This window comes from Ponticaulis sp. (assembly GCF_029210165.1).
Lineage (GTDB): Bacteria > Pseudomonadota > Alphaproteobacteria > Caulobacterales > Hyphomonadaceae > Ponticaulis.
Window position 1 is genome coordinate 121,697 of sequence record NZ_JARGNT010000002.1, and the last position, 57,115, is coordinate 178,811.

The window sequence follows — 57,115 nt, forward strand, 5'->3', positions numbered from 1 at the left end:
AGATTTGGTTTCTAGAAGGAATATGGCAATGGCCGGCTCGGTAAATAAGGTGATTTTGGTTGGAAACCTCGGACGTGACCCTGAAATCAGATCAATGAACAATGGCGGATCAATCGCAAACCTCAGCATTGCGACATCCGAAACCTGGCGTGACCGCAACTCCGGCGAACGCCGCGAGAAGACGGAATGGCACCGTGTTGTCATCTTCAACGAGGGTCTGGTGAAGATTGCCGAGCAGTACCTTCGCAAGGGATCTAAGGTCTATGTTGAAGGTCAGCTGGAAACTCGTAAGTGGAGCGACAATAACGGTGTCGAGAAATATTCTACAGAAGTTGTGCTCCGTAACTATGGCGGCACGCTGACAATGCTTGATGGTCGTGACGGCCCATCCGGCGGCGGAATGGGTGGCGGCGGTGGTCGCATGGATGATTCCGGGTTCGGTGGCTCTCCGCGCTCTATGGAAGGTCCGAAACAGGACTTTTCTCAGGATATGGATGACGAGATCCCGTTCTAGGGTCAAAGCTCACATCAAAACACTATCTGAACGGGGCCAGCGCTTGGCCCCGTTTGCGCATAATGCTAGCGTCTGATGCAAATATGAGTCGCATAAAGCGCGCTTGAACCCAGACCAGTAAGAGACCGTATCTTGTCTTCAGAAAATGACACCCCAGAAGAAATGCCGGAAGACGGCGTTGATCCGGTAACAATCGAGAACGAGCTCAAACGCTCTTACCTCGACTACGCCATGAGCGTGATTGTCTCGCGTGCGTTGCCAGACGTGCGTGATGGTCTGAAACCTGTTCACCGGCGCATCATCTATGCAATGCGCGTTGGCGGGAATACGCCCGACAAACCATACCGGAAATCTGCGAACGTGGTCGGTGCTGTGATGGGTAATTATCACCCGCACGGTGACGCGGCGATTTACGATGCGCTCGTCCGTATGGCACAGCCGTTTTCGATGGGTCTGCCATTAGTGGACGGTCAGGGTAACTTCGGATCCATCGATAACGATCCGCCTGCGGCGATGCGTTACACTGAATGTCGTATGGCTAAGCCGGCTAACTATCTTGTAACGGATATTGATAAAGATACGGTCGATTTCCAGCCAAACTATGATGGCAAAGACCGTGAACCGATTGTTCTGCCAGCTCAGTTCCCGAACCTTCTGGTGAATGGTGCTGGCGGTATTGCCGTTGGTATGGCGACCAATATTCCACCGCACAATCTGGGTGAAGTGATCGATGCCACTCTGGCGATGATTGATAACCCACAGATTGATGACGAAGAGCTGCTGGAGATCGTGCCTGGCCCCGACTTCCCAACCGGCGGCTTGATCATGGGGCGCAGCGGTGCGCGCAATGGTCTTCTGAAAGGGCGCGGCTCGGTCATCATGCGTGCGCGTACATCTTTCGAAACCATGAGAAATGGTCGCGAAGCGATTATTGTCACAGAGATTCCATATCAGGTGAACAAGGCGAGCCTTGTTGAAAAAATTGCTGAGCTGGTTCGTGAGAAGCGCGTCGAAGGGATTTCGGAACTTCGTGACGAGAGTGACCGAAACGGCATTCGTGTAGTCATCGAGACGAAAAAAGACGCGTCCGCGGAAGTCGTTCTGAACCAGCTATTCCGTTATTCGCAGCTTCAGACGAGCTTCGGCGTGAATATGCTTGCGCTGAACGCGGGCACGCCAGAGCAAATGTCGCTCAAGGACATTCTGAAGGCCTTCATCAAATTTCGCGAAGATGTTGTTGCTCGCCGCACTAAGTTCGAACTCAACAAGGCGCGTGACCGTGCGCACGTCCTCGTCGGCTTGGCGATGGCGGTAGCGAATATCGACGAAGTGATCCGCATTATTCGTAGCTCTCCGGATCCTGCGACAGCCCGCGAATCTCTTCTGTCGCGTGACTGGCCGGCTTCCGAGATGGCGCCGTTGATCAAACTGATCGCGGACCGCCGCACAGTGATGTCTGATCAGGATACCGTCCGTCTGTCGGATGAGCAGGCGCGCGCCATCCTTGAACTCCGCCTCCACCGTCTCACCGCGCTCGGTGCTGATGAAATCGGTGACGAAGCGAAAGGTCTCTCCGAGAAGATCGCAGACCTTCTCGATATTCTGCGTTCGCGCGCTCGTATCCTTGATATTATTCGTGGCGAGCTCAACGAAGTTAAGACGGCGTTCGCTGTTCCACGTCGGTCTGAATTTACTGTCGGCGATCTCGATCTTGATGATGAAGATCTCATCGAACGAGAAGAGATGGTCGTCACGTTTACCCACGGTGGCTATGTCAAACGCACGCCGCTGACGACGTATCGTTCGCAACACCGGGGAGGCAAAGGCCGCTCTGGCATGGCGATGAAAGACGAAGATTTCGTCACGCGACTGTTCGCGGCCAGCACTCATGCCGAAGTTCTGTTCTTCTCGTCGACGGGCATGGTCTACAAGCACAAAGTCTGGAGACTGCCGCTCGGAAGTCCGCAATCCAAAGGCAAGGCTCTGGTAAACATCCTGCCGCTAGATAAGGGCGAGTGGATCACCAGCGTGATGCTGTTGCCTGAGGATGAGGCCGAACGGGAGCGTCTGGACGTTATGTTCGCGACCCGTAAGGGCGGAATCCGACGCAACAAACTGATGGATTTCGTCCAGGTGAACCGGAACGGCAAGATCGCTATGAAGCCGGATGAAGATGACGGTATTGTTGACGTTCAGCTTTGCAATCCGAATGACGACGTGCTTCTGACCACTGCACGTGCGCAATGTATACGTTTCCGCGTGGACGATGTGCGTGTGTTCACTGGGCGTACGTCAACAGGTGTTCGCGGCATTCGCCTCGCGAATGGTGATAAAGTCATTTCGCTCGCAGTGCTCCGACATGTGGACGTTACTCCAGCAGAGGCACGTGCCTACCTGAAGCATGCAGCCGCGATGCGGCGTGCGGTCGAAGACGGCGATGACGAAGTAGAAGCAGTATCTGCTGATACAGACGATGATGCCGGCGAAGAAATTGCACTGAATGAGGAACGTCTCGTCGAACTTGGCGCTGCCGAAGAGTTTATTTTGACCATCACCGACAAAGGAATGGGCAAGCGGGCTTCGGCTTATGACTACCGTGTCACGGGACGCGGCGGCAAAGGACTTATCGCGCATCGTATCCCTGATGAGGCCAATCTTGCGGCGTCATTCCCTGTTGATGAATCTGATGACGTGATGATGGTTACGAATGGGGGTCAGCTCATTCGTTGCCCGGTCAATCAGATCCGTATTGCGGGCAGATCGACGCAAGGAGTCCGGGTCCTCCGCACAAATGGCGACGAAAAGGTTGTATCGGTTGAACGTTTGGCGGAACAAGAGGATAAGAATATCGAAGGCGATACCGAAGCCGAAGATTAATCCTCTGGGGAGGCCAATGTGACGAAACGAATCGGAATGTATCCCGGGACTTTTGACCCGCTTACCAACGGGCACCGGGATATCATCAGACGCGCGGTAAAGCTCGTCGACAAGCTCGTCATTGGCGTTGCAATCAATGAGGCAAAAGGCCCGCTCTTCTCTCTTGAAGAACGTGTGGACATGGTCCTCGAAGAGATTGAAGAATTTCGTCACACTGCGGAGATCGAAGTTCGTCCATTCGACAATCTTCTGATGCACTTCGCTGAAGAATGTACTGCAAATGTAATCATTCGGGGATTGCGGGCAGTATCTGACTTTGAATATGAATTCCAAATGGTCGCCATGAACCAGAAGCTCAATCCTGATATTGAGACGGTGTTCCTAATGGCTGACCCTCAACATCAGGCCGTGGCGTCACGACTGGTCAAGGAAATTGCAAAGTTGGACGGCCGTGTGGAGCACTTTGTTTCTCCTTCGGTTGCGAAACGTCTCAAAGAAAAGCTCTAATCATGAAGTCATTCATTCGTTCTCTTCTCGCGGCCATTGGTTTGACGGCGATGGCAGGGGCGTCGGCGCAGGCTCAAATCGCCGAATTGCCGGCATTTGATGCGGCATTGGCAGATTCTGCCAACTGGCGTGAAGCGGCTCCTGAAAACCTGATCGAATTTCAGATTGCGACTGCTCGGGGAGAGGCGCGTGGGCGTGTATTGATCGAGGCGGCACCCTTCGCTGCGCCGGGTCATGTTGAGCGCTTTACGTCTCTCGCAGCTAGCGGTGATCTCGATGGAACAATGTTCCACCGTGTGATCGAAGGCTTTATGGCTCAAGGCGGCGACATTGAAGCGATAGATCGTGAGCGCGCTGAAAATTGGCCGAACATGCCGGGCGAATTTATCTTCACGCGTATCCCGAATTCAGAAGATGACAGTGTTCCAGCGATGCAGAAGCTGGGTCTGCCTCAGGCAGCGACCAGCGGATATATTCTGGGGTTCCCTGTTTCTACGCAGGCTGAAGCTTTTGCCAGCTTGTCGCGCGACGGTTCCGTTCAAAGCTGGATTCCACATTGTAAGGGCGTTGTATCAACAGCCCGCACATCCGATCCGAACTCAGCTTCTACCCAGTTCTTCCTGATGCGGGATATTTCTCCCTGGCTGAACCGGGAGTACACGGCTTGGGGGCGCATTGTGGGCGGTCAGGACGTTGTGGATAGCATTGAAGTCGGTGAGCCTGTGCGCACGCCTGACGTGCTGGTTTCGGCGCGTCTCGTGTCAGAGATGCCAGAGGAAGAACGTCCGCGTGTTCTGGTGCAGCGCACGGATGGGCCGCTGTTTGCTAGCTTCCTTGAGGCGAATGCGGGTGCAAGCGTTTGCGATTTGCCGCCTGTGCCAACTATCGTATCAAACTAGGGTCGTTCTTTGGATCTCAGCGCGTTCGATTTCGAACTTCCGGATGAATGTATAGCGACAAGACCGGCAGAGCCTCGCGACTCTTGCCGGTTGTTGTGTGTGAATGGCGATCAAATCACCGACCGTGTGTTTTGGGATATAGGAACCGAACTACGCGAAGGAGATCTTCTCATCGCGAACGATACGCGGGTTGTTCCGGCTTTGTTGTTCGGCGTACGTCCTGCTCGAGATGAACAGTCGTCTGATGTGGATGTTCAGATAAATCTCGTGGCTCAAATGGATGACGCGGTTTGGAAATGCTTCGGTCGTCCCGGGCGTAGGCTTAGACCTGATGACGTTATCGAGTTTCCGGCAGGGCTGCGGGGCCGAATTTTAGAGAAGCTGCCAACAGGTGAGCTCGTGCTTGAGTTTTCGCCAAAAGGTGAAGGCTTCTGGAGCGCCGTCGAGGCGGTCGGGAAGATGCCGATCCCGCCCTACATCGCCAAAATGAGGCCTACGGACTCAAAAGACCACGAAGACTATCAGACCGTTTTTGCAGATCGCGCCGGTTCGGTCGCGGCCCCAACGGCGGGGCTTCACTTTACTGATGCGCTCATCAAGCAGCTTGGTGAACGATGCATCGGCTTTGAGAGAGTTACACTTCATGTCGGTGCAGGTACGTTTGCGGGGCTGAGTGAGGAGTCTTTCAAATCCGGCAAGCTTCACGAAGAATGGTGTGAGATCAGCGAGGATGTCACCCGAAAAATCGCTGAATGTAAGGCGTACGGGGGGCGGGTGATCGCTGTTGGCACGACGTCGCTGCGCACACTGGAGTCGCTTGCAGATGGTCAGGGCGGTGTTCTAGCGGAATCTCGAGATACCGACATTTTCATCCAGCCCGGATATAAGTTTCAGGTGGTAGACGGGCTCATCACGAACTTCCACCTGCCCAAGTCCAGCCTGTTTATGCTGGTATCAGCGCTGATGGGGACTGACGTCATGCAGAGCGCGTATGCGCATGCCATCAAATCCGGCTACAAGTTCTATTCCTATGGGGACGCGTCTCTGCTAATGCCGCGCCATGACTGACTTTCCATTTGAAATCCACGCCACTCAGGACCGCGCCCGCACAGGCAAGCTGGTTACGCCGCGTGGCGAAATCCGAACGCCTGCCTTCATGCCAGTTGGTACAGCGGCAACCGTAAAAGCGCTGTACACAGATCAGGTCGCTGACGCAGGCGCCGATATCCTGCTCGGTAATACCTATCACCTCATGCTGCGCCCGGGCAGTGAGCGTGTGCACCGTCTGGGCGGCCTGCATAAGTTCATGCGGTGGAATAAGCCAATTCTAACGGATTCCGGCGGGTTTCAGGTCTGGTCACTGGCTGGGCTTCGGAAGATGAAGGAAGAGGGCGTTTCCTTCAAATCCCATATCGACGGGTCTTCGCATTTTCTGTCACCCGAGCGGTCGATCGAGATTCAGGCTGATCATCTCGGCGCCGACATTTCGATGCAGCTTGATGAATGCACTGAATATCCGGCAACGCATGAGCAGGCGAAGTCATCCATGGAGATGTCTATTCGTTGGGGCGCCCGCTCGAAAGCAGCCTTTGGCGACAGAGACAGCCAGACTTTGTTCGGGATCGTGCAAGGGTCTGACTTTGAAGACCTTCGCCAGCAATCTGCGGAGGCGCTTCAGGAGATCGGGTTTGGCGGTTACGCCATAGGCGGCCTCGCAGTAGGTGAGGGGCATAACCGAATGGTTGAGGTGATCGACTTCACCGAGCCTCATCTGCCTCGCGAGCGTCCACGCTATCTGATGGGCGTAGGTAAGCCGATTGATATTCTCGAAGCCGTCGCTCACGGCGTTGATATGTTCGACTGCGTCCTGCCGACACGCTCAGGGCGGCACGGACAGGCATGGACCTGGGATGGGCCTATCAATCTGAAGAATGCCCGCTTTGCCGAAGACGATACGCCGATTGATCCTAACTCGTCTTGCCCGGCCAGCCGGGACTACTCAAAAGCCTATCTGAACCATTTGTTCAAAGCGGGAGAGTATCTCGCGCCCATGCTGCTCTCATGGCACAACACTGCGTTCTTCCAAGAGTTCATGCAGGCAATGCGGACGGCAATTGCCAACGGCACATTCAACGAGCTGCGTGCTGACCTGAAATCTCGCTGGACCTAGTCGTAAGGCTCGTTCGCTGACGGCGCGGCGGCGCGATACCGGATTGGGGCACTGTTTTCGTCGAGCGTCGAGTAATCGATCTCTAAAGGTGCGGCCGGGTAATGGCATCCCAGTCCCATGCCGAGGCCTTTAAGAAAGGTCCGACGCAAATACGCCAGGCGGTAGGCTTCTTCGACGCGGCTGGCATGGGCATTGGCGCCGGTCGCCGAGCGAATGATACCGCGAAATGGAATAATAGAGCGCGCTTCCGACGCGATTTGCCCGAGAGCGAAATCAGAGGCGCGGTCAGACATGTCTTCCGATTCCTCGTCTTCCCCTCGGTTTGCAAGTTCAAGGCGCACGTCAGCATCAATTTCCAGAACAGTGTCCAGCGTGCGGACTTCACGTCCGATCGTTTCGCATGTCAGATCTGGAACCGGGTCGTATGGCGTGCGGATACCTGCAATCTCCTGAGGGATGTCATCGCGACGAAGGTTCAGGTCCTCCAAAGGTGACAGTGCCGCGTCTCCCAGCCCTTCTCCAGTCTGACGAACTGCGCGGTAAGTGATTCTCGACCCGGATTCGACGACGCTATCGTTATCCTGCTCCGAATCTGCCTCCTGCGTGTGTCCGGCTAGAGGCGACAAACACAAAGCGGCGATCGCGATGACGGGGGAGATGAAACGGCTACTGAACATTTTTTGCATCCTTGATACGGCGTATTATCGGATAAAATTCAATAACGGCAAAAAAAGTTATAGAATGAGGCATTCAATTCATTGACCTGAAAGATTCGCAGGGCTATACGCGCCAACTCGGTCGTGCCCTTAGCTCAGCCGGTAGAGCAACTGACTTTTAATCAGTAGGTCGCAGGTTCGAACCCTGCAGGGCACACCAAACTTTCTCCACCGCATTTCAATCCGAAAATACCGCCTGATGATTCCATCAGTTGGGGCGTTTTTCTGTGCTTGATGTCGCTGTTTCAGTCTACCCAATATGAACATTTGTTTATTTTGAACGTGAACATGAACAGACGTAAATGGAAATGCGTCTGGATTATGACATTTTCGCCCAATATTTCGTTTCTTCTTGATGGTAGTGTCGCGAAGTCTTACCTCTAATGCAAGCCGCAATAGCAGACGGCACTAAGGATCAAGAAGGACCATCTCAACAACTGATATGGTGATCCAGGAGATGAATATGAATGGAGATTGGTGCACAACTGACGGCGCGCTGAAGCTTAAAGAGAAAATCGAAGCTTACTGGCGTGATCGTGGATTTGACGTGAACATCGATCTGGTCGAAGCAGGCTTTATTGCAGCTATGCGCTCAGGCCGAACCGATGTTCGTAGTAATATGGTCAATGGCATGCCGACGCGCCGTGAACGTCCAGGTGACGAAATCACAGCAAGTCGCGTTGTCAGACAGCGAGCCCCTGAAGCACCCCGCTGGGCTAGCTAACCATGCTTTCAAGCAAACCGGGCAGTTCGTTTGCATCAGATAACTGCCCGAAGCGCTTGGGATCATAGGCTGCATCGTCGAGATATCCGTACGTCATGAGAATGAACGGAATTCCTGCAGCCTCGGCCGAACGGCCGTCAGTTGACGAATCCCCGATCAGTACAGAATGGCTGGCGACACCGCCAGCCGCTGAAATAGCTTCCAGAAGATGCGCCGGTGAGGGCTTCTTCTCGCTTGCCTTGTCGGCGCCGATAACGCTGTCGAAATAGTCGGTTAGATTCAAAGTCTGCAGAACCTCATCAGCCAGGTCCTGAGTTTTATTCGTGCAGACAGACAGACAGGCGCCTTTGTCTCGTAGGTAATCGAGCGTTTCCTTAATTCCGCTGAATGGCCGGCTGAAATCCGCAATATGGGCGATGTAATAACTGAGAAAGCTTTTATGCATCGCTGAAAGCTCGTCTTCAGTCAGGCTCTCGCCTGTCTCATTTGCGCATGTCTCGATCATAACCCGGGCACCGTGGCCGATAGCGTGACGGATCGTATCTAACGTTACCGCAGGCAGTCCCTTTTCTGAAAAGCAATGAACCAATGCGGCATGAAGGTCGGGTGCGGTATCCACCAAGGTGCCGTCCAGATCGAAAACAACCGTAAAATCCGTCCAGTTCATAATGTTTCCCGTGTGGTTAGCTTTGATCATGTGGATATAGCGTGTATCTCCCAGTGTCAGGCTATTTATGGAGAATCGCACGATGAAACGAGCCGCGGTCATTCTTGCAGCAGGCATGGGAACGCGAATGCGCTCCAAGAAGATCAAAGTGCTCCATGAAGTCGGTGGCCGACCAATGGTTGACTGGTCGCTTGCGCTGGCAGACGGCCTTGGGTGTGATAAGCGTATTCTCGTCATTGGAACGCATTCCGAAGAACTGAAACAGGTTGCTGCAAACCGTGTCGGGTCTGAAAATATTGCAATTCAGGATCCCCCTCAGGGGACTGGCCATGCGGTTCAATCGGCGGAGCAAGCACTTGCCGGCTTTGAGGGGCATGTCGTCGTTTTGTATGCCGATACGCCGCTTCTTCCTGTAGACGCCGTTGAGAAGGCTTTTGCGTCTCTCGATGCAGGATACGCGGTCTCTGTTCTCGGATTCGATGCTGCCGAGCCCGGCGGATATGGCCGCCTGATTTGTTCTGATGAAGGCGACCTTCTGAAGATAGTTGAGGCTAAAGAAGCCAGCCCGGACGAGCTCGCTGTCTCTTTTTGTAATTCAGGCGTCATGGCCGTCAGATCAGAATACCTGTTTGATCTCCTGTCCCGTGTCACCAACGATAATGCCAAGGGCGAATTCTATCTCACCGATGTCGTCGAACTTGCGCGACAGGACGGGCTGAAAGCGAGCGCTGTACGTTGTTCCGAGGAGGACGTTCTTGGCGTAAACTCACGAGAGCAATTGGCCGAGGCCGAGAAGGTTTTCCAGTCCAAGACGCGTCGAAACATGATGGAAAGCGGCGTGACGCTCATTGATCCGGACACCGTCTATTTCGCATTTGATACGCAGGTAGGCGCTGATGTTGTAATCGAGCCCAACGTGTTTTTTGGCCCCGGCGTCTCGGTAGCGTCTGATACGCGAATTAAAGCGTTCTCTCATCTGGAGAACTGCTCCGTTGGCGAAGCGTGTCAGATCGGACCTTTTGCCCGTTTGCGTCCAGGCGCGGTTCTTCATACGGGTGTTCGTGTCGGTAATTTCGTTGAAATCAAGAATTCAGAATTGGGTGATGGTGTCGCTGCCAATCATCTGTCGTACATTGGTGATGGTGATGTCGGCGCGAAATCCAACATCGGGGCAGGGACGATCTTCTGTAATTACGATGGCTATTTCAAGCACCGGACGACTATCGGCGAAGGGAGCTTCATCGGCTCAAACTCTTCTCTTGTAGCGCCTGTGACACTCGAAAACGGGAGTTTCGTGGGGTCGGGCAGCGTCGTGACTAAAGACGTACCAGAAGGCGCTCTCGCAGTAGCCAGGGGCAAGCAAAAAAACATTGAAGGCTGGGCGGACACCTATCACGCCGAAATGCGCCGCAAGAAGCAGAGTTGATCGATGTCTCAGGATGAAGCCAAACGGAACGCTGCGGCCGCGGCGCTGGAGTTCGTTGAGAGCGGCATGACGCTGGGCCTTGGTACAGGTTCGACTGCGGCGTTCTTTGTGGAATTTCTCGCGGATGAGATCAGTGATGGTCTGGATGTTCGTTGTGTGCCTACGTCGGTTGCAACCTTCGAACAGGCGGCAGCGCTAGGTATACCCTTATTGCCGGTCGAGCAGGTCGAGCGCATTCATCTGACAGTAGACGGTGCGGATGAAATTGATCCTCATGCCTGTCTCATCAAAGGAGGCGGCGCCGCGCTGCTCAGAGAAAAAATCATCGCGAACGCATCGGATCATATGGTCGTGATCGCAGATGAAAGCAAAGCTGTGGAAACCCTTGGCGCTTTTTCGCTGCCAGTGGAGGTCTCTCCTTTCGGGTTCACGATCACGGCTAAAAAGGTTTTCGACGCTTTGAAAACATCGGGTGTGGATCAACCCATCGTGAAGCTTCGTGAGAGTGCGAGTGGTAAGCGCCCTCTTGTAACGGACGGTGGCAACTACATTTTGGACTGTCGATGTAAAGAAATACCCTCAGCACAGGCTGCCGCGCTGGCGCTCTCTGTGGTTCCGGGCGTGGTGGAGCATGGACTGTTCATCAATCTCGCCAGAACCATCATTCTCGGAGACGAAGAAGGCGCGCAGATCCTGGAATTTGAATATTAGGAGCGACTTATGGCCTATGATTATGATTTGTTTGTGATTGGCGCCGGTTCTGGCGGCGTTCGCGCTGCGCGCCGCGCAGCTATGGCGGGTGCTAAAGTCGCGATCGCAGAAGAATATCGAGTGGGCGGAACATGCGTCATTCGCGGCTGCGTTCCGAAAAAATACATGGTCTATGCCAGCGAGTTCGGCCGCATGTTCGAGCATGCGAAAGGTTTTGGCTGGAGCGCGGAAAACGTAGAATTCGACTTCGCGTCGTTCATGACGACACTGCATGCTGAAGTCGATCGCCTGTCCGGCATCTATACCCGTAACCTGAATAATGCTGGTGTCGATGTTCATGAAGAACGCGCTGAGTTTCTGGATGCGCATACGCTGCGCCTGACGACCTCCGGTAAGCATATTACTGCGGAAAAGATTCTGATTGCTACGGGCGGCGAGCCTTGGATGCCGCCGGAAATTCCCGGTATCGAGCACGCAATTACGTCAAACGAAGTGTTCCACCTTAAGTCTTTGCCTAAGAGCATGGTTATTGCGGGTGGCGGCTTTATCGCTGTGGAATTTGCCGGTGTGTTCGCTGGTCTTGGTGTCGATACAACTCTGATTTATCGCGGCGACACGGTTCTCAATGGCTTCGATTGGGATATTCGTACTCATGTCCATGAAGAGCTAAAGCGTAAGGGCGTTCGCGTGGTCACGCAGGCGACGATCACTGAGATTAAAGAGGCGAACGCTTCACATGAAGTCACCTTCTCTAACGGTGACACTTGCGATGCAGACGTCGTTCTCATGGCGCTTGGGCGTATTCCGGATACGGAAGGCCTTGGGCTGGAACTGGCAGGAGTGCATACAGACGCCAAAGGCGCTATTGAGGTCGATCAATACTCCAAAACGAATGTGGATCACATCTGGGCAGTCGGTGACGTCACGAACCGGATGAATTTGACGCCTGTTGCAATCCGCGAAGGTCAGGCCTTTGCCGAGTCAGTCTTCCAGAATGACCCAAATTTCTTCACCTATGATAATGTGCCGACTGCGGTCTTTACACAGCCGCCTGTGGGTACTGTTGGCCTGTCAGAAGAGGACGCGCGTCATAAATTCGGTGCGATCGATATCTACAAGACAACTTTCCGTCCTATGAAAGATCTTCTGACGGGCGACGAAGAGCGCGTTATGATGAAGCTCGTGGTGCGTGAGGAAGATCAGGTCGTGCTCGGGTGTCATATCGTTGGCCCTGAAGCGCCGGAGGTTATCCAGGCGGTCGCGATTGCCGTGAAGATGGGCGCCACCAAACAGGATTTTGACCGCACTTGTGCGCTTCATCCTTCAATCGCCGAAGAACTTGTCACGATGCGTGAGAAGTACATTCCGCCAGAGCTTGCCTGAGATCGTCGACCTTGGGCAACGGTGGAAGCAAGCACAGTACGCTATTCGAAATAGCGCAATAACTTTCTAATATCGGCGTAAAACAGTCGATATTCTAAAAAATACTTGCGCTGTTTCGGGGTTAGTGATGAATATCGCGGCTTCATGGAGAAAAAAATGTCTTGGACACCCTCTTCCTGGCGGGAAAGGCCAGCGAAACATATTCCCGAAGATTACCCTGATGCGTCGCGCCTTGCGGCTGTAGAAGAGCAACTGAAAAGCTATCCACCACTCGTGTTTGCGGGAGAGGCGCGCCGTCTGCGCAAGCGTCTGGCTGATGTTGCCGCGGGTAAGGCTTTTCTACTTCAGGGCGGGGATTGCGCTGAAAGCTTTAAGGAATTCCACCCGAATAATATTCGTGACACGTTTCGCGTTATTCTTCAGATGGCGGTTGTTCTGACATTTGCAGCAGAAAAGCCTGTTGTAAAAGTCGGCCGTATTGCTGGTCAGTTCGCGAAACCTCGCTCGAGCTCTGTTGAGGCTATCGGTGGCGTAGAGCTTCCATCTTACCGTGGTGACATCATCAACGGCATGGACTTTGACGACGCATCTCGCGCGCCGGATCCGGGCCGTTTGCTTCAGGCATATTCTCAGTCAGCAGCGACGCTGAACCTTCTGCGTGCGTTCTCTCAGGGTGGTTATGCTGACCTGAATAACGTCCACACATGGATGCTCGGTTTCATCGAGCGGTCTCCACAAGGTGAGAAGTATGCTGCGCTCGCAGACCAGATCTCGAAATCCATGGCGTTCATGCGTGCGTGCGGTATCTCACCGGACACGACGCCGGAAGTTCAGCAGGTCGAGTTCTACACGTCACACGAAGCGCTTTTGCTCGGATACGAGGAAGCTCTGACCCGCATCGATTCGACGACAGGGGAATGGTACGACACGTCTGCTCATATGCTCTGGATCGGTCACCGCACACGACAAATTGATCATGCGCATGTCGAGTTCTGTAAGGGCGTCAAAAACCCGATCGGGATCAAATGCGGGCCGGGTCTTGAGACCGACGAACTGCTTCGTTTGATCGAAACACTGAACCCGAAAGACGAGGCAGGACGCATTGTTCTTATCGCGCGGTTTGGTGCTGATGGCGTTGCGCAGGGCCTGCCAGGGCTGGTTCGCGCCGTTCAGGCGTCCGGTCGCAACGTGGTCTGGTCGTCTGACCCAATGCACGGCAATACGCTGAAGACGGACAACGGCTTCAAGACACGTCCTGTCGATCGTATTCTGTCTGAGGTTCGTGACTTCATCGACATTGTCTCCAGTGAAGGTGCTCACCCGGGCGGTGTTCACTTTGAAATGACTGGACAAGACGTAACGGAGTGTATTGGTGGCGCGCAGGCGATCTCTGAAGAAGATTTGTCGTCCCGATATCACACTCATTGTGACCCGCGACTCAACGGTGAGCAGGCTCTCGAGCTTGCATTCCTGATCGCGGAGAAGCTGCAGTCCATGACTGAGCGCTCTCAGGCGGCAATGTCTTCTACGGCAGCAGTTTTATAGACGGACACACATAACCATGACCAAGCGGGCATGGCCCGCTTGGGCCGATCCGAAAGATATTCTGGACCTATTACGACTATCACTACCGATAGCCGTTTCACGCGCGTCATTCATGCTGATGATGCTTACCGACACGATTGTGCTCGGGCGCAACAGACCAGAAGAGCTTCCCTACGTACTGAATTCCCATTTACCGGTCGGCGTTCTGTTAGGCCTGTCGCTCGGGATTCTGCTTGGCGTGTCGGTCATGACGGCCGAGTTTTCGGGCAAGGGTGAGGCGCATAAAACCGGACGTATTTTCCGGCGGGGTGTTGTGTCCGCATTACTGTTAGGCGTCGTTGGCGTAGTGCCGATGTTCTTCGGCGCGCACTGGCTTTATAGTTCGCTAGGTTTTGAGGGCGCGGTTCTTGAAGGTACGACGACAGTCACGCGTATCCTTGCCTTCGCAATGCTGGCTCAGATCTTCAACACGACCATGACCTATTATCTGGAAGCGCTTAGAAAGCCGCTTCTGGTATCCGTCGCGATGTATATCGGCGTCGTTGTGAACCTGATGCTGGACCTCGCTTTCGTGTCGGGCAGCTGGGGCTTCCCGGAGCTGGGCGCGACAGGCGTAGCCTTCGCGACCACAGGCACCAACTGGTGTTTGATGCTTGTCTTGCTCGGCTTTGTTGCGTGGAAAACACCAGCTTTCAAAAGCTCCGGTGAGAAGCAGGACGGCGAGGCGAAGCGGCAGATCTCCGTCGGTATGGGTATGGCCGTGAGCAATGTTGCCGAATTCGGCTCTTTCAATTTCACCCATATCATTGCAACGTGGATCGGGATTGCCGCAGCCTCAGTTTACGGGATGATGTTCCAGACCATCGGCTTCGTCTTCATGGCCTTTCTGGGCATCGGAACGGCGACCTCCGTGCGCGTTGCCGAAAGAGTAGGGCGCGGAGAGTTCGGCGCGGTGAAAAACGCGTCGCGACTTGGCCTGCTCGTCTGTGTGCTGGTTGGAGCGGCTGCCGCATTGCTTATGTCATCTGCCAATGACGGACTGGCATCGGTTTTCGTTCAGCGTGATGCGCTGGTCGCGAATGTGCAGTTGCACCCTGAGCTCTCAGCGATGATCCTGTTTGCTGCCGGCATTGTGATTTTTGACGGACTACAAAACGTCGCTGCGATGGCGTCGCGTGCGCAGGGGTTGGTCTGGCAGCCGGCTATCGCCCACCTTGCGAGCTATATGGTAATTATGGTTCCGCTGGCCTGGTATCTTGGTCTTGTTGAGGGGCGCGGCGTTCAGGGTATGGCGGAAGCGGTACTGGTTGCCTCTGTGTTCGCGGCAATCACCCAGCTCGTCATTCTGGAAGTGCTCCCGCGTCGGGCACTAAAAAAGGGCTGAGACTTTCGTCCCAGCCCTTTTTAAACCCAGAGAAAAATCTCTTAGAGTTCTTTCAGCTGTTTAGCTGGCTTGAATACAGCAACCGTACGCGCTGGGATCTGGATCTTCTCGCGAGTAGATGGGTTGATGCCTTCGCGTGCAGCGCGGTCTTTCGTTGCGAAAGAACCGAAGCCAGCGATTGCTACAGAATCTTTAGCTTTCAGGCTTTCAGCGATCGCGTCGAATGTCGCGTCGATAACCGCTGATGTGTCTTTAGTTGTTGTGCCGCACTTGTCTGCGACAGCTTTAACGAGTTCTGATTTTTTCATTTTTCATGCTCCTCAACGAAACGCATACCTAAGGTATTCGATAGCCCAACAGATTCGTCAAAGAAAATGCAGCCAAAACCGCGTAATATCGGGGCTTTTCGGCCTGTTTTGCTGCTCTTTCTGTGGATTTCCTGCTAATTCGCAGGAATTGGCGGGTCATTTTTCCCGTTTTTGGCGAAGCGAGCAGCTGGAATTTGGCTGTTTTCGCCACGAATCGGGATGTGATTCGTAGGAATGACGGGCGATTCTCCAATTGGTGGTCTGGGATTTGTGGTCTCCGGAGATCGATTTCGGCGTTTCTATCAATGCAAGTGTCTGGAAGCTGGTCACGCGCACGAACGTCTGTAAAAGGATGCAACAGACTGTGACTGGTCGCGGACCTTCGCTGCTGATACTGGCGAGCGAAATCCGTATGTAAGGAGAAAGATGTGTCTGAACTAAGAGTGGGTGTCGCCGGAGCTGGCGTTTTCGGAAATTATCACGCTCAGAAGGCAGCGGCGTCCGCTACAACATCGCTTTCCGGTATTTTCGATATTGATGACGCGCGCGGCAAAGCTGTTGCCGCGCCTTATGGCGTTCCCAATTATACAAAACTGGAAGACCTCCTCGACGTCAGTGATGCAATTGTGGTTGCGGTTCCTGCCGTCTATCACGCGGACCTCGTTCGCCGCGCACTCGCGGCTGACAAGCATGTGCTCGTAGAAAAGCCACTGGCGCTCACAGAGAGCGTTGCACGAGACCTTGCTGGCGAGGCTGTGAAGAAGGGCTTGATCCTGCAGGTGGGGCACCAGGAGCGTTTTGTCGCAAAGGCCATGGGCATGTTCCGCATTGAGGAAACGCCCAAACTTATGGAGTCGATCCGGTTCTCTCCTCCATCACCTGAGGGACGCGCAGGCGACGTTTCTGTGATCTGGGATCTGATGATCCATGATCTCGATCTTGCAGGCTGTCTGATTGAGGGCCGTTTCAAAGACGTCGAAGCGAAGGGGGGGCGGCTTCATACAGATCACGTCGACGAGGCTGAAGCGACCTTCACTTATTCTTCCGGAGCGCAGGCCGTACTGAAAGCCAGCCGCGCTGCAAAAGCGCGGGAACGTAAAATGCGTGTCGTTTATGAGTCTGGAGAAATCAGCGTAGATTTCCTGACACGTGAAGTCGTGAACACGACGCCTTATGAGATCCGCGTAGATATCTCCTCCGTTCTGCCCGATCCTCTGCTCGCAGCCGATGAGAGTTTCTACCGCGCTTGTCTTGGCTATCAGAACTCCATGATCCCGGGCCACGGTGCCATTGCGGCGGTTGCTATGGCGGAAGCGGCAGAAGCGGCTATCGAGTCATAATACTTTTCATCGTTAAGAACCGGGTGTAACTCGCGCTTATGTCGAAATCTCTGAGAATTACTGTCGCGCAACTGAACCCGATTGTGGGTGATGTCAGCGGAAACCTGAAGCTCGCTTTTGAGGCGCTTGAGCAGGCGCGCGCGGAGCATTCAGACTTGTTGGTGTTTTCCGAGCTTTTTCTGTTCGGTTATCCGCCAGAAGATCTGGTGTTGAAACCGAGTGTTCATACCGCCTGTCAGGCTGCGCTTAGCGAATTGGAGCAGGCGCTTCAGAAGAGCGATCCGGCAATCGTTATTGGTGCGCCATTCCGTGATGGCACATCGGTCTATAATAGCGCGTTCCTTCTCCAGCATGGTGCGCTGGCTAAACGTTATGACAAGTATGAGCTGCCGGACTATGGCGTGTTTGACGACAGCCGGGTTTTTACAGCAGGTACGATCGATAATCCTAGCTTCGAACTTAAAGGCGTACGTGTCGGCGTCGCGATCTGTGAAGATATCTGGTTCAACCGTATTCCTGCTGCAGTGAAGTCTACGGGTGCAGACCTGATGCTCGCGCTCAATGCGTCTCCGTGGCGGAGGACAATCCACCGCGAACGCCGTACCGCGTTTGCGCGATGGGAAAGCCCGGAGCTGCCTTACATTTTCATCAATCAGATCGGCGCTCAGGATGAGTTGGTGTTTGATGGTGCGTCTTATGTATGGTCAGCATCAGATCGCCATTCCTGGCTGTTCCCGGATTTCGAGAGCGGCATCCGCACATTTGATTTCGATGCGTCTGTAAAGTCATTTCAGGTCGAGTCCTGCGAGGGGCCGAGTGAAGCAGAAAAGGCGGACTATCAGGCGGCTGTTCTCGCCCTGGGCGACTATGTCCGTAAGAACCGCTTCCCCGGTGTGGTGCTCGGTTTATCCGGCGGCATCGATTCCGCGCTAACAGCAGCCATAGCCGTTGATGCACTCGGGGCCGATAAGGTCTGGTGCGTTATGCTTCCTTCTAAGTATACGAGCGATCATAGCTTGGAAGACGCAAAGGCCTGCGCGGAAGCGCTTGGCGTGCGCTATGATACGATCTCGATTGCTGAGGGCGTAAATGCGCTGGATGCGATGCTTAGCGAACAGTTTGCTGATCGAGAGCCCGATACGACCGAAGAGAATATTCAGTCTCGCCTTCGTGGAGTGACACTGATGGCGCTGTCCAATAAGTTTGGCCATATGGTTGTTACGACAGGCAATAAGTCTGAAATGGCAGTCGGCTACGCGACACTCTACGGTGATATGTGTGGCGGCTATAATCCGCTCAAGGATTTCTATAAAACTGAAGTCTTTCAAATCTGTCGCTGGCGAAATAAATGTGATGCTTCGGAATTTCTGGGTCCGACGGGCGAAGTCATTCCTGAGCGTATCATCACAAAGCCTCCAAGCGCAGAACTGCGTGAAGACCAGAAAGACGAAGACAGCCTACCGCCTTACGAGGTGCTGGATGACATTTTGCGCGGTCTCGTCGATTTTGAGATGTCGACCGATCAGATCATCGAACGCGGACATCCTGGAGAGACGGTGAAGCGGATCGAGCATTTGCTCTACATATCCGAATACAAACGTCGGCAGTCGGCGCCCGGGCCGAAAATCGGACCGCGTAATTTCGGACGCGACCGTCGCTACCCGATCACCAGCCGCTGGCGTGATGCTTAAATTTATAATCGCGAACGCCCGCTGGCTTTCGGCGGGCCTTTTGCTTTGCTTGTTTTCCGGTTTCGGTCAGACCTATTTCATATCGCTATCTAACGACGCGATCAGGGCGGCTCATGGGCTAAGTCACTCGCAATTCGGTCTGATCTATGGTGGAGCAACGCTGGCCAGTGCGTTCACACTGTCGAACTTTGGTAAACTGGTGGATCGGTTCAGTGTCAGACGCTCTGCTATCCTGACCGTGCTGGGGCTCAGTCTGGCATGTGCCCTGATGGCGATCTCCAGTCTGACGGTGGTAATCCTTCCGCTCGCAATCTTCGCCCTTCGTCTTTTCGGCCAGGGCTTTTGTGGCCATGTCGCCATGACATCTGCAGGCAAATGGTACACGAAGAACCGCGGAAAAGCCGTGAGCATTGTCGGGCTCGGATTTCCCTTATCTGAAAGCTTCATGCCTGCGGTCGCTGCCGTCATTCTATCGACTGCGGGGCTCGCTTATCTTTGGGGCGGCGCCGCTATTTTGCTGCTCGTTCTGTCTGTGCCGCTGCTTTGGCTTTTGCTGAGTGTTGATCGGGTGCCTCAGGAAGTAGAGGTCGCAACCGAAGAGGATGTGTCTTCTGGTAAGAAGGTGTTTCACTGGACTCGTTCGGACATTCTGAAGAGACCGGAATTCTATCTCGTTCAGATAGCGGCACTGTGTCCGCCTTTCATGGTGACGGCATATTTTTTCCACCAGCAGCATTTGTCCTCGATCATGAGCTGGGACATGAATGTAATGGTTGCTTCCATGACCGTCTTTGCTGCGGCTCAGGTGATTACGAGCCTGATCGCGGGCACTGTGATTGACAGGTTTAGCGCGAAAGTTCTGCTTCCGGCGTTCCTGCTACCCATATCGCTCGCGCTTATGGTGCCTTTGTTTTTGCGCGAAGGCGCTTTCATTCCGTTACTCTATGTTGGTCTCGGTATGACAGCGGGCGCTCAGGCAACGCTTTCGGGGGCGCTCTGGCCAGAATTGTTTGGTACGAGACACCTGGGTGATGTAAGAGCGCTGATTTATGCGATTATGGTCGCCTCTACGGCCGCTTCACCGTTCCTTACAGGGTTTCTGATCGACTTTGGTGTTGGATTTGACCTGCAATTGGCGGTAATGGGCGCGTTTTCGCTCTTGGCGAGCGGCGTAATGTTGCTTATCCAACCGAACCTTGCCGGATTGAATGAAAAAGTCGGCCAGAAACAAAATTGAGTCTGAAAAGCATGTCTGCACCTATTGTTCGTTTTGCCCCATCCCCGACTGGCCGACTGCACGTTGGCAATGTCAGAACTGCGCTGATCAACTGGCTGTTTGCGAAAGGGCAGGGTGGAAAGTTCATTCTGCGTATCGACGATACCGATCTCGAGCGATCTACCAAGGAATACGAGCAAGGCTTGAAAGACGATCTGACGTGGCTGGGCCTTGGCTGGGATGACACGTTCAATCAGTCAACACGCTTTGATAAATATGATGAAGCGGTTGCCAAGCTGAAGGCTGATGGCCTGCTTTACGCCTGTTACGAAACGCCGGAAGAACTTGAGCGGAAGCGCAAGATCGCGCTGAGCCGTGGCCGTCCACCTGTTTATGACCGTGCGGGCCTCAATCTGACAGACGACGAGAAAGCAGCGTTTGAAGCCGAAGGCCGTAAGCCTCACTGGCGTTTCAAGCTCTCTGGTGACCGCGTTGAGTGGAATGACCTCGTGCGCGGCCCGCAAGGCATTGATACGTCTTCAGTGTCTGACCCGATCTTGGTGCGCGGTGACGGGAGCTATCTCTACACGCTTCCAAGCGTAGTCGACGACATTGAGTACGACATCACGCACGTGGTTCGTGGTGAAGACCATGTCACGAACTCTGGTGCGCAGATCGAAATCTTCATGGCGCTGGGCGGAAAAGCTCCGGAAATGGCGCATACGCCCCTTCTCGTGGGTGCTGACGGGCAGGGACTTTCAAAGCGTCTTGGGTCTCTTTCCATTCAGGAGCTGGGCAAGAAGGGCCTTGAGCCGATCTCTATCGCTTCACTTCTGGGCAAGATCGGTACGAGCGATAACGTTGAAATTCGCGCGTCTCTTGATGAGCTCGCGGCGGAGTTTTCATTCGACAAAATCGGTCGTGCGCCTGCGCGTTTCGACGAAGAAGAGCTGATGAAGCTCAATGCGCAACGTGTTCTGTCTCTGTCTTACGCGGATGTGTCTGACACGCTTGATGGTGTTGCGGCTCTGGAATCCTGTCCGGACCGCGAACTGTTCTGGGAAACGGTGAAAGAGAATATCAGCACCGTGTCTGAAGCGGCGTCCTGGGCTGACGTGCTGTACGGCACGATTTCCTCGGACATTGAGGCAGAGGATAAGGGCTATGTCCAGACAGCGGCTGAGACGCTGCCTGCGGGTCCGTACGATCTCGAAACCTGGGGGAATTGGACTAAAGAGCTGAAGGACGCGACTGGCCGCAAGGGCAAGGGTCTGTTCATGCCGCTCCGTCTGGCTCTTACCGGCGAGGGACGCGGCCCTGATATGGGGCGGGTGCTCGTGCTGCTTGGTCCTGAGCGGGCCGCTGAGCGTCTGAAGGCTGCAGCGGCCTAAGCTGTCGCTATTTCATATCAATATGCCGGACACGAAGCGCCTCAATTGCTTCATCCGGCGTATTCGTGTGGGCGAACTGGTCCAGAAATTCAGCCGGCGTGAATTTGTCTTTCACGATATGGCTCATCAGTTCGAAGAACGGGCTCCAGAAGCCGTCTACATCGAGAAACGCCATAGGTTTGCTGTGAAGGCCGAGGCGCGCCCATGACAGCATCTCTACAGCTTCTTCCAGCGTGCCAATGCCGCCCGGCAGGACGATGAAAGCATCGCTTTCGTCAAACATCATCTGTTTGCGCTCGTGCATGGTATCGACGATGCGATGCTCGACCTGCTCGAAGATGCGTTCTTTTGTCAGAAGGAAGCGCGGCATGATACCGAGCACTTCGCCGCCCCCTTCATGAGCTGCGTTTGCTGATGCACCCATCAAGCCGACACTGCCGCCTCCGTAAACGAGGCGGTATCCGCTTTCTGCCAGCCTTTTGCCGAGGTCCTTGGCCAGCGCGATATACTTCGGATCGACCTCGTTAGAGGAACCACAGTAAAGGCAGATCGATTTCATAGCAGCCATGAATTCTCCGTCGGCATGGTTGGTTGTTTTCAATGAACGCATTCTTTCTGGCTGGCAAGAAAGCGCAACGCACACTATCTCGCAATTATGAGAACAATGGCTTCTACCGATGCTGATGCAATTGAGAGTGCATCAGGGGGAATCGGAACCGCGCTGATGCGCGTTAGCGAAATCCTGCTTCGTCCAAATCTGTCGCGCTGGCGCTTCCGGATGATTATCGCTCTGGCGATTACGGTCTGCGCGAAGGGCTTCAGTGTTGTGGCGCCGTTATACTTGGGCGAGGCCATCACCAGAGCCTCCACAGGTGAAGCAGAGGCCGTGCTCGTGCCGTTGCTCAGCGCGCTGTCATTCTTCGTGGTGGCGCGCTTTTTAGCGTCCGGCCTGCCTCAAGCGCGGGATGCGATCTTCGCGCCGGTCAGTCAGGATGCGCAACGCGAGCTCGCCGTAAGCGCCTTCAGCAAGTCTCAAGCGTTATCGCTAGGCTTTCACCAGACGCGTCGATCCGGTGCGCTTCAGCGGATCATTGAGCGCGGCGGCACCGCGATGGATGTCATTCTGCGCTTTCTGGTGTTCAACATTGCGCCGACCATCATCGAGCTGGCTCTGGCCTCAATCGTTCTGGCGGCGACCTATTCATGGGTTCTCTCTGTCATCGCGATTGTGACCATCATCGTCTATATGGCGTTCACCTTCATCGTGTCCGAGTGGCGCGCCAAGCAGCGCCGGACGCTGAACAAGGCTGATACCGAACTGCGCGCTCGCGCCATGGACAGCCTCACAAACTTTGAAACGGTCAAATCTTTCGCCGCAGAAGGCCGTGAAACCGACTCCTATAATTCCGCGTACAAAACCTATGCCGAGCAGTATGTCGAGACGTCTCGTTCCCTCGGCCTGCTGAACGCCGGTCAGGAACTGATCATGAATCTCGGCCTGTTTGCCATGCTCGGCTGGACAGGCTGGAAGGTAGCAAATCAGGAACTTGAGGTCGGAGCGCTCGCGGCTGTGTTTGCTATGCTGCTCAATCTTTATCGACCTTTGAACATTCTCGGTTGGGGATGGCGGGAAATCCGTCAGGGTGTCATCGATCTAGAGAAAGTCTTTGGCCTGATGTCGATGAAGCCCGAGGTTGCGGATGCTGATGATGCCAGCGAGTTGTCCGACGCCACAGGGGCGATTGAATTCCGTGATGTGTCATTTAGTCATGATGGCCGTGTGATCGGGATAGAAAACATTTCCTTAGACCTTCCATCCGGTAAGCAGCTTGCTATCGTCGGCCCATCCGGCGCAGGCAAGTCGACGCTATTGAAGCTTATTTTCCGCTTCTATGATGTGAATGAAGGCGCCGTTCTGTTCGACGGTCAGGATGTTCGCGGGCTGAAACAGGAAAGCCTGCGTCAGCATTTGGGGATCGTGCCGCAGGATGTGGTTCTGTTTAACGACACGATCCGTCAGAACATTCTCTATGGCCGACCTGAAGCGACACAAAGTGAATTGGAACACGCAGCCCAAAGCGCGCAATTGCTGGAGTTTATCGAGGCTTTGCCGGATGGCTGGGAAACTCGGGTCGGTGAGCGTGGCCTTAAATTATCGGGCGGTGAAAAGCAGCGTGTCGGCCTTGCCCGCGTGATATTGAAAAATCCGGAAGTGTTGCTGCTGGATGAGGCGACCTCTGCGCTGGATAGTCAGACAGAAACGCTCGTTCAGCGTGCTATCCATGAGGCCTCGAAAGGCAGAACGACCGTGACGGTCGCGCATAGGCTCTCAACCATTATGCACGCCGATCAAATTATTGTACTCAGTGATGGTAAAGTTGCAGAGCGGGGCGATCATGAGTCGCTCTTATCTGAGAACGGTTTGTATGCTGACATGTGGGCGAAGCAGGTTTCCCGTCGGGAACTGACAGAAGCAGAGCCAGCAGTAGCGAAAGGTCAGGAATAGATATGTCCAAGAAATCACTTTCATCCCGAATGCCTTGGTATCGGGCCGAGTTTGACCTCGAAGGACTGGGGTTTGGTGCTCTGGCACTGGTGCTTGCCATTATCCTTGGTGGGCTTCACTGGATACTCGGCCTGATTTTCATGATCGTGTTGGCGATCATTTTGCTCGCCTCGCGTGATACCGAGCGCACGTCGCCTTCCGCCGCAAATCTGGTGCTTGCGCCTAATGACGGTGTGATCGAGAGTGTCTCCAGCGTAGCGCCGCCTCGTGAATTGCGCTGGGACACGCCGGAAGTTATTCGTGTTCGAATAGCGTCATCGCCATTTTCTGCGAACGGTGTGCGCGCTGCGATCACCGGCAATGTCGAAAGTTTTCTAATCGAGCCAGGCGCTCCGGCAACACTGGCGTTTGATGCTGAGGACCCAAATCTTCGCGAAGCGTTTATTCTGATCAGCAGTGAAAACCATGCTGTCGGCGTCCGCGTTGCAACTGGCGGCACAGGTCCGCGTCTTGATGTAAACCTTGAGCCCGGAGACGGCGTGCGTGCAGGTCGTAAAATCGGCGTTCGCCGGCTTGGCGGCTGGAGTGATGTGTTCCTGCCTGTGGGGTCTGAGATTTCTCTGGAGCCGGGCATGTCTGTCATTGGCGGCGAGACCGTTCTGAGCGACCTGTCTGAGGTCGAGCAGTCTGCGACGACAGCAAGTGAGCCCCTCGTGGTTCCTGAGCCGGTGGTCGAAGAAACGCCCGTTGAACCAGAGCCAGCGCCCGAAGCGCCAGTAGCAGAAGAAGTCGCAGAACCTGTCGAAGATGCGGCTGTGTCTGACACCGATGTCGAAACGGCGTCTGACGAAGCTGACGCAGAGCTGGGTGAGGAAGCTGCAACAGCGTCAGATAAGAAAACGTCTAAGAAGTCTTAGGTTGAACAGAATCAGGCGTTCCCGCCGCGGCCAGACCAGTCCATGATTGGCTTGAGCGGGAAGGCCCACAAAATACCTGCGATCACGAAATAGATAAGCTGTATCCAACGCGGTGCATCGACGAGCATCGAGCCGATTGTTGCAGCGAGCGCGATATAGCCGACCAGAAATCCGACAATAGCCAGCATTGCGATGAATTTTCTCATTCGGTTTCTCACATTCTGAAGGCGGGTGCGTCGACGAGGCACTTGCCAAATTGGTCGTGTCACGCATTTAGGGCGTATGACAAAAAACTTCCACACCTCACACTCAACTCTTTCGGCTCCTGCACGGCTATGGATGCGTCGCTGGCTCGTGCTTCTGGGCGTCTTGGTTTATGCGATGATCCTCGTCGGAGGGGCGACGCGCCTGACTGATTCTGGCCTGTCTATCACTGAGTGGAAGCCGATCTCCGGCGCCATCCCGCCAACAAGCGAAGCGCACTGGGACGAACTCTTCGACCTGTATCAGGACACAGCCGAGTTCCGGCTCCAGAATTCTTCAATGTCTCTGGAAGAGTTCAAATACATTTACTGGTGGGAGTGGGGCCACAGGCAGCTAGGGCGCTGGATCGGCGTGATCGCAATTGCCGGCTTCCTGGTGTTCCTACGAAATGGTTGGCTTAAAGAGGGGTGGGGTGCCCGTTTCGGATTTCTTATCGTTCTGGGCGGTCTTCAGGGCGCTATTGGCTGGTGGATGGTCGCAAGCGGCATCGGTGAAACCACGCGCGTCGATGTGGCCCCTTACCGGCTCATGACGCATTTCTGTCTGGCGCTCTTTATCATTGGCGTTATCGCCTGGTATTGGATGCGTCTTGATCACAGGCAGTTACAGGCAAAATTCAGCGGAAGTTTTGCTTTCTTCTCCCTTTTCGCGCTTCTGATATTTGTACAGATGGCGAGCGGGGCATTGGTCGCGGGTCTGGATGCCGGCCGCACCTATACTGACTGGCCGCTCATGGCGGGCCAATTTGTGCCGTCAGGATATGTCGATCCCATGTTGGGAATGCGCAATCCGTTCGAAAACATTGCTATGGCGCAATTTAATCACCGGGTGCTGGCGTATCTGATCGGATTTATTGGTGTCGGGCTGCTGGTGCGACGCATTCTGGCTGTTGGCCTGACGGGTCGTTATCACGCACCTGTTTTACTGTTGTCTGCCGCGATCGTGTTTCAGATTCTCTGGGGAATCTTCACTCTGGTGAACGTCGCACCATTGTCGTTGGCACTCGTTCACCAAGGTGTTGGTGTGATCGTCCTGATTCTCGCGATCAGGACGACCTTTAAAGCGCGCTATCAGTTGTCGGACAGCTGACGGAACAGATCTTCGTAATCTGCGATGACGATTTGCGATGTACGATCGGCACCGCGGGCATCCATTGCAAGGAAGCCAGATGAGAATCCGGGGATATCCGCACGCTGTGTCATGACGAGATAGCGGACATCCTCTGGTCCGGTTGCAGAAAGGCCTGCCTCAAATTCGACGCGTGAGAAATTGCCGTCGCTGTTGGCGACATAAACTTCACCGCCGGACATAGCCATCGCAACATTTGTGTCGTTGCCATCGGAAACGGCCGAAACAGAAGTTGGAACACCCGGCATGTCGATCAGTACCGGTTCGGATCCTTCAGAACGAATGTCGATTCCAAATCGACCGCTGGCGATTGTGGCGCTGTCCGTCAACGCGCAGCCCGTTACGTCTCGTTCGTAACTCTCAATGTCTCCTGGCGTGAAGGTGAAGTTTGTACCTTCGGCACCGACTGAGCCGGTATAAAGCGATGTCGGGTCAACAGACGTCCAATACCCTATGTTCATAATGGAGCCGTCGTCCTGGCTGCGCGACGCGCAAACACCTTCGACTGATCCGGTGACATCTACATCAAGCTCTACCTCAATAGGTGCCAGCAGTCCGTCGCCATGAACCACCACGACAATCTGGTCGGAGTTGCGAGACACTCCAGGGAATAGAACAAGGTATGTCCCGTCGATCTGAGCTGTTACTCCGGTAGAGGAAATTCCGTTTCGATAAGGCGCTGCTTCGGAAATCGCAGTTCCGTCGATATTTGTGAATTTCAGACCTTCGTTTTCGAGACCTACAAGAAATACGGCTTCCCCACTTGGAGAAACTGATAGTGTTGTCAGGCCTGTGTCGAAACGTTCTGTTTGCCAGACCACAGGTGTGGAGACAGAATCGGGGCCCTGATTGACTGGAACTTCTTCACTTCCGCCACAGGCGGCTAAAAATAAAATCGCACCGAATGCGGCTCTTTGATTGACAATCGAATTCTTACGCTTTAGTGACGCGCGCTCTGCCATTTAACAACACCTTCAAGAAAGGCTCCGAGTGGAGCAATGAAAACTTTTTTGGCCAAACCAGCTGAAGTCGAAAACAAGTGGATCGTAATTGATGCCACTGACGTCGTCGTCGGCCGTCTCGCGTCTTATATTGCTAAACGCCTTCGCGGCAAGCACCGTGCTGATTATACCCCGCACGTTGACTGTGGTGATCACATCATCGTCATCAATGCGGATAAGGTAGCCTTCACGGGCCGTAAGCGTCAGGACAAGAACTATTACCGTCACACGGGTTACCCGGGCGGTATCAAGGAATTGTCTGCTGATGCTATTCTGCGTGGTCGTTTCCCTGAGCGTGTGCTCAAGCTCGCTGTGAAGCGCATGATGCCTCGTGAAAGCTCTCTGGCTCGCCAGCAGCTTTCCAAGCTTCGTGTTTATTCAGGCACTGATCACCCGCATGATGCGCAGCAGCCAGAAGTCGTAGACTTCAAATCCATGAACCGTAAAAACGAGAAAGCGGCGTAACGTATGTCTGATACCGTCGAAAGCCTCGAAAACCTGAACGATCTTGGCGGCGAAGCCGTTGCTGAGACCGTGATCAACGTTGAGCCGAAGATTGACGAGTTTGGCCGTGCTTATGGCACAGGTCGTCGTAAATCTGCTGTTGCTCGCGTTTGGATCAAACCAGGCACAGGCAAGATCACGATCAATGGAAAAGACCAGACCGAGTATTTTGCTCGTCCGGTTCTCCGCATGATTATTGAACAGCCGCTGATCGCTGCAGAGCGTCGCGATGAGTTTGACGTGATCTGTACTGTTAAAGGTTCAGGTCTCTCCGGTCAGGCGGGCGCTGTTCGTCACGGTATCTCTCGTGCGCTTGTAGCTTACGAGCCGGCAATTCGTCCGGTTCTCAAGCCATACGGCTTCATGACTCGTGACCCACGCGTTGTAGAACGTAAAAAATACGGTCGTGCGAAAGCGCGTCGTAGCTTCCAGTTCTCAAAGCGCTAAGACGACTTCGAAATTCTATTTTGAGAAAGGCGCTTCTTTTGGAGCGCCTTTTTTACGATCAGGGGAAGGGTTATGGGTTCAAAGCAGATCAATGCCTGCGTTCTTGGCGCAAGCGGTTATACGGGCGCAGAGATGTTGCGCCTTCTTGCGTCGCATCCATTCATCAACGTGACTGCAGCGACTGCCAATGCGCTCGCTGGACGCAAGCTGACGGATGTGTACCCGCATTTGTCTTCATATGGGGACATGGAGCTCACGACGGTCGAAGACGTCGACTGGAGCGATGTTCAGGTCGCCGTATCGTGCCTGCCGCATGGTACCAGCCAGGATGTCGTTGAAGGGCTTCCTGATCATGTGCGCGTTGTTGATCTGTCTGCAGATTACAGATTCCGTGATGCCTCTGTTTATTCAGAAGTGTATGCGCGCTCGCATTTGACGCCTGAGCGTACAGCAAGCGCTGTGTACGGCCTGACAGAGTTTGCGCGCCCATATCTGGCTGATGCGACAACAGTAGCTTGCCCGGGATGCTATCCAACAGCTACGCTGCTTTGCCTGCTTCCGCTTTCTGAAACGGGTATGATTGAGACGCGAGGCCTGATCATTGATGCCAAGTCGGGTGTGTCTGGTGCGGGCCGCTCTCTGAAAGAAGGGAACCTCTTCTGCGAGGCCGCTGAAGGTCTTCATCCTTATGGGGTAGGAACGCACCGTCACGCGCCGGAGATTGAGCAGGAGCTGACTGCGCGATTCGGGGAAGCGGTTCGTGTCACGTTCACGCCGCATCTCGTACCAATGACGCGCGGTGAGCTAGTTACGATCTACGCGGACCTTGCTGAGGGCCAGACTGTAGAAAACGCTCATGCGACGCTCAGCGCGCGTTATGCGGACGAAGCATTCGTGAATGTGCGTCCTCTGGGAAACCTGCCGCCGGATACGCGGCACGTGCGCGGCACGAATCGTTGCGAGATCAGCGTGCATGCTGACCGTGTTCAGGGACGAGTCATTGTTATCGGCGTGATTGATAACCTGACCAAAGGGTCTGCAGGACAGGCGCTGCAGAACATCAATCTGATGTTCGGTTTTGAGGAAGGCGAGGGGCTGTCGATTCTGCAGCCGCTCTTCCCTTAATCACTCGGCGGACGGTCCTACACCTAAATCTTCGAGGCGTGCCAGCACATAAGTCCCTGGCGCGTCTCCGAGGCCTTTGTCCTCAACGGGTTTAGCATCTACCTTCTGGCCGGAACGTTTCTTGAGCCATTTGTGCCAGTGCGGCCACCATGACCCCGGATGTTCGTCCGCATTGCTCATCCACTCATCAGGCGTTTCTGGAAGTTCGGAGAACGTCCAGTGCTGATACTTCTTCGCATCGGGGTGGTTGATCACGCCTGCAATATGGCCTGAGCCAGACATTACGAATTCTACGTCACCACCGAATGCGCGGGCAGCCCGGTAAACCGAACGAAATGGCGATATGTGGTCATCTTTCGACGCCTGAAACATCGCGGGAATTGTGATGTCGGACAGTTTGACCTTCCGGCCGAGTACACGGAATTCACCTTTCGCGAGTGCGTTGTCGCGATAGAGATCTCCCAGATAAGTCTTGTGCGTCGGCCCTGGAATGTTGGTCTGGTCTGAATTCCAGAATAGGAGATCAAACGGCTTGGGCTTTTTACCAAGCATGTAGCTGTCGACGACATAGCGCCAGACTAGATCAGAAGGGCGAAGATAGTTGAATGTCTCGGACATATCCTCGCCTGCCATCACGCCGCCATTGTCATCAATGAGCTTTGAGATGTGCCGGATAGACTGATCGTCGGTGAAGACTTTCAGATCGCCTGCTTCCTCGAAATCGACCTGAGCAGCGAAATAGGTGACGGACTGTATCCGTGTGTCGTTTTCCTGAGCCATGCGCGCGAGGGCCGAGGTGAGCATGGTGCCGCCAATACAGTAACCGACGGCGTTCACATGCTCGCTACCGGTGATCTCTGTGACGGCCTCTGTCGCGGCATAGGCGCCGAAGCTCACATAATCGTCCCAGCGGAATTCCGACATGGATTTGTCTGCTGAGCGCCATGAGACAACGAACACGCGATATCCCTTGGACACGAGCCAGCGGATCATGGAATTTTCTTCGCGCAGATCGAGGATGTAGAACTTGTTGATCCACGGAGGGAAAATCAGGAGAGGTACCTCATAGACTTTTTCCGTCTGAGGTTCGAATTCGAGAATCTCGATGAGTTCATTTCGATAGACGACCTTGCCCGGGGCTGTCGCGACATTCTTTCCGATCTCGAAGGATGTGCCATCCGTCTGGCTGATGAGCAGCCGGCCATGACCGCGCTCGATGTCTTTGCGCGCGAGTTTCAAGCCTTCCAGAACGCTTTCGCCGCCGGTTTCGATCATTGCCCTTAAGGCAGCGGGATTGGTCGAGAAGAAGTTGGTAGGTGAGAACGCATCAGCTGTCTGGCGCGCAAAAAAGCTCGCTTTGCGTTTCGTGCTGTCATCGACTTCTTCGGCCGTCTCAATGAGCGACATAAGCCATTCGCTGTTGAGCTGATATGTGCGGCGGATCAGATCAAAGGTCGGGTTGTTTTCCCACTCAGGATCCGAAAAACGCTTGTCTTTCGGTTGCTCTTCTTTGTCGCCGACGAGGAGAGACCGCCAAATGTTCACATGCCCTTCCCAGAGGGCCATCTGTGCGTCCATGAGACGATCCGGGTGTCTGGCGAGGTTCTCGCCGATCTTTGCCCAGGCGTTGCTGACGCCGAATGGGTCCGGCTGGGTGGGATTGACGGATTTCTTAAGATTGGCGGTGGTCAGTTCACGCAGGATTTCCTGACTTTCGAACAGCGCGTCATTGATGTTCTTTGAAAGCTGTTCGAGCTTTTCCGGGCCGGCCTCCTGCAGAACATCATTGATGGATTTTGGTGCGGCCTTTTTCGCGCTGGATGCTGCGCGTTCGGTCGCATCAGAAGGCTTTGCCGCAGAAGCGCCATTGTTGGCTGCATTCTGGTCGTCTGGGCCCTGGTTTACTTTCCCCGCCATTGTCTTTTGCCTCAATTTAGCTCACCAAGTGTACTACCGGAATTTAACTACTGGAACCCTAAGCTGGAGTCGGTTGTGTTTAGAATTGGATTAACTTTGGGATTGACGCTGGCCGTTGCGGGCTGTGCCAGTTCGGTAGGTAGCACTCTGGATGTCGCGCCTGACTGGTTTGAAGAGCGCAGATCCGATCTTTCTCATGATGGATATCCATCTCTGCAGACGGCGAGCCAGCTTTCATCCGAAATATCTGATGTGCCATGGGTTCAAATTCAGCAAGATTTATCCAGTGCACAGGCCGAAATGGACATGAATGATCCAGGCCCTGTTACGATCACAGCAGAAGACATGCGAAGCTGGGCTGAAGAGCAAATAAGGCTGGTAGATAAAGGCGAAGAGCCTTATTAATCGCCACTCAATTCTAGTTGGTTAGAGACAATGTTACCCCCACAATTCCACAAGATCAGACGACTTCCTCCGTACGTATTCGAACAGGTGAACCGCAATGCGGCCGCCCTTCGTGCGTCCGGCGCGGATATCATCGATCTTGGAATGGGAAACCCTGATCTCCCAACGCCTCCGCACATCGTAGAAAAACTCGTCGAGACGGCACGTAAGCCGAAGGCGAGCCGATACTCTTCATCCCGTGGTATTCCCGGGCTACGCCGGGCGTTAGCAAACTATTACCGACGTCGTTTCGGTGTGACACTCGATCCGGATCGCGAAGTTGTCGCGACCATGGGATCGAAAGAAGGGTTCGCAAACCTTGCTCAGGCGCTGGCTGCGCCGGGAGACGTCATCCTGTCTCCGAACCCGAGCTACCCGATCCACTCGTTCGGTTTCATCATGGCCGGTGCGACGATCCAGCACGTCAAAGCCCTATCGCCTGAAGAGTATCTTTCAGGCCTCGGTCGCGCTGTGATGCACAGCGTTCCTAAGCCGACCGCGATGGTACTCTGCTATCCGGCGAACCCGACGGCTCAGGTTGTGGATCTCGATTTCTACAAAGAAGCGGTCGCGTTCGCGAAACGTCATGATCTTTGGATTCTGTCAGACCTTGCTTACACCGAGATCTTCTTTGGTGACCCGCCTCCATCCATTCTGGCTGTTGATGGCGCGAAGGATATCTGCGTCGAGGTTTCGACGCTCAGCAAGACGTATAATATGGCTGGCTGGCGCGTTGGCTTTGCGGCAGGTAATGAACGACTGATCGCAGCGCTCGCTCGAGTGAAGTCATATCTCGACTATGGTTCGTACACACCTATCCAGGTTGCGGCTTGCGAAGCGCTGAATGGTGACCAGAGCTGTGTGGACGAGCTTCGTGCCACATATAAATCCCGCCGCGATACTCTGATCGATTCCTTTGGTCAGGCCGGATGGGATATTCCAAAGCCAGATGCATCCATGTTCGCATGGGCGCCTCTGCCTGAGGCGGTCAGACATCTGGGCTCTCTAGAATTCTCTCTTCGTCTGTTGAACGAAGCGCATGTGAGCGTATCGCCCGGCGTTGGTTTCGGCGAACACGGAGAGGGCTTTGTCCGGCTTGGGCTGGTCGAAAATGAACAGCGAATTCGTCAGGCTGCGCGGAACGTTAAAAAGTTTCTGCAGACAGTTTCAGACGAAAACGCGCCTCAACTCGCGACAGGATAAGTTATGACTAAAACTATCAAGATCGGCATTGCTGGCCTCGGCAATGTCGGTACCGGTCTTTTTGAACGACTGCAGGAGCAAGAAACACTTCGTCTTGGCGGCGACGTCGAGATTGTAGGCATTAGCGCTCGTAATCGATCGCGCCAGCGCCCGGTCGATATTTCCGGCTATGACTGGTTTGATGATCCTGTCGCGTTGGCCCAATCAGAGAGCACCGAAGTGTTTGTTGAACTGATGGGCGGAGCTGATGGACCGGCGAAACTGGCTGTTGAAGCCGCCTTGAAACTGGGCAAACCAGTCGTGACGGCCAATAAAGCGCTGATCGCAGAACATGGCGAAGAGCTCGCGGCACTGGCAGACGCTTCCGGCACACCGCTTCTGTTTGAGGCTGCTGTTGCGGGCGGCATTCCTGTCGTTCGTGCAATTCGCGAGTCTTTTGCCGGAACGCAGATCAAGTCGCTGCGCGGTATTCTGAATGGCACTTGCAATTATCTTCTCACGGAGATGAAGGCGAGCGGACGTTCATATGATGATGTCCTGGCTGATGCCCAACGACTTGGGTATGCCGAAGCAGACCCGTTCCTTGATGTGTCCGGCACCGATGCCGCGCACAAAATTGCGATTCTGGCTTCTCTTGGCTTTGGCGTTCCGCTGGATTTCTCGCAAGTTGATATCAGCGGCGTCGATACGATCAGCCTTAAAGATCTCGAGCTTTCCGCCAAGCTGAACCACAAGATCAAACTCATTGCAGAGGCTACTAATACCGAGGCAGGAGTTATCTGCCGCGTAGAGCCGGTTCTGCTGCCGCTTGGTTCACCGCTGGCGCAAATTGATGGTCCACTGAATGCAGTGATGGTTGAAACGGTACATGCAGGAAATTATACGCTGACAGGGCCGGGCGCCGGCTCCCACCCGACAGCGAGTGCGGTGCTTGGCGACCTTGCAGCATTGCTTTCTGACCAGAACAAACAGGTTCTCGGGCTCCACGTATCTGAACTGACGACTCAATTCTGCGATAAGTTTGCGCAGGATTCTGTTTTGTCTAAATATTTGATCCGCGTGGACCTTGAGGACAAAGCGGGTGCGCTTGCATCGCTCACAGAAGAACTTGCCAAGTCAGATGTGTCTGTTGAAGCACTGCTGCAGGATTCTGCCGAAGGTTCAGAGTTTGCGCCGGTCGCAATTGTGACGCACGCTTGTTCTCATTCGGCGGCTGAGTCTGCTCTGTCCAAAATAAACGCTCTCAGCGCAGTGCCGAATCCGGCGAGACTTATCCGGATCGAGGCCAGCTAATCAGCTGAAGGAACGCGCTATGGCTGAAACAAACATCGATGCGGCTATTGCCGACGCAATGATTCGGGTCACTGAGGCAGCTGCAATCGCTGCGCACCAACTGACCGGACGCGGCGATGAGATGAAGGCCGACCAGGCCGCTGTTGATGCCATGCGAACCGGTTTGAACGCGATTCCGATGCGTGGACGTATCGTTATTGGGGAGGGTGAGCGCGACGAAGCTCCAATGTTGTACATTGGCGAAGAAGTCGGCACGGGCGAAGGCCCGGAAATTGATATCGCTCTAGACCCGCTGGAAGGCACTACGCTTACAGCGAAGGCAATGTCGAACGCGCTATCGGTTCTGGCGATCGCGCCACGAGGCACGCTGCTTCATTCTCCGGACGTTTATATGGAGAAAATTGCGGTCGGGCCCGGGCTACCCCAAGGCATTGTGACGCTCGCAGCAACGCCGGCAGAAAACGTGCTGGCGCTTGCAAAAGAGAAAGACGTTCCGCCGGAGCATATCACGGTATGTGTTCTCGATCGTCCTCGGCACCACGAGATTATTTCATCGCTACGGTCAGTCGGCGCTAAGGTCGCAATGATATCCGATGGTGACATCGCAGGTGTCATCAATACGACCGATCCGTCTACAGGCATTGATATGTATCTCGGACAGGGCGGTGCGCCTGAAGGCGTTCTTGCAGCTGCTGCGCTCAAATGTATTGGCGGACAATTCGAGGCTCGGCTTGTTTTTCGCAATGACGAAGAAAAGCAGCGCGCTCGTCGCGTGGGTATTCAAGATCTGAACAAGATATATTCACTGGATGAACTGGTCACATCTGACACGGTGTTTTGTGCAACGGGTGTCACGAAAGGTGGCCTTTTGGACGGTGTCGTTTACGGCAGAGGCACTGTCGAAACGGAAACGTTGATCATGACCTCTTCGGATCATTCTGTAAGACGCGTGCGGACGCGTCGTCCGGTGTGAGGCTATGACAGAAACCGCGCGCGGCTTTCATTGGTCTGAACCTCTTTTCGACGACAAAACTTTAGATGCCTACGCTCGGAAATCCGGGCTCGACGCTACCCTGTCAGCGCTGTTGTTGCGCCGGGAGGTGCCTGCCGAAGAGGTTGAGGCCTTTTTGCATCCAACACTCAGGAATCTGTTCCCAGATCCATCATCGTTGAAAGACATGGATGTTGCGACAGAGCTGATCGCAAAAGCTATTCTCGAAGAGAAGACCGTTGCTGTGTTGGCCGACTACGATGTGGACGGCGCAACGAGCGCTGCCCAGTTGATCCGCTATTTTCGGTTTTTCGGTCAGGACCTTGTTCTGTACGTGCCCGATCGACTGAAAGAGGGCTATGGGCCGTCGCCTCAGGCATTTGAAACTTTGAAGTCCCAGGGCGTAGATCTCGTTATCACGGTTGATTGTGGCGCGGCAGCTGAGGCGGCGCTTAGGCGCGCATCAGAAATCGACCTCGATATCATTGTAGTCGATCACCATTTAATGGGCGAAGACATTCCAGCTTGCGCGGCTCTGGTAAATCCGAATCGGCCTGACTGCGAGTCAGGGCAGGGGCATCTGGCTGCGGCGGGTGTTGTTTACGTCCTCACTGCGTCGCTGAACCGGTATTTTCGGAACAGGCTGAGTTACAAGGCATCTGATCTTCCGGATCTGATGAAAAATCTGGATCTGTGTTCATTAGGTACACTGTGCGATATGGCGCCGCTCGTTGAGCTGAACCGCGCCTTTGTCGTTCAGGGGCTTAAAATTCTGGCCCATGATGAATGCCCGGGCATTGTCGCGCTGTCTCAGGTTTCAGGACGCAGTCCGCCCAGGAAGGTGACAGACTTGACCTTTGGAATTGGTCCCCAGCTGAATGCAGGCGGGCGTATAGGTGACCCGTGGCTCGCTACGCAGCTACTGGCGTCATTGTCGATTGAAGAGGCTATTCCGATCGCAGAACAGCTCTTCATACTGAATCAGGCGCGTAAGGACATCGAAGCCGATATTCAGAACGAAGCGCGCAAACAGATACATCAGCTGCAGCGCCACAATGTCGATTATCCGGTTTATGTGGTCGGTGGCGAAGGATGGCATCCGGGTATCATCGGTATCGTCGCCGGACGCCTCAAGGATGAGTTCCATCGTCCTGTCGCTGTTGTCGGCTGGGGTGAGCAGTTCGGAGATGTCGGCAAAGGGTCTGCGCGGTCTGTAGCAGGTCTGAACATCGGAAAGGCAATCTCGGCGGCGGCTGAGGCGGGCGTTCTCATTACTGGCGGCGGGCATGCCATGGCGGGCGGATTCAGTATTGAGCCCGAACGGATGCAGGATTTCCGCGATTTCCTGTCTACGTATTTTGCAAATGTCGAGAAAGAGCTCGATGATGCACGCGCCGTCCAAATCGACTTTGATGTGCTGGTTTCAGCGATGACGCCACGCTTCATTGATGTGGTCGAGCAGGCTGGACCCTATGGTGCAGCTGCAACAAAACCGGTCGTTCGCGTAAAAAATGCACAGATTGTGTTCAGCCGCGTGATTGGCGCAAATCATTTGAAGGTCACCCTCGATGACGGAAGTGGCCGGATTAGCGCAATCGCCTGGCGTGCTGCTGAAACGGATCTCGGAAGTTTGCTTCAAAAGGGGCAGACGGTGGATTTGATAGGCTATCCGGAGCGTGACGAGTGGGGTTCAGCCCGCGGTCAAAACAGCGTTCAGATAGAAATCATCGACGCGGTGAAAAAAAATTAGAAAACTTGGAAATAATGCTTGCAGAGGAAGAAACGGCTCGTTATATCCGCCCTCTCAGCAGCGCGCGCCCTTCGTCTATCGGTTAGGACGCCAGGTTTTCAACCTGGAAAGAGGGGTTCGATTCCCCTAGGGCGTGCCACTTTACTCTCCGAAAATTAGAATTGACCTCTTCCGTTCCAAGCCGGGTATGTTAACCTTGCTCGAACGTATTTTAGGGGACTGATTTAAAGATGAACGAAGGCTTTCCAGCCGAGGAAGCCGGCGAATCGACCGTAAAGCTCAAGAAGATTAGCGGGCAGGTGAAATGGTTTGATGCCGTAAAGGGGTACGGCTTCCTATCGCCCGATTCAGATGACGGTGATGCTGACCTCAGCGATGTGATGATTCATGTCAGCTGCCTGCGGGCGGCCGGGCTTTCCACAATGCAGGAAGGCGGGCGGATGGTATGCATGGCCACTGATCGGTCCAAAGGGCTGCAGGCGGTCGAAATATTGTCTTATGAGCCTCTGGTCTCGCCGGAGGAGGAAAGTCAGGACGAAACCTTCGAAGCCGTGATGATCAAATGGTTTAACCGCGCCAAGGGCTATGGCTTTGTAAATCGGCCTGATGCTTCGGATGTCGATATTTTCGTCCACATGGTGGCTGTTCGAAAGGCCGGACTCGACGATCTGCTGGATGGCGGTCGATACGAAGCGATTATCCGCGAAGGCCCTAAAGGCGAGCACGTCGAGCAGATCAAGGAAATTGGCTGACGCGAGTGCGTTATCCTGCTTGCTGGATGTCTGTCAGTTGATTAAACAGACGCTATGAAAAAACTTCTTCTGATCTCTTCGCTTCTCGTTATGGCGCCTGTAGCTTTCGCGCAGTCGGCGGCCATTTTTATGCCGGAAGGCCCGCTCACGATTGAAACGCAGAGCGGCCCGGTCACGATTACAGCAGAAGTCGCAGACGAGCCGGATGAAATCGCCACAGGTCTGATGTTCCGTGAGAGCATTGCAGAGGACCGAGGCATGATTTTCGATTTCGGTACCCCGCGTGAGCCGAATATGTGGATGCGGAACGTCGAGTTTCCGATCGACATGGTGTTCATGGATGCAGAAGGAACTGTGCTCGCGATTGTCGCCCATGCGCAGGCTCATTCCGAACGCCATATCAATCCGGGCTTTCCGGTTAAAGGTGTACTCGAGCTTGCTGATGGTCAGGCTAATGCGTTTGGCATTCGTCCGGGAGACCAGATCATCCACGAGATTTTTGGCAACGCTGAAACCGCTCCTGCCGAAGACACGTCTGATTCCGAAGAAGCTGCCGAATAGATCGGAATGTCCGCGGTTGTGACGGCTATTCCGGACGGATTCGAGCTCGCAGAGGGGCGCGGGCCTTTTTCCCGCAACAATGGCCCATATTACCGGCGTTCACTGGATGGTCGGCTACAAACTGGGCTGAGCGTGGAAGAGCGCCATTGTAATGGCCTCGGCTTCCTGCACGGCGGAATGACTGCCGCTTTCGCAGACAGCGCTATGGCATGGGCGGTCTGGAATACCGCCAGACAGGCATCTGTTACCATGCGGCTTTCGATTGATTACCTCCAGCCTGTGCGAATCGGTGACTGGCTTATCGCCGAGGCGCGAGTTACTGGCGTTGATGGCTATATCGTCTATGTCGACGCAGAGCTGACACGAAACGAGAAGCAGAAAATTGCCGGTGTATCGGGAGTTTTTCATCTCATTCGCAAGAAAGAGAAATCTTGACTTGAAGTCTGTCTCGTAGCGTTTTAATTGGACCCTTCGTCGGAGTGTAGCGCAGTCTGGTAGCGCATCTGGTTTGGGACCAGAGGGTCGGGAGTTCGAATCTCTCCACTCCGACCATTAAAGTGAGGACGACTGATGCGTGCACGGATCTTCAAACCCGCCAAAACTGCCATGCAGTCAGGTAAAGCGAAATCTGATCGTTGGGTGCTGGAATTCGTGAATACGGACGCATCGCGTAAGTCAGACCCGCTTATGGGCTGGATTTCTTCAAACGACACGAGTTCTCAGGTTCGACTGACTTTTGAAACACGTGACGAAGCAATCGCTTATGCCAACCGCGAAGGTCTGGTGTTCTCAGTCGAAGATCCGCGTCCATCCAAACGTCTGGTGAAATCTTACAGTGCGAACTTCGCTGCCGACAGAAAGCAGTCCTGGACCCACTAAGGGTTCATCAGGGCCCCTTAGCTCAACTGGATAGAGCACCGGACTTCTAATCCGACGGTTGCAGGTTCGAGTCCTGCAGGGGTCGCCATTCCCTGTCAGTGCAGTTCTGATAAAGCCTGTTTCAGTTCGGCGATCAGGTCCGCTTCATCTTCCAATCCGATCTGTACGCGCACCAGAGTGCCGTAAGTTCCAGATTTCCATCGATCGGATGTGGAGCGCTTGAGTTGCGGGTTGCACGGCAGGATCAGGCTTTCAAAGCCGCCCCATGAAAACCCGAAGCCAAATAACTGAAACGTTTTAAAAAAGCGGTCCAGCGCGGCTGCGTCTTCGCAATGGAGAGCGAATGAAAACAACCCGGATGCGCCTGAGAACAGATCATTGAAGATCGTGTTGTCAGGGTGTGTGCTCAGGGCAGGGTGGTAGACCTGTTTTATCTCAGGTTGTTCGGCCAGCCATTCTGCGACATTCAAAGCCGTGCGGCCCTGCTGAGAGATTCTGGAGTGAAGCGTCCGCAGCCCCCTCTGCGCCAGATAAGCATCGTCCGGCGACATCCCTATGCCCCAGTCATTCGCCGTTTGATCCAGCTTTAGCGCGATGCGTCGGTCATTAGTCATTGCTGCGCCGCCAAAGCCGTCAGAGTGACCGATGACATACTTAGTCAAAGCCTGGACGGAAATATCTAAACCGGCATCCAAGGGCTTGAAGAAGACGCCTGCTGCCCAGGTGTTGTCCAATATTGTGGTGACGTCGTTTTGCTTGCACAGCGGAAGCAGAGCATTCAGATCGTGTAGTTCGAACGTCAATGACCCCGGCATTTCGAAAAATGCAGCTTTCGTCTCTGGTGTAATCAGCGCTGCAAAAGCGTCAGCGGTAATCCTCGGATCAAAGAAGGTTGTCGGGACGCCCATGCGGGCAAGATAGCGTTCAGCGAATCTACGACTTGGCCCATAAGCCGAGTCCGTCATCAGAAGATGATCGCCGCTGTTCAGTACTGACGCCATCGCGAGCGCGCATCCGCTGAGGCCTGTTGGCGCCAGTTGAACGTGCTCAGCGTTCTCAAGGGATTTGAGGCCGTCTGAGAGCGTTTCCTGTGTATCTGTACCCATGCGGCCGTATAGCGACTTTGAGCCGCCATACAGTTTAGAGACGTCATCCGTGAGGATAGTCGACGCACGGCGGATGGGCGGATTTACAGCGCCATCAAAACCGCCATGCTTTCGTCCATCATGGATGAGGCGTGTGCTGGGTTTGCGCTTATCTTCGCTCATGCAGTGGCAATATCATTCGGACATTTCTCAGCCCACTCAGACCAGGAGCCGTCATATAACGCGATGTCATTGCGGCCAATTCGCTGGAATGCGAGAAGAATGATCGCGGCGCTGACGCCAGAGCCGCAAGTGGCAACAATTTCCTGATTGGCTTTGAAAGATGCCAGAGCCTCACGGAGCTCGGCTTCGGATTTCAAAGTGCCATCAGAATTGACCAGACTGGTCCCTGGAAGGCTTTCAGATCCCGGCATATGGCCGGATGAAAGACCAGGTCTAGGTTCCGGCTCATTGCCGGCAAAGCGACCGGCAGGGCGAGCATCAAGGATCAGTGTTGTGTCGTCTTTCGCAGCGGACTGCATCTGATCGAATGTCTTCAGGAGATGGTTTTGAACCCGCACTGTGTGGTGGCGTTCGGAGAGTACAGGTTCCATGTCCTCCACGACACCACCAGCTTCAACCCATGCGTTCCAGCCGCCATCAAGCACTTTGACGTCTGCATGCCCCATAAAACGGAACATCCACCAGACGCGCGCTGACGCCATGAAGCCAGAGCGATCATAAACCACGATCGTTTTGCCATCGCCGAGGCCCATTTTGCGAACGCGGGAAGAGAACTTCTCTGGTGACGGCAACATGTGTGGCAATGAGCTGTCGGTGTCGGCGATTTCATCGATGTCGAAGAATACGGCTCCCGGAATATGGGCGTCCTTGTACAGTGATCGAGACACGCCATCGCCCGCATTCGGCATCCAAGGCGGAACCCAACTGGCATCAACAACGCAAACATCTGGTGCGTTGATATGTTCTTTCAGCCATTGGGCTGTAACCATTGGGTCGGTCGATGTCATGATCAGTCCTTATTCCTACATCCAGCTCGGAACCGGCAAATCCTTCGAGCGAAGGAATTCCGGATTATACAGCTTGCTCTGATAGCGATTGCCGTAGTCGCAAAGGATGGTAACAATTGTGTGGCCCGGGCCAAGTTCTTTTGCGAGTTCAATTGCGCCGGCAATGTTTACACCCGCAGATCCGCCAAGGCAGAGACCTTCTTCCTGCACCAGATTGAACAGGATGTTCAGTGCAGTCGGGTCGTCGATGCGGTAGGCATGATCAACTTCAATGCCTTCAAGATTGGCTGTGATACGGCCCTGGCCAATACCTTCGGTCACAGACGTACCTTCAGATTTAAGCTCGCCATTCTTGTAATAGCCATAAAGCGCAGCGCCACCCGGGTCTGCGATACCGATCTTGATATCTTTGTTCCGCTCCTTGAGCGCCATTGAGACGCCACCAAGCGTGCCGCCGGAACCTACAGCGCAAATGAAACCATCGACTTTGCCGTCGAGCTGTTCGTAGATTTCCGGCCCGGTTGTTTCGTAGTGAGCCTTGCGGTTCGCGACATTGTCGAACTGGTTAGCCCAGATCACACCGTTCGGATCCTTCTTATTGAGCTCTTCAGCGAGTTGTCCGGAATAGCGGGCATAGTGGTTTGGATTGCTGTATGGCACCGCGTCGACTTCAATCAGCTCGGCCCCAAGGATTTTGATTGCGTCGCGCTTTTCCTGCGACTGCGTGCGCGGAAACACGATCACTGTTTTATAGCCAAGCGCGTTAGCCACGAGTGCCAGACCAATGCCTGTGTTACCAGCCGTGCCTTCAACGATCGTTCCGCCTGGTTTTAGACGCCCTGAGGCTTCAGCATCCCGAATGATGCCGAGCGCGGCGCGGTCTTTCACAGACTGACCGGGGTTCAGGAATTCTGCTTTACCCAGAATAGTGCAGCCGGTTTCCTCGGACGCGCGGCGAAGCTTGATTAGAGGGGTGTTCCCGATAGCATCAACAACGCTCTGGTGAATGGTCATGTCCGTCTCCTTGATAACGACAGGCTAAATTGATGCACTACAGGTTTCAACTGAACTTCGAGTGATCTTCAGACGTTCTCATTTCGTATGCCAATTCAGAGGAAGCAATCAGATTCTCTAAACAGAGCGTTTCTTTGCTCTCTTTGTGAAACAGATATGGAGAGACGAAATGAAAGCCCTGACGCCTAAAGCCATGCTGATGTCCATCAGCTTGGTGAGCCTCGCCGCAATGCCACACTATGCGAGCGCCAACGTCGCGGAACCAGCGACTGACACATTCCGTTGGATGCCTCAGGATGGAGAGGAGCTTCGATTCTCTGTTCTTCGTGATGGAGATGAGTTCGGTGAACACATCGTTCGTTTCGAAGTTGAAGACGATGAAGTTCGCGTCGAAAACGACATTGAACTGGAAGTGAAATTTGGTCCGATCCGAGTGTTTCACTATCTGCATGACAGCGAAGAAGTCTGGCAAAACGGACAATTGGTTTTTCTCGAAGGCGAGACTAAAAAGGAAGGCGACGATTATACAGTTGTCGCGGAACGTGCCGGTGATGCTCTCAATGTAAATGGCACGCTCTTTTCAGGCGACATTGCACCCACGATAACGCCGTCCAGCCACTGGAATATCAGTCAGGTTATGGGCGAGCGTATTCTCTCGACGGAGAGCGGAGAAATTCTCGATATTGAAGTTTCGCAGTTGGGTGAGGAAACGATTGAAGCCGGCGGTGAGTCCATTACCGCTCAGCGATATCGCCTTGTTTCAGATCTGACGGTCGATCTCTGGTATGACGAGGCTGGCCGCTGGGTGAAATGCGAATTTGATGCGCGCGGCCAGACCATCGAGTATGTGCTTCGGTAAAGCTATTCAGGTTTAGAAAGCAGGAACTGGCCGACATCGGTTCGGCCAGTACTAAATCCGGCCTCGCAATAGCTCAGATAATATTCCCATAGATTGCGGAACTTGCGATCAAACCCAAGCTGCTGAATGTCGTTCCAGTGACGCTGGAATTCCTGATTCCAGATGTTCAGTGTTTTGGCATAGCTCTGCCCGAACATTTCTTCAGATTCGTACTGCAGGCCTGCTGTGGAAATGACATCCTTCAAGACGGAAATGCTAGGCAGCATCCCACCCGGGAAAATGTATTTCTGAATAAAGTCGACGCGTTTGCGATATCTCGGGAAAAGATCATCCTCAATCGTGATGATCTGGAGGCCTGCTTTTCCTCCGGGGCGCAGCAAGCTTTCAATCTTTTCAAAATATCCGGGCCAGAACGCTTCGCCAACAGCCTCGAACATTTCGATTGAAACGACTGCATCAAAACTGCCTTCCACGTCCCTGTAATCGCATAGCTCTATGCTAACCAGGTCGGATAGTCCCGCTTTTTCGATACGGTTGCGCGCATACTCATATTGAGCATCGGAAATCGTGATCGAGCGGACTTTTGAGCCGTAAGTGCTTGCAACGTACTCTGCAAATCCGCCCCAGCCAGAGCCGATCTCTAGGATTTCCTTGCCGGGAGCCGCGCCCACGCTACGCGCGATATGGTCGTATTTGCGCCGTTGAGCATCGGAAATCGTGTCGTCATCTTCGAAGATACCCGATGAGTACGTCATCGATGGGTCCAGCCATTTCTCATAGAAGCTGTTGCCGAGATCGTAGTGCGAGAGAATGTTCTGCTTTGATCCTTTCCTCGTATTCTGCCGGGTGAGGGCATTGACGATGAAGCGAAGGACGTTGGGAAACTTGCTGCCCCGGCCGAGCTTGCCTGCCTGGTCAAAGTTCACAGCAAAGAATGCCAGAACTGCCGTCAGATCTGGCGTGTCGAATTGCTCGTCCATATAGGCATCCGCAAAGCCAATGTCGCCCGCGCCCAGCACGCGTCTGAACAGCGCATTGTCTTTGACGTGGATTTCAGCCTTTGGCCCGGGGATACCGTGATCAAAACGAAACATCCGTTCGTCTGGAAGCGTCAGGATCAGGCGTCCCTTCCGTGTCGAGCGAAGTGCCAGGCATGCAAGTCGGACAGATGTGGGCAGGGATGCGATTTCCTTCATCGTGGATTCGTTGGAAATCTCATAAACAGTACTCATCGAAGCGCCCTCCCGTTGGTAGTTTCGAGTGATGGTGACGAAGTTGCTATTGAGTAGGCTTTTTCAGGAGCCTTTGGTCGACTGTGATAGCGCGCGCCTTTCAACCAGAGGCGAAGCGCCTGCCAGTGAATTCTAGCAATCACCGCAAGGCCTGAAAAAGGAGCCAGTACGGTTCGTTTTATCAATGCCGCGGGGGTCGCTGCGGTCCGTGTCACGTGCAATGTTGCTGTGTGAAAGCGCCCGTCATCGGACAGGTTCTCAATCAAGAGCGAGAACTCATTGCCGACGGTGTTTACAGTGAATCGGTATTGACCGGACACATCCCAGAACGGTGATACATGAAGTGTCTTTGGCGCTTCATGCCGTGATTGATCGGGCGCGAATGGCACGACATAGGCATGTTGATCGCCAAATGTGTTGTGAACCTCATAAATCAGAGCTTTTACGCGGTTGTCACAATCGCTCAGCGTCCAGATAGAAATCGGCGAAAAGCCTAGGCCGAGAATATCCGGAAATGTCATCAGCCGGATAGAGCGTCCGTCTGTTTCAACATTGATTTTGGCGAAGAGGTCACGCGCCCAGCCTGACAAATCCGAAGAGGCCCGGTCGCCATATTTGCTGGTGCGGATTCGCATGAGATTGAAGCGGTCAATCGAGAAACCCTTCAGGGTCTCCTCGGCTTCTGCCATCCGTGCAACGTCGATCTCAATCATCCTGACCGGATAACTGAAGCTTCGACGGAAGGGTTCGAACCGCGTGTGAGCTGTTCTGCCTTCTAGGAAGTGGATGGGCGCCTGATCGCTCATTGCGCTGCGACACTAGCAGATTGTGCCTCGGAAATCATCGGCGCCCGTGTGATTGGAGCAATACCGGCCGGTTCCCATGGCAATTCAGCGCCGAGAGCGAGCGCTACGCGCAGCCCCGACTTCAGACCATCTTCGTGGAAGCCATGGCCAAGCCACGCGCCGGCAAACCACAGGCCGTCGCGACCATTATAGGTTTCCATCGCTTCTACGGCTTCTGCAGCAGGCAGATCGAACATTGGGTGGGTGAACTCAAACCGACCAAAGGTCAGATCGCTCTGCGGCGGTGTTTCCGGGTTCAGCGTGACGAAGAGAGGTTTATCCTCATCGATGTTCTGGAGAATATTCATCCAATAGCTGAGCGTGATTTTCTTGGTTTCGCCTTTAAGGACATTCCACGCCGCCCAGGCGCGCTTGCGCTTAGGCATCAGGGCTGCGTCACGGTGCAGGTAAGCGACATTCTCGTTCACGCGGCTCCGCGCGAGAGAACTCGCCTGATATTCAAAGCCGTCACCGAGGATGTCCTGAACCTGGTGTACGTGGCAGGCGAGAATAACTTGATCAAAGTCTTCAGCTTCCCCGTTCACAGAAATTCGAACGCCGTCAGTTGTGCGGTCAACACGGGTAACAGCCGCGTTCATCCGGGCCCGGCTTCCAAGCTGGGAGACGAGTTGCGAGACGTAAGCCTGACTTCCACCTTTTACGGTCCGCCATTGTGGACGTTCAGTGTGGAGCAGACGATGGTTATTGAAGAATCGCAGGAATGAGCGAGCCGGATAATCCATCATCTTCGCTTCCGGCGTGGACCAGATAGCGGCACCCATCGGGTAGATATAGTTGGCGCGGAAGTCTTCCGACATCCCGATATCATCAAGATACTCCGCCAGCGTCATATTGGACGGCAGAGCGTCATCTCCGGCGGCCTCTCTCGCCTTGGCATTGAAGCGGAAAATATCTCGAAGGAGCCTCAGAAATGAAGGCCGGAATAAATTACGTTTATGTGCAAAAATGCCGTTCGGGTTTGAAGACCACTCAAACGCAGCCGGATCGCTGACCGAAAAGCTCATATCGCTTTGCATGGTCTCGACACCAAGTGCATCCATGAACTGCATGAAATTCGGATAGTTGAGCGGGTTGCAGACAATGAATCCAACGTCGACATCGATGTGTGAGCCATCATAATCCACGGTAACCGTCTTTGCGTGACCGCCAAACCGGTTGTCGGCTTCAAACACCGTTACATCAGCCTTGTCCTTCAAAGCCCATGCGGCGCTCAAACCGGAAATGCCCGAGCCGACAACGGCAATTTTTTGTCGCGTAGAATTCATGTCTTCAGGCTTTCATATGCATCGAGTGCGCGTTGGCGCGCCTGTTTGTGGATGACGATTGGTTTCGGATAGTCGTGGCCGATCAGGACACCACATTCTTTCTGTACGTCGCGGGGGGTGTCCCATGGTGCAAAAAGATATTTTTTGGGTAATTTAGACAGTTCTGGGACCCATTTGCGGATGTAAACGCCATCGGGGTCGAACTTTTCACCCTGTGTGATCGGGTTGAAAATGCGAAAATATGGCGACGCATCAGCGCCACTTCCTGCGACCCACTGCCAGCTGGCTGGATTGTTCGCAGTGTCTGCATCTACGAGCGTGTCCCAGAACCATTCTTCTCCGGTACGCCAGTCGATCATGAGGTGCTTAATCAGGAAGGATGCGACGATCATGCGAACACGGTTGTGCATCCATCCCGTGGTCCAGAGCTCTCGCATGCCGGCGTCAACGATCGGATATCCTGTTTGGCCCTTCTGCCATGCGGTCAGGCAGGTCTCGTTCTTTTCCCACGGGAAACCGTCGAATTTGTCATTCCAGTTTTCGGTCGACAGGTCCTTGCTCTGGAAGAGTAGCGAATAGGAAAAGTCTCTCCACGCAAGTTCACGCAGGAACGCCCAGCCATCGGACTCCAACTCCGATGCTCCAGATATCTTTTGCAGAGTTCTGGACCAGATTTCGTGGACTGAAATTTCACCAAAAGAAAGGTAGGGCGAAAGCCGGGAGGTATTGGGCAGATCAGGGCGATCCCGCTTTTCCTTGTATCCCTTCAAACCTTCGTCGAAGAAGGTCTCCAGACACGCCTTTGCGCCGTCTTCACCTGGTATCCAGGCCTCTCCAAGACCGTCCGACCAGTCAGGTTTTGACGGATGAAGCGCCCAGTCCTCGAGATCTTCGCAGTCGAAGTCTGAGAAGAAAGAACAATCTGGAATTCCGTCGGGATGTTTTGGTGCAAAGTCCGGCTTCAAAGCATTCCAGAAGGGGGTGAAGACTTTGTACGGATTGCCTGAGTTGGTTTTGACTTCCCACGGTTCTTTCAAAAGACTTCCGCTGAACGAAGACGGTGAGTGTCCCGCTTCGCTCAAAACGGACTTCACGCTTTTGTCGATGTCGGTTTCCGAGGTTGAGTAACGGCGATTCCAGAACACTGATTTGACGTTGTGAGTTCTGCACACATCGAGGAGGACATCCGCTGTAGAACGGTCTGTGTTTCTTTTAAGGAAGAGCTTGCCGCCAAGGTTCTCGATTTTCTCTGAAAGTGCACGCAGTGACTTGTCCAGCCACCACCGTTTAGCGCCGCCGAGCAAGCGGGGCTGTTCGTCATTTTCGTTAAAAAGATAGAAGCAAAGAATTGGTTTTCCCGCATCCGCAGCGGCTTTCAGCGCAGGATTTGCGCTGAGGCGGAGGTCATCTCGAAACCAGACAAGTGATATATCTTCAGCAGAAATGACTTTTATCCTTTTTCATCCAACGCTCTCTACGAATTTTAGTTCACAGCAGATCAGAAAATTTGTGACTTTCCAACCAGATCATTGGTAGAACCAAAACACCGCTCAAAACCTGAAGGATGGAAAGTGGATACTCAATACCAGCTTCTTGAACGTGTATGCGACGCAGCAGCCAATCAGACGATTTTGTGCGTCGGAGATATCATGCTCGACCGCTTCGTTTATGGAGGGGTGAGCCGTGTATCGCCTGAAGCGCCGATCCCTGTTCTTGAACAGAGAACTGTAACTTCAATGCTGGGCGCCGTTGGTAACGTTGCTCGCAATGTCGCGTCGCTTGGTGCGCGCGCCGTTGTTTGTAGTGTGACCGGAGCGGATTCAGAAGCAGAAGAATTGCTCAAACTGCTCTCAGATACCGACGGCCTCGTGGGCTGCACGGTGCAGGATTCCAGCCGACACACCACGCTCAAAGTTCGCTATGTGGCAAACGGTCAGCAATTGCTACGCGTCGACAGAGAAGAACAGGGTGCGATTTCTGAATTTGTAGAAGGTCGGCTGTGCGATTCTATTGCGGAAGAAGCGCAACAGGCCGCCGCAATTCTTCTGTCGGACTACGCAAAAGGCTGCGTCACAGAGGCTGTTATCGATGCGTGTCTCAAGGCAGCAGCTGACAACAAAATTCCTCTGATCGTCGACCCTAAGGGAACCGACTTCGCCCGCTATGGTGCAGCAGACCTTATCAAGCCCAATGCGTCAGAGCTGGGTGGCGTCGTCGGGCGCAAGGTCTCCGAAGATGAAGACGTGGAGGCGGCGCTGCGCGAACTGCTCGCAAAGATTCCAGCAAAAGGGCTTCTCGTAACCCGCTCGGAAAAAGGTCTGTCTTTCCTCTCTGAAACCGGAGATGTTGAGCATTTTCCTGCTGAAAAACGGGAAGTGTACGATGTCTCAGGCGCTGGCGACACGAGCCTCGCTGCTTTGGGGCTGGCCGTTGCTGAAAATGCAGACATGGCCACAGCGTCGCAATTTGCTCTGATTGCGTCCGGAATCGCAGTCAGCAAATCCGGCACCGCGACCGTGTCCAATCAAGAAATTCGCGATGCGCTCGCCATTAAAGCAACAAATCAGGCGCGTCGTTCCAGGCAGCACCTTCCACTTGAAGAGCGCTTAGCGGCCTGGCGTGCTGAAGGGCTGAAGATCGGTTTCACGAACGGATGTTTCGATATCCTTCATGCAGGCCATATCCGAGTTCTCGAGTTTTCTGCCCAGCACTGTGACCGTTTGATTGTTGGTCTCAATTCAGATGCTTCTGTGAAAAGGCTGAAAGGCGAGAGCAGGCCTCTGAATAATCAGGACGACAGACGCGAAGTTCTTGAAGCGCTCGGATCTGTCGATGCTGTTATGATTTTTGAAGAAGATACGCCTTTTGAGCTCGTCCGAATGGTTCAGCCCGACTTAATCGTAAAAGGTGGGGACTATGCGCCTGAATCTGTAGTCGGCGCTGATATCGTCAGTGCGCGAGGCGGCGAAGTTCTTATTTGTCCGATACTCGAAGGACGAAGCACGACCGGAACTATCGAGAAGAGCAAGACTCTTTAGAGCCTAAAGTTCATGCTCGGGGCGGTTGATAGGCGATAGTTCAATTGTCTCGAATGGCGGTAATGGTGCGGCGGGTTTCGGAACCTCTGCATCAAGCCATTCTGAAAACGCGCCAAGTGTCGCCAGAACACGTTGTTCGGCCTCATCAGCATTATTCCCGCGAAGGTCCAGAATGCACGGGTACGCTGTAGTGTTTTCGCATGATGGCCAGTCCGGAAGCATATCTGTGCTCGCTGCTTCTGTGTCGCGACCTATGATCAATCCGCCGAACAGATTGTTGAACGGCATTACGCCATCAAGACGAAGCGAATAGACTTCCATGGCAGCAGCAATTCCGTCATCAGACCCACCGAGAAAAATGCCTCGCATAAGCTGATCGTTTTCAAGGTAGTGATCTGCAGCCGCTAGAATGTCTTCGGTTTCAAGCGACTCAGCGCCTTCGCGGTCTATTTGTTCGCCGCTGAGTGGAGAGGCGAACCGACGGCGCGGCACAAACAGGTCGGTCGCTGCCTCTTCAATGCGTGAAGTCCAGACCGGGACGTTTTCTGCGTTCTCAATGCCCGCCCAGTCTAATGGGACATTCCATCCGCCTAGAAATTCGCCTGGGCTTGCTGGAAACCAAAGGACATCGACGCCCCAAGGGCGCTCCCAGCCACCTTCTCGGTCCGTCGTTGGCCGGTGGTGCCAACCACTGATGTCGGCGTAGTCCGCCGCTTCAGGCGAATTTTGGCGCTCAAATGCCGGAGCCCGAGGCGGTGCGATGGTTGCGACGTGATAAATCGCACCGGCGATCATAATGACCAGTGCAATAATCGTCAGCGGTGGCACCAGGCGGGTCAGTTGGCTTGGAGAGGCTTCAGTCGACATTAGAAATTCCGTTTAAGCGGCGATGGTTGAGCAAATCTGATTCTTCGGTTGCCGAGACTTGTCTTGGTCGTCTGGCATACAGCTTTTGCAGAGCGTGTAAAATGTCTGCGCCAGATTTTGGGCAAAGCTGAGACAGAACACGGCAGTTAAAAGGAATTCTCTGAAACAGTCGGGTGCTACGCGTTTATCCAAACGCGACCGTGTTACCCCAGCTGGATGGCCGCTGACCCGTCACAATTTCGCCTCAGGCATATCTGACATCTAAATCCAGACGATTTGACTGGCGATGCGGCGCAAATCAGTCAATGTCAGATGAAATAACGTCCTAGGAATTGTAGGAGCAGGAATGAAAAAGTCGTCCCACGGAAATTCTCACGGCGAAGAACATGAGAAGCATCCGCGCCATGGCTTTTTTGGTTGGCTGAGAGCCCGCTTCTTTGCTGGGCTTGTGATCTCGATCCCGATTGTCGTGCCTTTAATTCTTGTCGCTGTCGCGGTGTCATGGATTGACGAACGGCTGAAGCCGGTATTGCGCTCCGCTATTCCGCAACGTGTCCGGGATTATGACTTCGGTCTTTTCACTGTCGATACTTTGATCGGATATACGCCGGGGCTCGGCGTGCTGTTCGCAGTGGTTTTGCTGACTTTGCTCGGAGCCATCGCTGCAAACCTGATCGGTCGATCGGTGATCCGAACCAGTGAGCAACTGTTCGAGCGACTGCCAATTTTGCGTACGCTTTACATGCCGCTCCGCCAGTTGGTCGAGATTTTTAGCGACAAAGACAGCTCGTCTTTCAAAGAAGTTGTTCTGGTCGAGTACCCGAAAGAGGGCACTTGGGCGGTGGGCTTTTTAACGTCACGTTCTAAGGACGAAATCGGAGCGAAGCTCGGGCAGGATTTTCTGGGTGTGTTCGTCCCAACAACGCCTAACCCGACGTCTGGATTTCTCATCTACGTACCTGCGGAGAAGGTGAAACACCTATCTATGAGTGTTGAAGACGGTGCAAAGCTCATCGTGTCGGCAGGTGTCGTTTCCCCTAAGCACGTGGAAGAAACGGATGGTGAAGAACCGGCTCCGGAAGCGGATCAAACCTGAGCTTTGCTGGCCTTTGTGGGGCTGAGTAACTTCATCAGTGCCGTATAAGTTTCGGGAATGCCGTTCTCGCGTTCGTCAATGTAGATGGCATTGTCATTGGCAATCTGAAGCAAATCCTGATGGCGTGCGAGGTCCAGAAAGCGGAAGTCTGGCAAACCGCTTTGTTCGTTGCCCAGAATGTCACCAGGGCCTCTGAGTTTGAAGTCGACTTCAGCGATGTAAAAACCGTCATTGCTATCTCTCAGCGTTGAGAGGCGTTTTTTTGCCGTTTCACCGAGAGGTGGGTCGTAAACCAGAAGACAAAACGCTGGCTTATCGCCACGACCGACGCGCCCACGTAACTGATGCAACTGCGCAAGTCCGAAGCCTTGTGCGCCTTCAATCACCATAATCGTTGCTTGTGGAACATCGACGCCGACCTCGATTACAGTAGTGGCGACCAGGATTTTTGTCTCGCCGGCCTTGAATGTTTCCAATGCCGCTTCTTTGTCTTTTGCGGCAAGTCGCCCGTGAACCAGCCCGACTTGTTCTGGAAATAGTTCATCTAGCATGGCTGCCCTCGAAATCGCAGACGGCGCGTCCGTGTCATCTTCAACGCGAGGACAGACCCAGAAAACCTGCTCATCTCGAGAGAGTGCTCGCTGAACGCCAGAGAGAATTTCACCCAGCCGGCTGCTGGGCATGATGCGGGTATCTACCGGTTTACGACCCGCTGGCTTCTCGTCCAGAATACTAAGATCGATATCGCCGTGGACTGTCATCGATAGGGAGCGCGGGATTGGCGTCGCGCTCATGATCAACAGATGAGGAGCCGTAGCTTTTGTTGCGAGCCGGACTCGATCGCTGACGCCGAACCGGTGCTGCTCGTCGATGACCACGAGCGCGAGATCCTTGAACTCAACATTGTCCTGAAACACGGCATGAGTACCGGACAGCACCTGAATGCTGCCAGATTTGATCTCTTCCAGAATGCTCTCGCGCGCTTTTCCTTTATCCCGCCCGGTGAGGCAGATAGAGCGAATACCAAGCGGGGTGAGGACAGAGCCAATACTGGCTTCCAGTTGTCTCGCAAGAACTTCTGTGGGCGCCATGATAACGGCCTGTTTCCCGGAAGACACTGCAAGGTAAAGCGCAAACGCAGCGACCGTCGTTTTGCCAGCACCGACATCGCCCTGAAGCATGCGCTGCATAGGGTGTGTATTTTGAACGTCTGTAGCGATTTCCCTGCAAGCGCGTTCCTGAGCGGACGTCATCGGGTAAGGGAGTGAAGACGCGAAACGGTTCAGCATCGTTTCTGAAACATTCAGCACTGGAGCATCTGAGCTGATGGTTTCTGCGCGTATGTCTCGGAATTTCAGAGCTCGCGCCAATGCCTCGTCATAGGCCAGCCTCTCGCGCGCGATCGAAAGAACTTCCGGTTCCAGTGTTTGAGGCACATGAAGACGTTTCAGCGCCTCCATGAATGTCGGCCATTCATGGCGTCGAAGCAAGGATTCTTCTAGCCATTCTGGCGGTTCAGGCACAACACGTAAGGCTTGTCGGATGAAGCCCAACAATCTGCGGTTCGTCATGCCCGCCTGCAGTGGATAGACGGGTTCGATCAAAGGAATCTGGTGGATCTTGTCGGCTGGTACGACATAGTCGGGGTGCGTCATCTGCCGCTGACCGTGAAAGTCTTCTATCTCACCGGACACAACGACCGTTTCGCCAATGGGAAATTGCTTCTGTAGGTAACCGCTGTTGGAGTTGAAAAACACCAGCGTCAGAAATCCGCTATCATCAGCTAATCGGATTTTTTGGAGTTTTGAGCCTCGCGGCGCGGCACTGAAATTTTGAACGATCCCGCTGACAGTTTGAGTTTCTCCCGGCGTCGTTTCATCAAATCGAGCTTGTAGCGATCGGTCGATCCAGCGATGCGGCAAATGGCTGATCAGGTCGAACAGCGTCGCGCCACCGATAAGGCCCTTCAGAGACTCGGCCAGCTTTGGTCCGATCCCGTCGAGCGTGGAAATCGGCTTTGTCCACGCTTTACAGATGTCGTCGGAATTCAAGTTAGCCCCCGAATGTGCAGATTGATTTGGAATTGAAGCAGACTTGTCCTAAGTGGCAAGGCGAAACTTTATCAGGAGAATATTATGGATGAGCGGCGGAGAAAGCTAACCTTTCGTGCCTGGCGTCGTGGGTTCAAGGAAATGGACCTCCTGATGGGTACGTTTGCTGACAAATACATTGAAGACATGTCAGATGCCGAGCTCGACGAGTTCGAATCTCTTCTTGCTGTTGAGGACTGGGATGTGTTCGGCTGGATTACCGGCACGAAAGAGGTTCCCGCAGTGAATCAGGGGCCGATACTTGAGCGTCTGAAGCAATTTAAGTACGCCGCCTAATCGGATCACTTCTTTCAAAAAATTGAAATTCTCATGACCGCTCTTCAGGAACTGCGCGCCGGCGCAGATGTCGAAACGATTTACTCTGCGCCGTTTGGTGCGGAGCTATTGGAAATCGTGCGTGAAGCGCGCGCGTCCGATCGGACCGTTTTATTCGTAGTGTCTGATGACCGGCGCGCACAGGCCGCGGCGCAAATTGCCGAGTTTTACGATCCTGCGCTCGAAATTCTTCGACTGACCGCGTGGGATAATCTGCCTTATGACCGAGTGAGCCCTACTGCTGCTGTCGCTTCAAGACGCTGCGCTGCATTAGCGGCTCTGGCTCAGGACCCACAACCAAAAGCGCGCCTGGTCATTACGACATCTGCCGCGATTGCTCAGAGGTGCGCCCCGAAAGAGACGCTAAAAGATGCGTCTCTCGCTCTGAAGCCCGGCCAGATTATCGCTCAGGATACATTAGACAGCTTCCTCATTGCCAACGGCTACACGCGCGTTCCAACCGTTCGAGACCGCGGCGAATATGCTCAACGAGGCGGTATCGTTGACATTTTTGCTCCCGGAGAGCCGGAGCCAGTCCGACTCGACTTTTTCGGAGACGCGCTCGAGTCGCTCCGGTGTTTTGATCCTGAAACCCAATTGTCGACGCGCCAGCTGAAAACGGTCGAGTTCTCTCCTGTCAGCGAGATCTTTTTCACCGATGAAGCGCTATCCCGTTTCAGAACCAAATTCATCGAAACATTTGGACCGCCTGCCGGTGACCCAATGTTTGAAGCTGCGAGATCTAAAATCCGTCGTCAGGGTATTGAGAACTGGCTGCCGCTATTTCACGACCATCTGGATACTGTTTTCGACTATCTGCCCGCTGGTGCCATCATTGCGTTTGATCCGAACGCGATTGAATCCGCGAAAGAAAAATTTGCTCAGGCTGAAGACTATTTTCAGGCGCGCGAACATGCCGCCGGAAATAAGGAAGACGCACGCGTTCTCGCGCCGGGTGCGCTGTATATTCCTTGGAAAGAAGCTGAAAAGCATCTGGCGCAGTTTCCTTCTGCGAGATTCTCACCTCGCGATACCGATCCCGGTGCAGGTCACTTAAGCCTCGACGTCCGTGCGGCGCGAGATTTCGGGCCTGAGCGGGCCCAGAATCAAAACGTATTCGATGCTGTCATTTCTCACATTCGGTCGCTGAGAGAGCGTGGAGATGCGGTTTTGCTAGGCGCGTGGTCTGATGGTTCTGCGGATCGCCTTATCAATGTGCTGAATGACCACGGTATGGATTCCATTCAGCGGGCTTATAGCCTTGATGGCGCCCGGTCTGCAGGTCTCGCAATCGCCGAATTGCCACTGGATGCGGGCTTTGAGCTGGAAGGACTAAGCGTCCTCTCGGAACAAGATATTCTAGGAGAGCGGATCAGCAGGCCTCGTAAGCGTCGGAAAGCAGCGAATTTCATTGCCGAGGCTGCATCCCTCACACCTGGCGATCTTGTCGTGCACGTGGAGCATGGTGTCGGCGTCTACAAGGGCCTCGTCACGGTCGAGGTATCTGGTGCGCCCCATGCTTGCCTGGAGCTTCACTATCACGGCGGGGACAAGCTGCTTTTACCCGTCGAGAATATCGAGCTCGTCTCGCGATACGGCTCAGATGGCGGCGAAGGCGTGCTGGACAAGCTGGGCGGAACTGCCTGGCAGAGCCGGAAAGCGCGCGCGAAAAAGCGCATCATGGAAATGGCTGACGGCCTCATCAAGATCGCTGCCGAGCGGGCGATGCGCAAAGGCGTGGTCATCGATGAGGGGCAGGGCGTTTATGAGGAATTCTCCGCTCGCTTCCCATACGAAGAAACAGAAGACCAACTCCGCGCTATTGAAGAATGCCTCGGTGATCTGGCTTCAGGCAAACCGATGGATCGCCTTATCTGCGGCGATGTTGGCTTTGGTAAAACCGAGGTGGCTTTGCGCACCGCATTTGTGGCAGCAATGTCCGGCGTACAGGTGGCGATTATCGCCCCGACGACGCTACTCGCCCGCCAACACTATCAGACATTCAAAGACCGTCTGGCTGGCTGGCCATTAAAGGTCGGGCAGCTATCGCGACTGGTCACGACAAAAGAGGCCAGCCTCACGCGCGAAGGTCTCAAGACTGGTAGCATCGACATTGTCGTCGGTACGCACGCTGTTCTTGCCAAGAATGTCGATTTTCAGAATCTTGGTTTGATCGTCATCGATGAAGAACAACGCTTCGGCGTGAAGCACAAAGAGCGCTTGAAGGAGATGAAATCCGGCGTCCATGTGCTCACGCTTTCGGCGACGCCGATTCCACGTACGCTTCAAATGGCCCTCACAGGTATTCGTGAGCTATCAATCATCGCCACGCCTCCGGTCGATCGTTTGTCTGTCCGTACTTATGTGACTGAATTCGATATGCTGACGATCCGCGAGGCTCTGCTTCGCGAGCGCTATCGAGGTGGTCAGGCGTTTATCGTCGCGCCGAGGGTAAAAGATCTGCCGGAGCTGGAGCGGTTCCTCAAAGAAAATGTTCCAGAAGTGAGCTTTATCACGGCTCATGGCCAGATGGCTGCCGGTGAACTCGACGAGATCATGACTGATTTCTATGATGGAAAGTATGACGTTCTACTCTCTACAACGATCGTAGAAGCCGGTCTTGATATCCCGCGGGCGAACACGCTGATTCTTTACCGGGCCGATATGTTTGGCCTTGCGCAAATGTATCAGTTGCGAGGGCGCGTCGGCCGCTCCAAGCTCCGGGCTTACGCATATTTCACAACACCAAAAGACAAAATGCTCACCGATTCGGCGGAGAAACGTCTCAAGGTGCTCCAGTCGCTCGATAGTCTCGGCGCGGGCTTCATGCTCGCAAGCCATGATCTGGATATGCGTGGTGGAGGTAACCTTCTCGGAGACCAGCAATCCGGGCATATTCGTGAAGTAGGTGTCGAGCTTTATCAGAACATGCTGGAGGACGCGGTCAAAGCGCTTCAACAGGGCGGTGAAGACTTCGAGGACGACTGGTCTCCGCAGATCAATCTCGGTCTCGCGGCACTCATCCCAGAAGACTACGTCGCTGATCTCGGCACGCGTATGAGCCTCTATCGACGTCTGGCTGACGTGGAAAACAATGAAGACCGGGAAGCATTCGCGGCCGAACTAATCGACAGATTTGGTCCGTTGCCAGATGAGACGGTTCAGCTTCTCGATATCGCGTCGAT

General features: G+C 54.0%; 52 protein-coding genes and 4 tRNA genes (1 of these 56 only partly in view). 40 read left to right on the forward strand and 16 right to left on the reverse strand.

Annotated features, from left to right (window positions below):
- Positions 1-28 precede the first annotated feature (28 nt).
- The 6 genes from ssb to tgt all read left to right on the forward strand — a co-directional run bounded on the left by ssb (position 29) and on the right by tgt (position 6,967).
- Positions 29-514, forward strand: coding sequence for a single-stranded DNA-binding protein (gene ssb, locus P1U45_RS12590; protein ID WP_301059384.1), 486 nt, complete (start codon positions 29-31; stop codon positions 512-514).
- Positions 515-676: 162 nt separating this feature from the next.
- Positions 677-3,391 (forward strand): DNA gyrase subunit A, encoded by a 2,715-nt coding sequence (gyrA, locus tag P1U45_RS12595; protein WP_366145006.1) that lies wholly within the window; start codon positions 677-679, stop codon positions 3,389-3,391.
- A 36-nt stretch (positions 3,392-3,427) separates the two neighbouring features.
- Positions 3,428-3,898 (forward strand): pantetheine-phosphate adenylyltransferase, encoded by a 471-nt coding sequence (gene coaD, locus P1U45_RS12600; RefSeq protein WP_363258639.1) that lies wholly within the window; start codon positions 3,428-3,430, stop codon positions 3,896-3,898.
- 2 nt (positions 3,899-3,900) lie between these two features.
- Complete coding sequence (locus P1U45_RS12605) at positions 3,901-4,797, forward strand: peptidylprolyl isomerase (protein WP_301059386.1); 897 nt, start codon at positions 3,901-3,903, stop codon at positions 4,795-4,797.
- 9 nt (positions 4,798-4,806) lie between these two features.
- Positions 4,807-5,865, forward strand: coding sequence for a tRNA preQ1(34) S-adenosylmethionine ribosyltransferase-isomerase QueA (gene queA / locus P1U45_RS12610; protein WP_301059387.1), 1,059 nt, complete (start codon positions 4,807-4,809; stop codon positions 5,863-5,865).
- On the forward strand, positions 5,858-6,967 hold the full coding sequence (gene tgt, locus P1U45_RS12615) for a tRNA guanosine(34) transglycosylase Tgt (protein ID WP_301059388.1): 1,110 nt from the start codon (positions 5,858-5,860) through the stop codon (positions 6,965-6,967). Before queA ends, tgt begins: the two co-directional genes overlap by 8 nt.
- Here the strand turns inward: tgt and P1U45_RS12620 are convergent.
- On the reverse strand, positions 6,964-7,644 hold the full coding sequence (locus P1U45_RS12620; protein WP_301059389.1) for a hypothetical protein: 681 nt from the start codon (positions 7,642-7,644) through the stop codon (positions 6,964-6,966). The genes tgt and P1U45_RS12620 overlap by 4 nt on opposite strands.
- A 123-nt stretch (positions 7,645-7,767) precedes the next feature.
- Between P1U45_RS12620 and P1U45_RS12625 the strand changes: the two genes are divergently transcribed.
- Together P1U45_RS12625 and P1U45_RS12630 are read left to right on the forward strand one after the other, a co-directional pair.
- Positions 7,768-7,843 (forward strand) — tRNA-Lys (locus P1U45_RS12625).
- A 303-nt stretch (positions 7,844-8,146) separates the two neighbouring features.
- Complete coding sequence (locus tag P1U45_RS12630; protein ID WP_293607963.1) at positions 8,147-8,407, forward strand: hypothetical protein; 261 nt, start codon at positions 8,147-8,149, stop codon at positions 8,405-8,407.
- Here P1U45_RS12630 and P1U45_RS12635 read toward each other — a convergent pair.
- Complete coding sequence (locus P1U45_RS12635; protein WP_301059390.1) at positions 8,400-9,074, reverse strand: HAD-IA family hydrolase; 675 nt, start codon at positions 9,072-9,074, stop codon at positions 8,400-8,402. The genes P1U45_RS12630 and P1U45_RS12635 overlap by 8 nt on opposite strands.
- An 82-nt stretch (positions 9,075-9,156) precedes the next feature.
- On the opposite strand from P1U45_RS12635, the gene glmU reads away from it, so the two are divergent.
- From glmU to P1U45_RS12660, 5 genes are all read left to right on the forward strand, one after another.
- Complete coding sequence (gene glmU / locus P1U45_RS12640; protein WP_301059391.1) at positions 9,157-10,500, forward strand: bifunctional UDP-N-acetylglucosamine diphosphorylase/glucosamine-1-phosphate N-acetyltransferase GlmU; 1,344 nt, start codon at positions 9,157-9,159, stop codon at positions 10,498-10,500.
- Between the two features lie 3 nt (positions 10,501-10,503).
- Entirely contained in the window at positions 10,504-11,211 is a 708-nt protein-coding gene (rpiA, locus tag P1U45_RS12645; protein ID WP_301059392.1) for a ribose-5-phosphate isomerase RpiA, read from the forward strand.
- Between the two features lie 9 nt (positions 11,212-11,220).
- A complete protein-coding gene (gene gor / locus P1U45_RS12650) occupies positions 11,221-12,594 on the forward strand; it encodes a glutathione-disulfide reductase (RefSeq protein WP_301059393.1) in 1,374 nt (457 codons plus the stop codon).
- Between the two features lie 156 nt (positions 12,595-12,750).
- Positions 12,751-14,139, forward strand: coding sequence for a class II 3-deoxy-7-phosphoheptulonate synthase (locus P1U45_RS12655; RefSeq protein WP_293607968.1), 1,389 nt, complete (start codon positions 12,751-12,753; stop codon positions 14,137-14,139).
- A gap of 16 nt (positions 14,140-14,155) precedes the next feature.
- Complete coding sequence (locus P1U45_RS12660; protein ID WP_301059394.1) at positions 14,156-15,523, forward strand: MATE family efflux transporter; 1,368 nt, start codon at positions 14,156-14,158, stop codon at positions 15,521-15,523.
- 41 nt (positions 15,524-15,564) lie between these two features.
- On the opposite strand, the gene P1U45_RS12665 is transcribed toward P1U45_RS12660, so the two are convergent.
- Positions 15,565-15,831 (reverse strand): HU family DNA-binding protein, encoded by a 267-nt coding sequence (locus P1U45_RS12665; protein ID WP_022695384.1) that lies wholly within the window; start codon positions 15,829-15,831, stop codon positions 15,565-15,567.
- A 428-nt stretch (positions 15,832-16,259) separates the two neighbouring features.
- Here P1U45_RS12665 and P1U45_RS12670 point away from each other — a divergent pair, with 428 nt between their 5' ends.
- The 4 genes from P1U45_RS12670 to gltX are packed head-to-tail and all read left to right on the forward strand — an operon-like array spanning position 16,260 to position 21,469.
- Positions 16,260-17,171 (forward strand): Gfo/Idh/MocA family oxidoreductase, encoded by a 912-nt coding sequence (locus P1U45_RS12670; RefSeq protein ID WP_301059395.1) that lies wholly within the window; start codon positions 16,260-16,262, stop codon positions 17,169-17,171.
- Positions 17,172-17,209: 38 nt separating this feature from the next.
- Entirely contained in the window at positions 17,210-18,862 is a 1,653-nt protein-coding gene (locus tag P1U45_RS12675) for an NAD+ synthase (RefSeq protein WP_301059396.1), read from the forward strand.
- On the forward strand, positions 18,855-20,099 hold the full coding sequence (locus tag P1U45_RS12680; RefSeq protein WP_301059397.1) for an MFS transporter: 1,245 nt from the start codon (positions 18,855-18,857) through the stop codon (positions 20,097-20,099). Before P1U45_RS12675 ends, P1U45_RS12680 begins: the two co-directional genes overlap by 8 nt.
- A gap of 11 nt (positions 20,100-20,110) precedes the next feature.
- Entirely contained in the window at positions 20,111-21,469 is a 1,359-nt protein-coding gene (gltX, locus tag P1U45_RS12685; RefSeq protein ID WP_301059398.1) for a glutamate--tRNA ligase, read from the forward strand.
- Positions 21,470-21,476: 7 nt separating this feature from the next.
- Here the strand turns inward: gltX and P1U45_RS12690 are convergent, their stop codons facing one another.
- Positions 21,477-22,037 (reverse strand): TIGR00730 family Rossman fold protein, encoded by a 561-nt coding sequence (locus tag P1U45_RS12690; RefSeq protein WP_301059399.1) that lies wholly within the window; start codon positions 22,035-22,037, stop codon positions 21,477-21,479.
- A gap of 96 nt (positions 22,038-22,133) precedes the next feature.
- Here P1U45_RS12690 and P1U45_RS12695 point away from each other — a divergent pair, with 96 nt between their 5' ends.
- Together P1U45_RS12695 and P1U45_RS12700 are read left to right on the forward strand one after the other, a co-directional pair.
- Positions 22,134-23,975, forward strand: a complete 1,842-nt coding sequence (locus tag P1U45_RS12695; protein ID WP_301059400.1) for an ABC transporter ATP-binding protein/permease — start codon at positions 22,134-22,136, stop codon at positions 23,973-23,975.
- Positions 23,976-23,977: 2 nt separating this feature from the next.
- Positions 23,978-24,892 carry a phosphatidylserine decarboxylase gene (locus P1U45_RS12700; protein WP_301059401.1) on the forward strand — a complete coding sequence of 305 codons (915 nt, stop codon included), beginning with the start codon at positions 23,978-23,980 and terminating at the stop codon, positions 24,890-24,892.
- 11 nt (positions 24,893-24,903) lie between these two features.
- Here P1U45_RS12700 and P1U45_RS12705 read toward each other — a convergent pair whose 3' ends face one another.
- Positions 24,904-25,098: a DUF2842 domain-containing protein gene (locus P1U45_RS12705; protein WP_301059402.1), complete on the reverse strand. Its 195-nt coding sequence runs from the start codon at positions 25,096-25,098 to the stop codon at positions 24,904-24,906.
- A gap of 76 nt (positions 25,099-25,174) precedes the next feature.
- Here P1U45_RS12705 and P1U45_RS12710 point away from each other — a divergent pair, with 76 nt between their 5' ends.
- Complete coding sequence (locus tag P1U45_RS12710) at positions 25,175-26,245, forward strand: COX15/CtaA family protein (protein WP_301059403.1); 1,071 nt, start codon at positions 25,175-25,177, stop codon at positions 26,243-26,245.
- Here the strand turns inward: P1U45_RS12710 and P1U45_RS12715 are convergent.
- Positions 26,227-27,246: a hypothetical protein gene (locus P1U45_RS12715; RefSeq protein WP_301059404.1), complete on the reverse strand. Its 1,020-nt coding sequence runs from the start codon at positions 27,244-27,246 to the stop codon at positions 26,227-26,229. The two genes, P1U45_RS12710 and P1U45_RS12715, sit on opposite strands and share 19 nt — an antisense overlap.
- Before the next feature lie 36 nt (positions 27,247-27,282).
- Here P1U45_RS12715 and rplM point away from each other — a divergent pair, with 36 nt between their 5' ends.
- The 3 genes from rplM (at position 27,283) to argC (ending at position 29,361) form a co-directional block, all read left to right on the forward strand.
- On the forward strand, positions 27,283-27,750 hold the full coding sequence (gene rplM, locus P1U45_RS12720) for a 50S ribosomal protein L13 (RefSeq protein ID WP_301059405.1): 468 nt from the start codon (positions 27,283-27,285) through the stop codon (positions 27,748-27,750).
- Between the two features lie 3 nt (positions 27,751-27,753).
- Positions 27,754-28,236 carry a 30S ribosomal protein S9 gene (rpsI, locus tag P1U45_RS12725; RefSeq protein ID WP_022695396.1) on the forward strand — a complete coding sequence of 161 codons (483 nt, stop codon included), beginning with the start codon at positions 27,754-27,756 and terminating at the stop codon, positions 28,234-28,236.
- A 72-nt stretch (positions 28,237-28,308) separates the two neighbouring features.
- Entirely contained in the window at positions 28,309-29,361 is a 1,053-nt protein-coding gene (gene argC, locus P1U45_RS12730) for an N-acetyl-gamma-glutamyl-phosphate reductase (RefSeq protein ID WP_301059406.1), read from the forward strand.
- Here argC and phaC read toward each other — a convergent pair whose 3' ends face one another.
- On the reverse strand, positions 29,362-31,278 hold the full coding sequence (phaC, locus tag P1U45_RS12735) for a class I poly(R)-hydroxyalkanoic acid synthase (protein ID WP_301059407.1): 1,917 nt from the start codon (positions 31,276-31,278) through the stop codon (positions 29,362-29,364). It lies immediately after the preceding gene.
- 75 nt (positions 31,279-31,353) lie between these two features.
- Between phaC and P1U45_RS12740 the strand changes: the two genes are divergently transcribed.
- The 12 genes from P1U45_RS12740 to P1U45_RS12795 all read left to right on the forward strand — a co-directional run bounded on the left by P1U45_RS12740 (position 31,354) and on the right by P1U45_RS12795 (position 39,239).
- Entirely contained in the window at positions 31,354-31,683 is a 330-nt protein-coding gene (locus P1U45_RS12740; protein ID WP_301059408.1) for a hypothetical protein, read from the forward strand.
- Positions 31,684-31,713: 30 nt separating this feature from the next.
- Positions 31,714-32,925 carry an LL-diaminopimelate aminotransferase gene (locus P1U45_RS12745; protein WP_293607984.1) on the forward strand — a complete coding sequence of 404 codons (1,212 nt, stop codon included), beginning with the start codon at positions 31,714-31,716 and terminating at the stop codon, positions 32,923-32,925.
- 3 nt (positions 32,926-32,928) lie between these two features.
- Complete coding sequence (locus P1U45_RS12750) at positions 32,929-34,218, forward strand: homoserine dehydrogenase (protein WP_301059409.1); 1,290 nt, start codon at positions 32,929-32,931, stop codon at positions 34,216-34,218.
- Between the two features lie 19 nt (positions 34,219-34,237).
- On the forward strand, positions 34,238-35,191 hold the full coding sequence (gene glpX / locus P1U45_RS12755) for a class II fructose-bisphosphatase (protein ID WP_301059410.1): 954 nt from the start codon (positions 34,238-34,240) through the stop codon (positions 35,189-35,191).
- Positions 35,192-35,195: 4 nt separating this feature from the next.
- Positions 35,196-36,959 (forward strand): single-stranded-DNA-specific exonuclease RecJ, encoded by a 1,764-nt coding sequence (recJ, locus tag P1U45_RS12760; protein WP_301059411.1) that lies wholly within the window; start codon positions 35,196-35,198, stop codon positions 36,957-36,959.
- Between the two features lie 64 nt (positions 36,960-37,023).
- A tRNA-Glu gene (locus P1U45_RS12765) sits at positions 37,024-37,098 on the forward strand.
- A 91-nt stretch (positions 37,099-37,189) separates the two neighbouring features.
- The gene (locus tag P1U45_RS12770) at positions 37,190-37,711 is read left to right on the forward strand and encodes a cold shock domain-containing protein (protein WP_301059412.1); all 522 of its coding nucleotides are present in this window, start codon (positions 37,190-37,192) and stop codon (positions 37,709-37,711) included.
- A 54-nt stretch (positions 37,712-37,765) separates the two neighbouring features.
- Entirely contained in the window at positions 37,766-38,272 is a 507-nt protein-coding gene (locus P1U45_RS12775; RefSeq protein WP_301059413.1) for a DUF192 domain-containing protein, read from the forward strand.
- Between the two features lie 6 nt (positions 38,273-38,278).
- Positions 38,279-38,707, forward strand: coding sequence for a PaaI family thioesterase (locus P1U45_RS12780; protein ID WP_301059414.1), 429 nt, complete (start codon positions 38,279-38,281; stop codon positions 38,705-38,707).
- A 40-nt stretch (positions 38,708-38,747) separates the two neighbouring features.
- A tRNA-Pro gene (locus P1U45_RS12785) sits at positions 38,748-38,824 on the forward strand.
- An 18-nt stretch (positions 38,825-38,842) separates the two neighbouring features.
- Positions 38,843-39,151 carry an ETC complex I subunit gene (locus P1U45_RS12790; protein WP_301059415.1) on the forward strand — a complete coding sequence of 103 codons (309 nt, stop codon included), beginning with the start codon at positions 38,843-38,845 and terminating at the stop codon, positions 39,149-39,151.
- An 11-nt stretch (positions 39,152-39,162) separates the two neighbouring features.
- A tRNA-Arg gene (locus tag P1U45_RS12795) sits at positions 39,163-39,239 on the forward strand.
- Positions 39,240-39,246: 7 nt separating this feature from the next.
- Here P1U45_RS12795 and metC read toward each other — a convergent pair.
- The 3 genes from metC to P1U45_RS12810 are packed head-to-tail and all read right to left on the reverse strand — an operon-like array spanning position 39,247 to position 42,281.
- On the reverse strand, positions 39,247-40,419 hold the full coding sequence (gene metC, locus P1U45_RS12800; protein WP_301059416.1) for a cystathionine beta-lyase: 1,173 nt from the start codon (positions 40,417-40,419) through the stop codon (positions 39,247-39,249).
- Positions 40,416-41,267, reverse strand: coding sequence for a sulfurtransferase (locus tag P1U45_RS12805; RefSeq protein ID WP_301059417.1), 852 nt, complete (start codon positions 41,265-41,267; stop codon positions 40,416-40,418). Before P1U45_RS12805 ends, metC begins: the two co-directional genes overlap by 4 nt.
- Positions 41,268-41,282: 15 nt before the next feature.
- Entirely contained in the window at positions 41,283-42,281 is a 999-nt protein-coding gene (locus tag P1U45_RS12810) for a cysteine synthase A (RefSeq protein WP_301059418.1), read from the reverse strand.
- Positions 42,282-42,450: 169 nt separating this feature from the next.
- Here P1U45_RS12810 and P1U45_RS12815 point away from each other — a divergent pair, with 169 nt between their 5' ends.
- The gene (locus P1U45_RS12815; protein WP_301059419.1) at positions 42,451-43,140 is read left to right on the forward strand and encodes a DUF6134 family protein; all 690 of its coding nucleotides are present in this window, start codon (positions 42,451-42,453) and stop codon (positions 43,138-43,140) included.
- Positions 43,141-43,142: 2 nt separating this feature from the next.
- On the opposite strand, the gene P1U45_RS12820 is transcribed toward P1U45_RS12815, so the two are convergent.
- The 4 genes from P1U45_RS12820 to P1U45_RS12835 are packed head-to-tail and all read right to left on the reverse strand — an operon-like array spanning position 43,143 to position 47,957.
- On the reverse strand, positions 43,143-44,372 hold the full coding sequence (locus P1U45_RS12820; protein WP_301059420.1) for a cyclopropane-fatty-acyl-phospholipid synthase family protein: 1,230 nt from the start codon (positions 44,370-44,372) through the stop codon (positions 43,143-43,145).
- The gene (locus P1U45_RS12825; protein ID WP_301059421.1) at positions 44,369-45,178 is read right to left on the reverse strand and encodes a DUF1365 domain-containing protein; all 810 of its coding nucleotides are present in this window, start codon (positions 45,176-45,178) and stop codon (positions 44,369-44,371) included. Before P1U45_RS12825 ends, P1U45_RS12820 begins: the two co-directional genes overlap by 4 nt.
- Complete coding sequence (locus tag P1U45_RS12830; RefSeq protein ID WP_301059422.1) at positions 45,175-46,503, reverse strand: FAD-dependent oxidoreductase; 1,329 nt, start codon at positions 46,501-46,503, stop codon at positions 45,175-45,177. The genes P1U45_RS12825 and P1U45_RS12830 overlap by 4 nt, the downstream gene beginning before the upstream one ends.
- Positions 46,500-47,957, reverse strand: coding sequence for a deoxyribodipyrimidine photo-lyase (locus tag P1U45_RS12835; protein WP_366145007.1), 1,458 nt, complete (start codon positions 47,955-47,957; stop codon positions 46,500-46,502). The genes P1U45_RS12830 and P1U45_RS12835 overlap by 4 nt, the downstream gene beginning before the upstream one ends.
- 117 nt (positions 47,958-48,074) lie before the next feature.
- On the opposite strand from P1U45_RS12835, the gene rfaE2 reads away from it, so the two are divergent.
- Positions 48,075-49,541, forward strand: a complete 1,467-nt coding sequence (rfaE2, locus tag P1U45_RS12840) for a D-glycero-beta-D-manno-heptose 1-phosphate adenylyltransferase (protein ID WP_301059423.1) — start codon at positions 48,075-48,077, stop codon at positions 49,539-49,541.
- A 3-nt stretch (positions 49,542-49,544) separates the two neighbouring features.
- On the opposite strand, the gene P1U45_RS12845 is transcribed toward rfaE2, so the two are convergent.
- A complete protein-coding gene (locus tag P1U45_RS12845) occupies positions 49,545-50,408 on the reverse strand; it encodes a DUF3089 domain-containing protein (protein WP_301059424.1) in 864 nt (287 codons plus the stop codon).
- Positions 50,409-50,754: 346 nt separating this feature from the next.
- Between P1U45_RS12845 and P1U45_RS12850 the strand changes: the two genes are divergently transcribed.
- A complete protein-coding gene (locus P1U45_RS12850) occupies positions 50,755-51,504 on the forward strand; it encodes a DUF502 domain-containing protein (protein WP_293608001.1) in 750 nt (249 codons plus the stop codon).
- Here P1U45_RS12850 and recG read toward each other — a convergent pair.
- A complete protein-coding gene (gene recG / locus P1U45_RS12855; protein WP_301059425.1) occupies positions 51,495-53,555 on the reverse strand; it encodes an ATP-dependent DNA helicase RecG in 2,061 nt (686 codons plus the stop codon). The two genes, P1U45_RS12850 and recG, sit on opposite strands and share 10 nt — an antisense overlap.
- 84 nt (positions 53,556-53,639) lie before the next feature.
- Here recG and P1U45_RS12860 point away from each other — a divergent pair, with 84 nt between their 5' ends.
- Together P1U45_RS12860 and mfd are read left to right on the forward strand one after the other, a co-directional pair.
- Positions 53,640-53,891: a succinate dehydrogenase assembly factor 2 gene (locus tag P1U45_RS12860; RefSeq protein ID WP_301059426.1), complete on the forward strand. Its 252-nt coding sequence runs from the start codon at positions 53,640-53,642 to the stop codon at positions 53,889-53,891.
- Positions 53,892-53,924: 33 nt separating this feature from the next.
- On the forward strand, positions 53,925-57,115 hold the 5' portion of the coding sequence (gene mfd, locus P1U45_RS12865) for a transcription-repair coupling factor (protein ID WP_301059427.1). The gene runs 247 nt beyond the window's last position; 3,191 of the gene's 3,438 nt are visible here — the first part of the coding sequence; it begins with the start codon at positions 53,925-53,927; its stop codon lies off the right edge, out of view.

Bases quoted from the DNA above. Each gene is read 5' to 3' on its own strand.
- P1U45_RS12700 (WP_301059401.1), top strand. From the start codon at position 23,978: ATGTCCAAGAAATCACTTTCATCCCGAATGCCTTGGTATCGGGCCGAG.
- P1U45_RS12710 (WP_301059403.1), top strand. From the start codon at position 25,175: ATGACAAAAAACTTCCACACCTCACACTCAACTCTTTCGGCTCCTGCA.
- P1U45_RS12860 (WP_301059426.1), top strand. From the start codon at position 53,640: ATGGATGAGCGGCGGAGAAAGCTAACCTTTCGTGCCTGGCGTCGTGGG.
- P1U45_RS12675 (WP_301059396.1), top strand. From the start codon at position 17,210: ATGTCGAAATCTCTGAGAATTACTGTCGCGCAACTGAACCCGATTGTG.
- P1U45_RS12745 (WP_293607984.1), top strand. From the start codon at position 31,714: ATGTTACCCCCACAATTCCACAAGATCAGACGACTTCCTCCGTACGTA.
- gor (WP_301059393.1), top strand. From the start codon at position 11,221: ATGGCCTATGATTATGATTTGTTTGTGATTGGCGCCGGTTCTGGCGGC.
- P1U45_RS12665 (WP_022695384.1), bottom strand. From the start codon at position 15,831: ATGAAAAAATCAGAACTCGTTAAAGCTGTCGCAGACAAGTGCGGCACA.
- P1U45_RS12780 (WP_301059414.1), top strand. From the start codon at position 38,279: ATGTCCGCGGTTGTGACGGCTATTCCGGACGGATTCGAGCTCGCAGAG.
- P1U45_RS12750 (WP_301059409.1), top strand. From the start codon at position 32,929: ATGACTAAAACTATCAAGATCGGCATTGCTGGCCTCGGCAATGTCGGT.
- gyrA (WP_366145006.1), top strand. From the start codon at position 677: ATGCCGGAAGACGGCGTTGATCCGGTAACAATCGAGAACGAGCTCAAA.
- ssb (WP_301059384.1), top strand. From the start codon at position 29: ATGGCCGGCTCGGTAAATAAGGTGATTTTGGTTGGAAACCTCGGACGT.
- P1U45_RS12655 (WP_293607968.1), top strand. From the start codon at position 12,751: ATGTCTTGGACACCCTCTTCCTGGCGGGAAAGGCCAGCGAAACATATT.
- P1U45_RS12680 (WP_301059397.1), top strand. From the start codon at position 18,855: ATGCTTAAATTTATAATCGCGAACGCCCGCTGGCTTTCGGCGGGCCTT.
- recJ (WP_301059411.1), top strand. From the start codon at position 35,196: ATGACAGAAACCGCGCGCGGCTTTCATTGGTCTGAACCTCTTTTCGAC.
- metC (WP_301059416.1), bottom strand. From the start codon at position 40,419: ATGAGCGAAGATAAGCGCAAACCCAGCACACGCCTCATCCATGATGGA.
- P1U45_RS12690 (WP_301059399.1), bottom strand. From the start codon at position 22,037: ATGGCTGCTATGAAATCGATCTGCCTTTACTGTGGTTCCTCTAACGAG.
- glmU (WP_301059391.1), top strand. From the start codon at position 9,157: ATGAAACGAGCCGCGGTCATTCTTGCAGCAGGCATGGGAACGCGAATG.
- rplM (WP_301059405.1), top strand. From the start codon at position 27,283: ATGAAAACTTTTTTGGCCAAACCAGCTGAAGTCGAAAACAAGTGGATC.
- P1U45_RS12630 (WP_293607963.1), top strand. From the start codon at position 8,147: ATGAATGGAGATTGGTGCACAACTGACGGCGCGCTGAAGCTTAAAGAG.
- P1U45_RS12770 (WP_301059412.1), top strand. From the start codon at position 37,190: ATGAACGAAGGCTTTCCAGCCGAGGAAGCCGGCGAATCGACCGTAAAG.
- glpX (WP_301059410.1), top strand. From the start codon at position 34,238: ATGGCTGAAACAAACATCGATGCGGCTATTGCCGACGCAATGATTCGG.
- coaD (WP_363258639.1), top strand. From the start codon at position 3,428: ATGTATCCCGGGACTTTTGACCCGCTTACCAACGGGCACCGGGATATC.
- P1U45_RS12810 (WP_301059418.1), bottom strand. From the start codon at position 42,281: ATGACCATTCACCAGAGCGTTGTTGATGCTATCGGGAACACCCCTCTA.
- P1U45_RS12775 (WP_301059413.1), top strand. From the start codon at position 37,766: ATGAAAAAACTTCTTCTGATCTCTTCGCTTCTCGTTATGGCGCCTGTA.
- gltX (WP_301059398.1), top strand. From the start codon at position 20,111: ATGTCTGCACCTATTGTTCGTTTTGCCCCATCCCCGACTGGCCGACTG.
- P1U45_RS12790 (WP_301059415.1), top strand. From the start codon at position 38,843: ATGCGTGCACGGATCTTCAAACCCGCCAAAACTGCCATGCAGTCAGGT.
- P1U45_RS12845 (WP_301059424.1), bottom strand. From the start codon at position 50,408: ATGTCGACTGAAGCCTCTCCAAGCCAACTGACCCGCCTGGTGCCACCG.
- P1U45_RS12605 (WP_301059386.1), top strand. From the start codon at position 3,901: ATGAAGTCATTCATTCGTTCTCTTCTCGCGGCCATTGGTTTGACGGCG.
- rpiA (WP_301059392.1), top strand. From the start codon at position 10,504: ATGTCTCAGGATGAAGCCAAACGGAACGCTGCGGCCGCGGCGCTGGAG.
- P1U45_RS12825 (WP_301059421.1), bottom strand. From the start codon at position 45,178: ATGAGCGATCAGGCGCCCATCCACTTCCTAGAAGGCAGAACAGCTCAC.
- argC (WP_301059406.1), top strand. From the start codon at position 28,309: ATGGGTTCAAAGCAGATCAATGCCTGCGTTCTTGGCGCAAGCGGTTAT.
- P1U45_RS12620 (WP_301059389.1), bottom strand. From the start codon at position 7,644: ATGTTCAGTAGCCGTTTCATCTCCCCCGTCATCGCGATCGCCGCTTTG.
- P1U45_RS12815 (WP_301059419.1), top strand. From the start codon at position 42,451: ATGAAAGCCCTGACGCCTAAAGCCATGCTGATGTCCATCAGCTTGGTG.
- P1U45_RS12705 (WP_301059402.1), bottom strand. From the start codon at position 25,098: ATGAGAAAATTCATCGCAATGCTGGCTATTGTCGGATTTCTGGTCGGC.
- P1U45_RS12805 (WP_301059417.1), bottom strand. From the start codon at position 41,267: ATGACATCGACCGACCCAATGGTTACAGCCCAATGGCTGAAAGAACAT.
- P1U45_RS12695 (WP_301059400.1), top strand. From the start codon at position 22,134: ATGGCTTCTACCGATGCTGATGCAATTGAGAGTGCATCAGGGGGAATC.
- tgt (WP_301059388.1), top strand. From the start codon at position 5,858: ATGACTGACTTTCCATTTGAAATCCACGCCACTCAGGACCGCGCCCGC.
- rpsI (WP_022695396.1), top strand. From the start codon at position 27,754: ATGTCTGATACCGTCGAAAGCCTCGAAAACCTGAACGATCTTGGCGGC.
- P1U45_RS12715 (WP_301059404.1), bottom strand. From the start codon at position 27,246: ATGGCAGAGCGCGCGTCACTAAAGCGTAAGAATTCGATTGTCAATCAA.
- P1U45_RS12830 (WP_301059422.1), bottom strand. From the start codon at position 46,503: ATGAATTCTACGCGACAAAAAATTGCCGTTGTCGGCTCGGGCATTTCC.
- phaC (WP_301059407.1), bottom strand. From the start codon at position 31,278: ATGGCGGGGAAAGTAAACCAGGGCCCAGACGACCAGAATGCAGCCAAC.
- P1U45_RS12850 (WP_293608001.1), top strand. From the start codon at position 50,755: ATGAAAAAGTCGTCCCACGGAAATTCTCACGGCGAAGAACATGAGAAG.
- P1U45_RS12820 (WP_301059420.1), bottom strand. From the start codon at position 44,372: ATGAGTACTGTTTATGAGATTTCCAACGAATCCACGATGAAGGAAATC.
- P1U45_RS12660 (WP_301059394.1), top strand. From the start codon at position 14,156: ATGACCAAGCGGGCATGGCCCGCTTGGGCCGATCCGAAAGATATTCTG.
- P1U45_RS12635 (WP_301059390.1), bottom strand. From the start codon at position 9,074: ATGAACTGGACGGATTTTACGGTTGTTTTCGATCTGGACGGCACCTTG.